Source organism: Streptomyces sp. NPDC094448, from assembly GCF_044763775.1.
GTDB lineage: Bacteria > Actinomycetota > Actinomycetes > Streptomycetales > Streptomycetaceae > Streptomyces.
This window is the reverse complement of the sequence record NZ_JBIWGU010000015.1, coordinates 111,474-168,533: the sequence shown is the minus strand read 5'-3', so window position 1 is coordinate 168,533 and position 57,060 is coordinate 111,474. Positions and strand designations below refer to the sequence as shown.

At 72.4% G+C, this 57,060-nt stretch carries 45 protein-coding genes, 1 pseudogene and 1 riboswitch (1 of these 47 cut by a window edge); of the genes and pseudogenes, 24 read left to right on the top strand and 22 right to left on the bottom strand.

Features of this window, described 5'->3' with window-relative positions; genetic code table 11:
* The first annotated feature begins 164 nt into the window (after positions 1-164).
* The 3 genes from ACIQ9E_RS26680 to ACIQ9E_RS26670 all read left to right on the top strand — a co-directional run bounded on the left by ACIQ9E_RS26680 (position 165) and on the right by ACIQ9E_RS26670 (position 4,386).
* Positions 165-1,043 carry an alpha/beta fold hydrolase gene (locus ACIQ9E_RS26680; protein ID WP_403711191.1) on the top strand — a complete coding sequence of 293 codons (879 nt, stop codon included), beginning with the start codon at positions 165-167 and terminating at the stop codon, positions 1,041-1,043.
* A 31-nt stretch (positions 1,044-1,074) separates the two neighbouring features.
* On the top strand, positions 1,075-2,691 hold the full coding sequence (locus ACIQ9E_RS26675; RefSeq protein WP_403711189.1) for a sigma-54-dependent Fis family transcriptional regulator: 1,617 nt from the start codon (positions 1,075-1,077) through the stop codon (positions 2,689-2,691).
* A 249-nt stretch (positions 2,692-2,940) separates the two neighbouring features.
* Positions 2,941-4,386 (top strand): aldehyde dehydrogenase, encoded by a 1,446-nt coding sequence (locus ACIQ9E_RS26670; protein WP_403711187.1) that lies wholly within the window; start codon positions 2,941-2,943, stop codon positions 4,384-4,386.
* Here ACIQ9E_RS26670 and ACIQ9E_RS26665 read toward each other — a convergent pair.
* Positions 4,383-5,522 (bottom strand): type III polyketide synthase, encoded by a 1,140-nt coding sequence (locus tag ACIQ9E_RS26665; protein WP_403711185.1) that lies wholly within the window; start codon positions 5,520-5,522, stop codon positions 4,383-4,385. The two genes, ACIQ9E_RS26670 and ACIQ9E_RS26665, sit on opposite strands and share 4 nt — an antisense overlap.
* Positions 5,523-5,861: 339 nt before the next feature.
* Between ACIQ9E_RS26665 and ACIQ9E_RS26660 the strand changes: the two genes are divergently transcribed.
* Positions 5,862-7,097 (top strand): cysteine desulfurase family protein, encoded by a 1,236-nt coding sequence (locus ACIQ9E_RS26660; protein ID WP_403711183.1) that lies wholly within the window; start codon positions 5,862-5,864, stop codon positions 7,095-7,097.
* Positions 7,098-7,139: 42 nt separating this feature from the next.
* On the opposite strand, the gene ACIQ9E_RS26655 is transcribed toward ACIQ9E_RS26660, so the two are convergent.
* The 6 genes from ACIQ9E_RS26655 to ACIQ9E_RS26630 all read right to left on the bottom strand — a co-directional run bounded on the left by ACIQ9E_RS26655 (position 7,140) and on the right by ACIQ9E_RS26630 (position 14,383).
* Positions 7,140-7,766 carry a hypothetical protein gene (locus ACIQ9E_RS26655; RefSeq protein ID WP_403711181.1) on the bottom strand — a complete coding sequence of 209 codons (627 nt, stop codon included), beginning with the start codon at positions 7,764-7,766 and terminating at the stop codon, positions 7,140-7,142.
* A gap of 5 nt (positions 7,767-7,771) precedes the next feature.
* Complete coding sequence (locus ACIQ9E_RS26650) at positions 7,772-10,057, bottom strand: hypothetical protein (RefSeq protein WP_403711179.1); 2,286 nt, start codon at positions 10,055-10,057, stop codon at positions 7,772-7,774.
* A complete protein-coding gene (locus ACIQ9E_RS26645) occupies positions 10,058-10,576 on the bottom strand; it encodes a hypothetical protein (RefSeq protein ID WP_403711177.1) in 519 nt (172 codons plus the stop codon).
* Positions 10,577-10,856: 280 nt separating this feature from the next.
* A complete protein-coding gene (locus ACIQ9E_RS26640; protein ID WP_403711175.1) occupies positions 10,857-11,648 on the bottom strand; it encodes a SigB/SigF/SigG family RNA polymerase sigma factor in 792 nt (263 codons plus the stop codon).
* Between the two features lie 299 nt (positions 11,649-11,947).
* The gene (locus tag ACIQ9E_RS26635) at positions 11,948-13,792 is read right to left on the bottom strand and encodes a transketolase (RefSeq protein ID WP_403711173.1); all 1,845 of its coding nucleotides are present in this window, start codon (positions 13,790-13,792) and stop codon (positions 11,948-11,950) included.
* A 183-nt stretch (positions 13,793-13,975) separates the two neighbouring features.
* Positions 13,976-14,383, bottom strand: coding sequence for a (2Fe-2S) ferredoxin domain-containing protein (locus ACIQ9E_RS26630; protein ID WP_403711171.1), 408 nt, complete (start codon positions 14,381-14,383; stop codon positions 13,976-13,978).
* A 241-nt stretch (positions 14,384-14,624) separates the two neighbouring features.
* On the opposite strand from ACIQ9E_RS26630, the gene ACIQ9E_RS26625 reads away from it, so the two are divergent.
* Complete coding sequence (locus tag ACIQ9E_RS26625; RefSeq protein WP_006350593.1) at positions 14,625-14,828, top strand: cold-shock protein; 204 nt, start codon at positions 14,625-14,627, stop codon at positions 14,826-14,828.
* 116 nt (positions 14,829-14,944) lie between these two features.
* Here ACIQ9E_RS26625 and ACIQ9E_RS26620 read toward each other — a convergent pair whose 3' ends face one another.
* From ACIQ9E_RS26620 to ACIQ9E_RS26610, 3 genes are all read right to left on the bottom strand, one after another.
* The gene (locus ACIQ9E_RS26620) at positions 14,945-18,277 is read right to left on the bottom strand and encodes a S8 family serine peptidase (protein ID WP_403711168.1); all 3,333 of its coding nucleotides are present in this window, start codon (positions 18,275-18,277) and stop codon (positions 14,945-14,947) included.
* A gap of 311 nt (positions 18,278-18,588) precedes the next feature.
* A complete protein-coding gene (locus tag ACIQ9E_RS26615) occupies positions 18,589-18,897 on the bottom strand; it encodes a hypothetical protein (RefSeq protein ID WP_403711166.1) in 309 nt (102 codons plus the stop codon).
* A 132-nt stretch (positions 18,898-19,029) separates the two neighbouring features.
* Complete coding sequence (locus ACIQ9E_RS26610; RefSeq protein ID WP_403711164.1) at positions 19,030-19,686, bottom strand: TetR/AcrR family transcriptional regulator; 657 nt, start codon at positions 19,684-19,686, stop codon at positions 19,030-19,032.
* A 131-nt stretch (positions 19,687-19,817) separates the two neighbouring features.
* On the opposite strand from ACIQ9E_RS26610, the gene ACIQ9E_RS26605 reads away from it, so the two are divergent.
* A complete protein-coding gene (locus ACIQ9E_RS26605) occupies positions 19,818-20,222 on the top strand; it encodes a DoxX family protein (protein ID WP_403711162.1) in 405 nt (134 codons plus the stop codon).
* A 213-nt stretch (positions 20,223-20,435) separates the two neighbouring features.
* Here the strand turns inward: ACIQ9E_RS26605 and ACIQ9E_RS26600 are convergent, their stop codons facing one another.
* The 3 genes from ACIQ9E_RS26600 to ACIQ9E_RS26590 all read right to left on the bottom strand — a co-directional run bounded on the left by ACIQ9E_RS26600 (position 20,436) and on the right by ACIQ9E_RS26590 (position 25,773).
* Positions 20,436-22,628, bottom strand: a complete 2,193-nt coding sequence (locus tag ACIQ9E_RS26600) for a bifunctional serine/threonine-protein kinase/ABC transporter substrate-binding protein (protein ID WP_403711160.1) — start codon at positions 22,626-22,628, stop codon at positions 20,436-20,438.
* A gap of 143 nt (positions 22,629-22,771) precedes the next feature.
* A complete protein-coding gene (locus tag ACIQ9E_RS26595; RefSeq protein WP_403711158.1) occupies positions 22,772-24,898 on the bottom strand; it encodes a bifunctional serine/threonine-protein kinase/ABC transporter substrate-binding protein in 2,127 nt (708 codons plus the stop codon).
* Positions 24,898-25,773, bottom strand: a complete 876-nt coding sequence (locus ACIQ9E_RS26590) for a hypothetical protein (RefSeq protein WP_403711156.1) — start codon at positions 25,771-25,773, stop codon at positions 24,898-24,900. The genes ACIQ9E_RS26595 and ACIQ9E_RS26590 overlap by 1 nt, the downstream gene beginning before the upstream one ends.
* Positions 25,774-26,151: 378 nt before the next feature.
* Between ACIQ9E_RS26590 and gdhA the strand changes: the two genes are divergently transcribed.
* On the top strand, positions 26,152-27,510 hold the full coding sequence (gdhA, locus tag ACIQ9E_RS26585) for an NADP-specific glutamate dehydrogenase (protein ID WP_403711154.1): 1,359 nt from the start codon (positions 26,152-26,154) through the stop codon (positions 27,508-27,510).
* Between the two features lie 78 nt (positions 27,511-27,588).
* Positions 27,589-28,680 carry an FAD-dependent oxidoreductase gene (locus tag ACIQ9E_RS26580; protein WP_403711152.1) on the top strand — a complete coding sequence of 364 codons (1,092 nt, stop codon included), beginning with the start codon at positions 27,589-27,591 and terminating at the stop codon, positions 28,678-28,680.
* A gap of 90 nt (positions 28,681-28,770) precedes the next feature.
* On the opposite strand, the gene ACIQ9E_RS26575 is transcribed toward ACIQ9E_RS26580, so the two are convergent.
* A complete protein-coding gene (locus ACIQ9E_RS26575) occupies positions 28,771-30,579 on the bottom strand; it encodes an ABC transporter ATP-binding protein (protein ID WP_403711150.1) in 1,809 nt (602 codons plus the stop codon).
* A gap of 120 nt (positions 30,580-30,699) precedes the next feature.
* Here ACIQ9E_RS26575 and ACIQ9E_RS26570 point away from each other — a divergent pair, with 120 nt between their 5' ends.
* From ACIQ9E_RS26570 to ACIQ9E_RS26555, 4 genes are all read left to right on the top strand, one after another.
* On the top strand, positions 30,700-31,146 hold the full coding sequence (locus tag ACIQ9E_RS26570; RefSeq protein ID WP_403711148.1) for a MarR family winged helix-turn-helix transcriptional regulator: 447 nt from the start codon (positions 30,700-30,702) through the stop codon (positions 31,144-31,146).
* A 675-nt stretch (positions 31,147-31,821) separates the two neighbouring features.
* Positions 31,822-33,303 carry a Gfo/Idh/MocA family protein gene (locus tag ACIQ9E_RS26565; RefSeq protein ID WP_403711146.1) on the top strand — a complete coding sequence of 494 codons (1,482 nt, stop codon included), beginning with the start codon at positions 31,822-31,824 and terminating at the stop codon, positions 33,301-33,303.
* 182 nt (positions 33,304-33,485) lie between these two features.
* Positions 33,486-35,315, top strand: a complete 1,830-nt coding sequence (locus ACIQ9E_RS26560; protein WP_403711265.1) for an ABC transporter transmembrane domain-containing protein — start codon at positions 33,486-33,488, stop codon at positions 35,313-35,315.
* Positions 35,316-35,368: 53 nt separating this feature from the next.
* A complete protein-coding gene (locus ACIQ9E_RS26555) occupies positions 35,369-37,150 on the top strand; it encodes an ABC transporter ATP-binding protein (protein WP_403711263.1) in 1,782 nt (593 codons plus the stop codon).
* Positions 37,151-37,404: 254 nt separating this feature from the next.
* Here ACIQ9E_RS26555 and ACIQ9E_RS26550 read toward each other — a convergent pair whose 3' ends face one another.
* Together ACIQ9E_RS26550 and ACIQ9E_RS26545 are read right to left on the bottom strand one after the other, a co-directional pair.
* Entirely contained in the window at positions 37,405-37,659 is a 255-nt protein-coding gene (locus tag ACIQ9E_RS26550; protein WP_403711144.1) for a hypothetical protein, read from the bottom strand.
* Between the two features lie 395 nt (positions 37,660-38,054).
* Positions 38,055-38,846 carry a metal-dependent hydrolase gene (locus tag ACIQ9E_RS26545; RefSeq protein WP_403711142.1) on the bottom strand — a complete coding sequence of 264 codons (792 nt, stop codon included), beginning with the start codon at positions 38,844-38,846 and terminating at the stop codon, positions 38,055-38,057.
* 267 nt (positions 38,847-39,113) lie between these two features.
* On the opposite strand from ACIQ9E_RS26545, the gene ACIQ9E_RS26540 reads away from it, so the two are divergent.
* The 3 genes from ACIQ9E_RS26540 (at position 39,114) to ACIQ9E_RS26530 (ending at position 43,120) form a co-directional block, all read left to right on the top strand.
* Positions 39,114-41,627, top strand: coding sequence for a DEAD/DEAH box helicase (locus ACIQ9E_RS26540; protein ID WP_403711140.1), 2,514 nt, complete (start codon positions 39,114-39,116; stop codon positions 41,625-41,627).
* A 52-nt stretch (positions 41,628-41,679) separates the two neighbouring features.
* Entirely contained in the window at positions 41,680-42,561 is an 882-nt protein-coding gene (locus tag ACIQ9E_RS26535) for an acyl-CoA thioesterase (protein WP_403711138.1), read from the top strand.
* Positions 42,562-42,628: 67 nt separating this feature from the next.
* Positions 42,629-43,120: a glutathione peroxidase gene (locus ACIQ9E_RS26530; RefSeq protein ID WP_403711136.1), complete on the top strand. Its 492-nt coding sequence runs from the start codon at positions 42,629-42,631 to the stop codon at positions 43,118-43,120.
* Positions 43,121-43,162: 42 nt separating this feature from the next.
* Here the strand turns inward: ACIQ9E_RS26530 and ACIQ9E_RS26525 are convergent, their stop codons facing one another.
* Complete coding sequence (locus ACIQ9E_RS26525) at positions 43,163-44,395, bottom strand: acyl-CoA dehydrogenase family protein (RefSeq protein ID WP_403711134.1); 1,233 nt, start codon at positions 44,393-44,395, stop codon at positions 43,163-43,165.
* A gap of 167 nt (positions 44,396-44,562) precedes the next feature.
* On the opposite strand from ACIQ9E_RS26525, the gene ACIQ9E_RS26520 reads away from it, so the two are divergent.
* The gene (locus ACIQ9E_RS26520; protein ID WP_403711132.1) at positions 44,563-45,243 is read left to right on the top strand and encodes a TetR family transcriptional regulator; all 681 of its coding nucleotides are present in this window, start codon (positions 44,563-44,565) and stop codon (positions 45,241-45,243) included.
* A gap of 8 nt (positions 45,244-45,251) precedes the next feature.
* Here the strand turns inward: ACIQ9E_RS26520 and def are convergent, their stop codons facing one another.
* Positions 45,252-45,815 carry a peptide deformylase gene (def, locus tag ACIQ9E_RS26515; protein WP_403711130.1) on the bottom strand — a complete coding sequence of 188 codons (564 nt, stop codon included), beginning with the start codon at positions 45,813-45,815 and terminating at the stop codon, positions 45,252-45,254.
* 114 nt (positions 45,816-45,929) lie between these two features.
* Between def and ACIQ9E_RS26510 the strand changes: the two genes are divergently transcribed.
* The 4 genes from ACIQ9E_RS26510 (at position 45,930) to ACIQ9E_RS26495 (ending at position 50,365) form a co-directional block, all read left to right on the top strand.
* Positions 45,930-47,168 (top strand): MurT ligase domain-containing protein, encoded by a 1,239-nt coding sequence (locus ACIQ9E_RS26510; protein WP_006350551.1) that lies wholly within the window; start codon positions 45,930-45,932, stop codon positions 47,166-47,168.
* 40 nt (positions 47,169-47,208) lie between these two features.
* Positions 47,209-47,937 carry a type 1 glutamine amidotransferase gene (locus tag ACIQ9E_RS26505; RefSeq protein WP_006350550.1) on the top strand — a complete coding sequence of 243 codons (729 nt, stop codon included), beginning with the start codon at positions 47,209-47,211 and terminating at the stop codon, positions 47,935-47,937.
* A gap of 219 nt (positions 47,938-48,156) precedes the next feature.
* Positions 48,157-49,182 carry a 6-phosphofructokinase gene (locus ACIQ9E_RS26500; protein WP_403711127.1) on the top strand — a complete coding sequence of 342 codons (1,026 nt, stop codon included), beginning with the start codon at positions 48,157-48,159 and terminating at the stop codon, positions 49,180-49,182.
* 100 nt (positions 49,183-49,282) lie between these two features.
* Entirely contained in the window at positions 49,283-50,365 is a 1,083-nt protein-coding gene (locus ACIQ9E_RS26495) for a cytochrome c oxidase assembly protein (protein ID WP_403711125.1), read from the top strand.
* A gap of 473 nt (positions 50,366-50,838) precedes the next feature.
* Here ACIQ9E_RS26495 and ACIQ9E_RS26490 read toward each other — a convergent pair.
* Positions 50,839-51,024, bottom strand: a pseudogene (locus ACIQ9E_RS26490) (ATP-binding protein); the annotation flags it as partial.
* A 338-nt stretch (positions 51,025-51,362) separates the two neighbouring features.
* Between ACIQ9E_RS26490 and ACIQ9E_RS26485 the strand changes: the two are divergent.
* Positions 51,363-52,067, top strand: coding sequence for a lysophospholipid acyltransferase family protein (locus ACIQ9E_RS26485; protein ID WP_403711123.1), 705 nt, complete (start codon positions 51,363-51,365; stop codon positions 52,065-52,067).
* 215 nt (positions 52,068-52,282) lie between these two features.
* Here ACIQ9E_RS26485 and ACIQ9E_RS26480 read toward each other — a convergent pair whose 3' ends face one another.
* Positions 52,283-53,860, bottom strand: coding sequence for an alpha/beta hydrolase (locus ACIQ9E_RS26480; RefSeq protein WP_403711121.1), 1,578 nt, complete (start codon positions 53,858-53,860; stop codon positions 52,283-52,285).
* Positions 53,861-54,040: 180 nt separating this feature from the next.
* Positions 54,041-54,316, bottom strand: coding sequence for a type II toxin-antitoxin system Phd/YefM family antitoxin (locus tag ACIQ9E_RS26475; RefSeq protein WP_403711119.1), 276 nt, complete (start codon positions 54,314-54,316; stop codon positions 54,041-54,043).
* 222 nt (positions 54,317-54,538) lie between these two features.
* Between ACIQ9E_RS26475 and ACIQ9E_RS26470 the strand changes: the two genes are divergently transcribed.
* The 3 genes from ACIQ9E_RS26470 to ACIQ9E_RS26460 all read left to right on the top strand — a co-directional run bounded on the left by ACIQ9E_RS26470 (position 54,539) and on the right by ACIQ9E_RS26460 (position 56,531).
* Positions 54,539-55,219, top strand: coding sequence for an ATP-dependent Clp protease proteolytic subunit (locus ACIQ9E_RS26470; RefSeq protein WP_403711117.1), 681 nt, complete (start codon positions 54,539-54,541; stop codon positions 55,217-55,219).
* Positions 55,216-55,536 carry a hypothetical protein gene (locus ACIQ9E_RS26465; RefSeq protein WP_403711115.1) on the top strand — a complete coding sequence of 107 codons (321 nt, stop codon included), beginning with the start codon at positions 55,216-55,218 and terminating at the stop codon, positions 55,534-55,536. Before ACIQ9E_RS26470 ends, ACIQ9E_RS26465 begins: the two co-directional genes overlap by 4 nt.
* Before the next feature lie 340 nt (positions 55,537-55,876).
* A riboswitch (cyclic di-AMP (ydaO/yuaA leader) is annotated at positions 55,877-56,049 on the top strand.
* 2 nt (positions 56,050-56,051) lie between these two features.
* Positions 56,052-56,531: a C40 family peptidase gene (locus ACIQ9E_RS26460; RefSeq protein ID WP_403711113.1), complete on the top strand. Its 480-nt coding sequence runs from the start codon at positions 56,052-56,054 to the stop codon at positions 56,529-56,531.
* 148 nt (positions 56,532-56,679) lie between these two features.
* Here ACIQ9E_RS26460 and ACIQ9E_RS26455 read toward each other — a convergent pair whose 3' ends face one another.
* On the bottom strand, positions 56,680-57,060 hold the 3' portion of the coding sequence (locus tag ACIQ9E_RS26455) for an ATP-binding protein (RefSeq protein ID WP_403711111.1). Its footprint extends 66 nt past the window's final position; 381 of the gene's 447 nt are visible here — the last part of the coding sequence; its start codon lies off the right edge, out of view; it ends in the stop codon at positions 56,680-56,682.

The window sequence follows — 57,060 nt, the reverse complement described above, 5'->3', positions numbered from 1 at the left end:
GGGGCAGTCCGGGGCCGTGGACCCCGTGCGTCCGGGAGAACCTCCCCCCACAGCCCCGCGGCCGGGGCGGAGGCGGCCGCGGGGCCCTCCCCCGTACCGCCGCATCCCCGTCCCGGCCGTCCCGCCCGGCCGTGCCCCCGTACCGACCACCCCGCAGGAGCCCCGTGCTGCACCACCACCTCACCGGTCCCGCCGGTGCGCCGCCGCTGGTCCTCGGCCCGTCCCTCGGCACCTCCACCGCGGTCTGGGCAGCCCTGACGCCCGCCCTGAGCCGCCGGTTCCGGGTGCTCCGGTACGACCTGCCGGGCCACGGCGGCTCCCCGACCGGGCTGCTGCCCTCCCCCGGCCCCGGCCGGACCACCGTCGACGACCTCGCCGACCTGGTGCTCGGCCTCGCCGACCACCACGGCTGGGACCGGTTCCACTATGCGGGGATCTCCCTCGGCGGAGCCGTCGGCGCCCGGCTCGCAGCCCGCCGGCCCGCGCGGATCGCCTCCCTGGCCCTGGTCTGCTCGTCCGCGCGCTTCGGGCCCCCGGAGCCGTGGCGCGAACGGGCCGCACTGGTCCGTACCGAAGGCATCGCCCCTCTGCTGACGACCGCCCCCGGCCGCTGGTTCGCCTCCCCCGACACCGCCGGCACCCCCTTCGCCCAGCAGCTGCTGGCCGATCTCGCCACGGCCGATCCCGCCGGATACGCGGCCTGCTGCGACGCCCTCGCCGGCTACGACCTCCGGTCCGAGCTGTACCGGATCGCCGCCCCCGCGCTCGTCGTCGGCGGCTCCCGGGACACCGCGACCCCGCCCGTACACGCCCGGGAACTCGCCGCGGGCATCACGGGCAGCCGGCTCCTGCTCCTCGACTGCGGCCATCTCGCGGCCGAACGCCCCCGGGAGCTGGCAGCCGCCCTGGCACCCCATCTCCACCAGGCGCACTCCGGTGCCGCGCCGCCACCGGAGCGGCCCGCTCCGGCACAGCCCCCGGCCCGGGACCGGAAACGGAACCCGGGTTCCGCCGGTGGGGCGAGCCGTTCTACCCTGCGCTGACGGACGACCGCACACCCGTTCGGAGGCTGCTGTGCCCGCAGGTGACACCACGCTCCGCCCGGAGATCGCCCACTCCTGGTGGCGTTCCGAGCGGAGCGGACTGACGCCCGCAGGGCCGCAGCCCCGGGTGGAACCCGACGCCGTGGACCGGCGGGGCAGACTGCGCACGGCTGCCGGACCGGTGCTCGCCGAACTGGCCCGGCAGCTCGGCGGGGCCGACTTCTGCGTCGTGCTCGCCGACCGGGCGGCGCGCATCACGGAACTCTCCGGCGGCGGCCGCGCGCTCCGCGACCGTCTGGAGTCGCTGGGCGTGGTGTCCGGCGGCGTGTTCCTGGAGGAGACGACCGGCACCAACTCGCTGGCGACCGCGTACGAGCTGCGCCGGGGCGTCGCCGTCCACGGCGAGGAACACTATCTGGAGCCGTTCAAACGGTTCAGCTGCTACGGCCATCCGATCACCCACCCGGTGACCCACCGGCTCGTCGGCGTCCTCGACATCACCTGCCCCAGCGCGGCCGGCTCACCCCTGCTGGCCCCGCTCGTCGCCCGCGCCGCCCGGGACGTCGAAGACGGGCTGCTGCGCACCGCGCGCGCCGCCGAACGCCGCATGCTGGCCGCCTTCCGGGCGGCGACGACCGGACGGCAGCGGCCGGTCCTGGTGCTGGGCGAGGGCGTGGTGCTGGCCGGCCCGGCGGCCGTGGCGCTGCTCGACCCCGTCGACCATCTGACACTGCGCGAACTGGCCGCCGGTTCCGGCGGCGAGGGCACGCTGTCCGCCGTCACGCTCGCCTCGGGCCGTACGGTCTCCGTCCGGTGGCGTCCCGTCGAAGGCTCCGACGGTGTCCTCTTCGACCTCGCCGAACTGCCGGAGACCGGTGCCCCGGCCCACCGGTCCGACGCCCCGGTGCCGGGCAGCGCCGTGTACATCGGCGGCGCTCCGGGAACCGGACGGACCACGGCGGCCCGGTCCCTGGCGGACGCGGCAGGCGTTGCCGTACGGACCCTGGACGCATCGGAAGCGGTGGTACGGGGCGACGCCGACTGGCTGGCCCGGCTGGAGCGGGCGGCCGCCGACCACCGCGGGCTGCTGCTCGTCGAGGACGTCCATCTGCTCTCCGAGACCTGCGCGGTACGGCTGCACCGGATCATGACGCGGCGCCCGGGACCCTGGACGGTCCTCACCGGCGCTCCCCCGGCCGGACTCACCGGCTCGCACGCGGTCCTGGCCGCCGACTGCCCCGTCCAGGTGGAGCTGCCCACGCTGCGGGAGCGTACCGCGGAGCTGCCGGGGCTGGTACGGGCCATGATCGACGGTCTGGGCCTGGGCGGCCGGCTGCACTTCACCCCCGCCGCGCTGGCGGCCCTGAGCGCCCAGCCGTTCCCCGGTGAGCTGCGGGAACTGCACGCGGTCGTCCGGGACGTCGCGGCCCGGCGGTCGGCGGGCGGGGTCACGGTCCAGGATCTGCCCGAGCGGTACCGGTTCGGTCCCGGCACTCCCGCGATGACCCCGCTGGAGCGGGCCGAGTACGACACGATCACCGCCGCCCTGCTGGACTGCGGCGGAAACAAGCTGCGGACGGCGCGGCGGCTGGGCATCAGCCGGACCACCCTCTACAGCCGGATGCGTGCGCTCCGGATCACCGGCTGAACGTTCCGGACGGCCGGACCCTCGGTGTCCGAACCCACGGGCCCGAGGAAGCCGAGGCCCGACGGGGCCGGGAGCCGGGAGCCGGGAGCCGGGAGCCGGGGGCCGGAAGTGTCCAGAAACCGAACAGTCCGCACCCCCGCGACGGCTCTACGGTGCCGTAACACCCCCTGGCAAAGGAGCCGGGCCGGCGACGCGCACCGCGGCGCCCTCGTCCGGCTCCGCCGGGTCCCACGACCGAGGAGTCCCGCGATGGACCTGCGTTACGGCACCTTCTACATCGGCGGCGGATGGGTCGCCCCCGCCACGGACCGGACGATCACCCCCGTCGACGCCAGTACGGAGCAGCCGCTCGGCGAGGTGCCGGAGGGCACCGAAGCCGATATCGACCGCGCGGTCGCCGCGGCACGTACCGCCTTCGACGCCCCGGCGGGCTGGGCGTCCTGGGAACCCGCCCGGCGGGCCGGGGCGATGGACCGGCTCGCGGACGCGATCGACCGGCGGGCCGACGAGTTCGTGGCCCGGGTCAGCGCCCAGAACGGGATGCCGGTGGCCGTCGCCCGCCAGTTGGAGACCGGCTATCCGAGCGCGATCCTGCGCTACTACGCCGGACTGGCCCGCGGACTGTCGACGGCGGAGATCAGGCCCGGCCTGTTCGGCGGCGATATCGAGGTCCGGCGGGAGCCGGTGGGGGTCGTCGCGGCGATCGTGCCGTGGAACTTCCCCCAGGCCCTGGCCATGTTCAAGATCGCCCCCGCGCTGGCGACCGGCTGCACCCTGGTCGTCAAGCCGTCCCCGGAGACCGTACTCGACGCCTATCTGCTGGCGGAGGCCGTCGAGGAGGCCGGCCTGCCCGCCGGGGTGGTCAACATCGTGCCGGGCGGCCGGGACGCCGGGGTGCATCTGGTGGCCCATCCCTCGGTCGACAAGGTGGCCTTCACCGGCTCCACCGCCGCGGGCCGGGCCATCGCGGAGACCTGCGGCAGGCTGCTGCGCCCGGTCACCCTGGAACTCGGGGGCAAATCGGCGGCGATCGTCCTCGACGACGCCGAACTGGACCTGGCGGAGATCGGCGAGGGGCTGTTCGGCGCCACCCTCCTCAACAACGGGCAGACGTGTTTCCTCGGCACCCGGATCCTGGCCCCGCGCAGCCGCTACGCCGAGGTGGTCGACGCCTTCACCGCGTTCGCCGGGTCGCTCACCGTGGGCGCGGCGAGCGACCCGGCGACGCAGATCGGCCCGATGGCCACCGCCCGGCAGCGCGAGCGGGTGGAGTCGTACATAGCGAAGGGGATCGGCGAGGGCGCCCGGCTGACGACGGGCGGCGGCCGGCCGGAGGGTCTGGAGCGGGGCTGGTTCGTCCGGCCCACGGTCTTCGCCGATGTCGACAACTCCTCCGTGATCGCCCGGGAGGAGATCTTCGGACCGGTGCTCTCGATCATCGCGTACGAGGACGAGGACGACGCCGTCCGGATCGCCGACGACTCCGACTTCGGGCTCGGCGGCACCGTGTGGACCGCCGATCCGGAGCGCGGCGCGGCCGTCGCCCGCCGGGTCCGTACCGGAACCATCGGCGTCAACCGCTATATCCCGGACCCCGCGGCCCCGTTCGGCGGGGTCAAGGCCAGCGGGCTCGGACGCGAACTGGGCCCCGAGGGCCTGACGGCGTACCAGCGGTTCCAGACGATCTACCGCTAGGCGCTTTCCGGCGGGGTCGGGTGGGCGGCGGCGCCGTCGTCGTCGCCGTCGTCGTCGTGCCAGGAGCCGGCGAGGACCTCGGTGGTGAAACCGGGGCCGAAGGCGAGGATCAGGCCCCGGGAGCCGTGTTCCGGGGAGCCGTTGTCGTGGTGGCGCCGGAGGACGTCGAAGACGGAGACGCTGGAGGTGTTCCCCACCCGGGCCATGCTCTCCCGGCTGTGCCGCAGGGTGCCCGGGGGCAGTTCCAGCCCCGCTTCGACACCGTCCATGATGACCGGCCCGCCCGTATGGGAGACGCAGAAGCCCAGGTCGGCCGGGGTCCAGCCGAGTTCGGCGAGAAAGGCCGCGATCTCGGGCACCACCCGGGGGACCGTGGAGCGGACCCGGGGGTCGGTCCGGAAGTGGAAGCCGTGTTCGGAGGTGCTGCCCGCGATCACCGACTGGGTGGCGGGGAGCAGATGCTGCCGGACGGCGCGGATCCGGAAGCCCGTGGTCGCCGGGGACGCGCGGCGCAGTACGGCGGCGGCCGCGCCGTCGCCGAAGACGCCGTTGGAGATGAAGTCGCTGAGGGAGTGCTGTTCGGGCTGGAAGGAGAGGGAGCTGAGTTCCGCGGCGACGACGAGGACGGTCGCCTCGGGGTACGCCTGGAGGAAGTGGAAGGCCTCCGCGAGCGCGGAGGCCCCGGCGGCGCAGCCCAGTTGCTGGATGGGGGTGCGCCGTACGGTCGGCCGGCAGCCGATCTCCTGGGCTATCCAGGCGTCGGGGCCCGGGAGGGCGTAGCCGGTGCAGGAGACGAAGACGAAAGCGTCGACTTCGGCGGCGTCGGCCCCGGCGTGCTCCAGGGCCTGCCGCGCGGCCGCGGCACCGAGCCGGACGGCCTCGGTGCGGTAGTGGGCGTTGCGGCGGCCGAAGGAGCGCGGTGCCAGCATGGCGGGGAGGCCGGCGACCAGGCTCCGGGTCCGCACGGTGGTGCTGCGCATCAGGTCGAGTCCGCGCTCGACGTGGGGTATCCGGGCGAAGTGGTCGCCGAGGGCGGTGATGATCTCCTCCTGGGTCACCACGTGCTCGGGGAGGACGACCGCGGGGCGGTGGACGGCGACGTGGGTCCGGGGTTGGCGGGCAGGTGTGATCGTCACGGCTGCTTCCTTCGGTGGGGGGAGTGCGCGGGACACATGAGGTGTGTGGGGGTCCGTGCGTGAGGAAGCATGCGGCGCCGGATATCGCACGGCAAGATCGTCTTTCGGACAGCGGGGCCGGTCCGCCGGGCGGGTGCGGGCGCTCCGTGGTGGCGCCCGGCCGGGGGGCCGCTCCGTCGAAGCGGGTTCCGGTGGGAGCGGCGCAACGCACCTGCCGCGCACCGGACTTCATCTCCGTGCCGTCGCCTGGGAGGATCTTCATCACCGGGGTGGAACGCGGTCGGCACCGGCGACGGGCCGCCCCGGGCCCGGTGCGGCCCACGGAATTCCGGAGGACACGTGCAGGACATCGCCCCGGGCGGCTCGGACGCCGCCCCCGCAGCCGCAGGGCCGCTGCCGCCTCCTCCGGGGCTCGCGGACGGGCCGGTGTACCTCGACCACAACGCCACCACCCCGGTGGACCCCCGGGTCGTGGAGGCGATGCTGCCCTATCTCACCGGCCACTTCGGGAATCCGTCCAGCGGGCATCCGTATGCGGTGGCACCCCGGCGGGCCCTGGCCGGGGCTCGTGCGCTGGTCGCCGGGCTGATCGGCGCCCGTACCGGCGAGGTGGTGTTCACCGGGTCCGGTTCGGAGGCCGATCTGCTGGCGCTGCGCGGTGCGGTGCTGGCCTCCGGCCGGTCGCGTCCGCATATCGTCACGCAGGCCACGGAGCATCCCGCGGTGCTGGAGACCTGCCGGGCGCTGGAGCGTCTGCACGGCGCGCGGGTGACGGTGCTGCCGGTCGACGGCCGGGGCCTCGTGGATCCGGCCGTGCTGGCCGGTGCGCTCACCGACGATACGGTCCTGGTGTCGGTCATGGCGGCCAACAACGAGACCGGTGCGCTCCAGCCGGTCGCCGAACTCGCCGCGGCGGCGCATGCGCGCGGGGCGCTGTTCCACTGCGACGCGGCCCAGGCGGTGGGGAAGGTCCCGGTCGACGTCGGTGCGCTGGGGGTGGATCTGCTGACCGTGGTGGGGCACAAGATGTACGCGCCGAAGGGGGCGGCCGCGCTGTACGTCCGCGACGGGGTGGCGCTGGAGCCCGCTGTGTACGGGGGTTCCCAGGAAGGCGGACTGCGCGCCGGTACGGAGAACGTGGCCCTGGCCGTCGCCCTCGGCGCCGCCGCGGAGATCGCGGCCGGGGAGCTGGCCGGGGGCGGCCCGGACCGGACCGCGGCCCTGCGCGACCGGCTGCACCGGCGGCTGGCGGCGGGGCTGCCGGGCCGGGTCCGGCTCAACGGGCCGGAGCGGGAGCGGCTGCCGAACACCCTGAACATCAGTGTGGAGGGGGCGCTCGGCCATGAACTCCTCGCCGCGGCGGGCGGGATCGCCGCTTCGACCGGCTCGGCCTGCCACAGCGGCACCCGGGCCCCCTCCCCCACCCTGACCGCCATGGGGTTCGCGCCCGCCCGGGCCCTGGGGGCGCTGCGGCTGTCGCTGGGCCGCTGGACCACCGGGGAGGACGTCGAGACGGCCGCGGCGGCCCTGACGGACGCCGCCCGGCAGACCGGGCCGGCCGGGCTGCGGGGCTGAAGGCGGCTGCCGGGCCCGGCAGCCGGGCAGCCGCCGGTGGTGCTACAACCCCGCGGGGGTGTCGCAGCCCGCGTCGCGGTGGCTCCGGCGTGCCACCGCGAGCGCCAGGTCCCGTACGGTGTCCCGGGCCGCCGCCGTATCGTCGGTCCGTACGCCCTCCGGCAGCCGTACGGTCACGCTCAGACTGCGGGCGCCCTCGGGGGACTGCCCCGCGGGGGCGCACGGCACCAGGACCGCCGCGGCGCGCGCGGACGCCCGGCCGCTGTCGCCCGGTCCGAAGGGGCGGGTCTCGCCGTCCGGGTAATCCCGTCCCCGTACGGAGTCGAACCAGCCGGCCACGGGTTCGGTGGGCAGCATCTCGGTGTCCGCGGCGAAGAGGAGCTTCTTGTCGTCGCCGCGGATCCGGCAGGCGGTGGCGTACCCGTCCGCCTTCTGCACCCGGCGTTCGGCGGTCTCGCCGTCGACCGTGTACGAACCGGCGGTGGGCAGCACCGTGTTCAGCGCCTTCGCGGCCGCCTCGGCGGGCCCGAGCTGCGAGCAGAGCCGGCCCGCGGTGATCTCGGCGCCGTCGTCGCCGAGCCCGGGTGCGACGAGGGCGAAGTACACGATGCCCGCCGCGACCAGGGAGGCCGCGGTCACTCCGGTGATGAAAAGGTTCTTCCTGCGCATGCCGGTCACTTCTCCGAGTCCAGGGTCCGGGGGATGGCCTCACCGTCGATGTGGTTCTTCACATTCGTCGTCGCGTGGTCGAAACCCCGCTCGGCGGCGGAGGCGATGGTCCGCTCCAGGGCGGGGTTCGGCGCCTTCGCCGCCTCGCCCGCGGCGGCGGCCTCGCGCTCCAGCAGCCGGTAGGTGTCGTCGTGGGTGGAGTCCCACTTCGTCCCGTTCCGGTAGAGCACGTCGTCCGTGCTGTCCTTCTTCATACCGTCGGTGATGGAGCCGATCGCCGCCTCCGCGAAGGTGCCCGCGAGTTCGCCCGCGACGATGGCACCCGGCCCGGCGGTCGGCGCCACCAGCAGACCGATACCGGTACCGGCGAGCGCGCCGCCCCACGTCCCGGCGGCGTCCAGGGCGCCGTTGTACTTGGCGTCGTGCGCGGCGCCCTGCACCTCGGCCTCGTAGGCGCGGCCGCCGCCCAGGATGCCCTGCACCTCGCCCATGGCCTCCGCGGCCCGCATCGACGCCGTGACCCCCTTGTCGTCCTTGATGAAGGCGTCCGGGTTGGCGGCATGGTATTCGAGGAGGTTCGAGGTGTAGTTGTGCTGGCCCAGGGTGACCGCGGCATAGCCCTCGGGGTTGCGGCCCAGGGTGTAGAGGAAGCGGGTCGCATCGCCCTGGTCGATGTCGGCGGTCGCGCCGGGCGCGATGAAGACATCCGCCTCGCCCTTCTCACCGGCGCTGAAGGCCCGGTTGATATCGGGCATGTACTCGGCGGTCATCTGGCCGAAGCTGTCCGACATATAGCCGTTCTTGAGGAGCCGGTCGGGGTTGTCCGAAACGGATTCCACGATGTTCTTGTAGAGCGAAGCCTGTTCGGGCGAGTGGGCCACGGTCTCCGAGGTCGGCAGCTCGCCCGCCGGGTGCCCGGTCGTCGCCGCCTCCAACGCCGCGGCCAGGTAGTTCCTGCCGGAGATACTCTGCTCGCCCTCGGAGTCCTCCTCCTGCATCCAGGCCCGCTCCTCGAAGAGGTACTGGAAGTTGCTGAGGTCGACATGGCCCTTCTTGCCGTCGTCGTCCGTATCGCGCTTGAACGGGTTGCCCTCGGCGTCCTTGTCGATGAACTCGGCGTTGAAGAACGCCGTCGCCGCGTCGGGGCTGTTGGAGAGGGCCTTCATATAGCCGGTCATCGGGTCGAAGCCGAAGTCCGTCCCCGTGGCGTTCAGATGCGGCCGGAGACCGCCGCCGTGGTAGCCCCAGATCTGCTCGGGACGCTGACCGTTGCGGATGCCCTCCTGCTCCCGGGCCAGCATCCCGGTGCCGTAGCTGTTCAGGAAGTCGTCGTCGTAGTCGCCCCAGCGCATGAGGTTGCTCATGACGACATAGCCGGAGAGCCCGCCCGGGGCAGCCACCGGCTTGTCGACCGCCTGGAGCATGTCCGACTTCCAGACCGACATCTCCGGGGAACCGCTCCGGGTGGCGTTGGCCAGGGTCAGGCTCAGGTTCTTCTGCAGCTCCGCGTACTGGTCGAGCCGTTTTCCGTCGGCCGCGTGGTCACGGGCGTTCGGGTCGTTGAGCTTCGCCCAGAAGTCGAGGGTGCCCTGCGCGCCGAGCTGCTGCGCGAAGGTGCTCGCGAACAGGTCGTCCTTGCTGTATTCGGCGAGCCCGGCATTGAGCCGGTCGAACTCCTCGGCCGTGAGCTTGCCCGGATCCTTCTTGGCGAGGGCCGCCAGCTCCTCGCCCTTCCTGACGGCGTTCGCCGCCTGGTCGCGGTCCTGGTAGGAGGCGTCTCCGAAACCCTTCTCGGCCTGGGCGACCAAGGCGCGCAGCACCCGGGACGCGGTGCTGTCGCTCTCGGTGGCCTTGGTGAGGATGCCCTGGATCCGGTCGCGTACCCCGTCGACGTCGCCCTGTTTCACCTCTTTCCCGGCGTCGCCGTCGGCGGCCCGGACGACGAAGCCCGAACCGTCCGGACGTACCGAGATACTGCGGGCCTGCGCGGCGGATATCGCCTCGTCCAGCTCGCCCTTGAACCCCCGCAGCTCGCCCGCGGTGTCCTTGAGGATGTTCCGGATGGACTCGGCCTGGGTGTGGGCGTCCGCGAACTCACCGACCGTTTTGCCGATGAACTTCCGGGAGACGTCCGAGTTCACCCCCCGCCAGTCGGCGCCGTACGCGGTGGCCTTGAGGCCCTCGTTGGCGGCCGTGTCCAGGCTCTTCAGATTTTTGACCAGGGTGTTCCAGTCGGTCACCGCGGCGTCGAGCTTGCCGAAATTGGCGTGGAGAAGAGTGTCGAAGTCCACTTACTTGTCGTCCTTCTTCTTCTCGTCGCCGTCGCCGTACGCTTCGTTGCGCTTCCCGGGCGGGCCGACCCGCTCGTCGAATCCGGATTCGAGGGCGGCGATGCTGCTCAGCTCGCGCTCGATGAACACCTCGTCACCGGCGTGGGCGTTCTTGGTGAAGTCCATATGGTTCGAGATATGGGCGCAGGCGTCCATCAGATCCGAGAGGGAGGACATCCATGCGACGCTCACCCGGGTGAGGGCGCCGCCCAGGTCGAAGCCCTGGGTCGCGAGATCGGTGCCCGCGGAGTCGGTGGTCTTCTCGGCCACCCGTCCCTCGTTCCACAGCCGGTTGTACAGCTCGAACGCCTGGTCGCCGACTTTGGCCAGATGCTGCTGGTCGACCTTGAGGTCGCCCTGGCTGTTCGTGGACAGCATCTTGCCGTCGCCGGGCTCGTCGGGCACCCGGTTCAACTGCATCTGTGTCGACTGCCGCTCGACGGCCGCCGTTTTCAACTGCTCCCATTCGTCCCACGCCATGGCGGGATCCCCTCCCCGTTGGTTGCGCACGGTGCGGTGGACGGGTCCGTGCCATGAACCCCGTCCGTCCGTCCGCGCCCCGAGGGCGGCGGGATCCGGCCGGATCGGGGGCTCCCGGCCACCGAGCCCGTCGACGCGCCCATTCTGCTATGCGCCGCAGGAGTCGCTTCTCAGCCGTGTGCAGGAAGTGGGGAGGTTGGATGACGACCCCGCCGGATGGCCGGAATGAATCGTACGCGAGCCCCGAATACGGACGTCCCGGACCGGCCCGCGGGGACGGTCAGGCCGCGCCGGACAGGGTCCGGTGCCGCAGTTCCGAGCAGGTGTCGTGCAGCAGACGGGAGACGTGCATCTGCGAGATCCCGCACTCCTCGGCGATCCGGTTCTGCGTCATGCCCCGGAAGAAACGGAGGTACAGGATGCGCTGCTCCCGCTCCGGCAGTTCCGCGATCAGCGGGGTGACCGCCACCCGGTCGACCACGGTGTCCAGTTCGGGGTCGGGCGCGCCGAGCGTGTCCGCGAGGGTCGGCCCCTCACCGGGCGCGCCCGGCGCGAGTTCGGCGTCGAGGGAGAGCGCCGCGTAGGCGTGGAGAGCGGAGAGGCCCTCCAGGACGTCGTCCGGGTCCAGACCGGCGCGGGCGGCGATATCGGCGGGGGTGGGCTCCCGGCCGGATCCGGCGAGGTCCCGGTGGGCCGTACGGACCCGGCCGCGCAGTTCCTGGGTACGCCGCGGGACCCGCAGCAGCCAGGTGTGGTCCCGGAAGTGCCTGCGGACCTCGCCGGTGATCGTCGGGACCGCATAGCTCTCGAAGGCCGGCCCGCGGGCGGGATCGTAGCCGTCGACGGCCTTGACCAGCCCGAGCGCGGCGACCTGGCACAGATCGTCGAGAGGTTCGCCGCGGTTGCGGTAGCGGGCGGCGATCCGGTGGGCCATCGGCAGCCAGTCGCGGACCAGTCCGTCCCGCAGGGCGTCGTGCTCCACCCCCGACGGCAGGGCGGCGAGTCGCCGGAAGTCGGCCGCGGAGTCGGGGGCGTCGTCGTGAGAGTGCCGTCGGCGGGCCACGCTGATCACCTGTTCCGGGGAAGGGGAGCGTCACATACCACCGGCCGGGGCGGCGCCCGCGCGCCGTACGGTCGTCGGCGGGGCGTGGGGCCCTCGGTCCCGGGCAGAGGCACACCTGCCCCGCTTCCACCCTGCCAAACCGGGCGCCGTCCCGCACCCCGTACCCCGTTCGGCCCGCCATCGGCGGGTACCGCCGGCCGTGACGGGTGCCGCGCAGGACGGTCGCGGAATGGCGAGACTGCGGGGCCCGGGACACCCGGACCCGGGTCACGGTCCTGTGGCCGCGCCCGGTTCGGCGCACCACGGGTTCAGCGCACCACGGCCTCACCGACCAGCAGCCGGACGGCGGCGGCGATCGACTCGGCGTCGATACCCGCGTGGGCGAGCTGCTCGCCGGGGGTTGCCGAGCCCGGCATCGTACGGACGGCGAGCCGGACCAGCCGCGGCAGCGGCCTGCCGTCGGCGAAGGCGGAGGCGACCGCGTCGCCGATACCGCCCTCGGGCCGGTGGTCCTCCACCGTCATCAGGCAGCCCGTCGCGCCGGCGGCCGCCTCCAGGGCGTCCGTGTCCACCGGCTTGACCGAGTAGAGGTCGAGCACCCGGACCCCGATCCCGGCCCCCGCCAGCAGATCGGCGGCCTTCAGCGCCTCGTGGACCGTGACCCCCGCGGCGACGACGGTCACCCGGTCCCCGTCCCCGGACCGCAGCAGCCGGGAACCGCCGACGGGGAAAGCCTCGTCCGGTCCGTAGAGCACCGGCCCGGCGCCCCGGCTGGTGCGCAGATAGCCGATCCCGGGCAGCTGTGCCATACGCCGGACCAGATCGGCGGTCTGGTTGGCGTCGCAGGGGTAGAGCACGGTGGAGCCGTGGACGGCCCGCATCATGGCGAGGTCTTCCAGGCCCATCTGGGAAGGCCCGTCGGCTCCGATGGCGACTCCGGCGTGGGAGCCGCAGAGCTGGATTCCGGCCTCGCTGACCGCGGCCATCCGGATCATGTCGTGGGCCCGGGTGAGGAAGGCGGCGAAGGTGGTCGCGAAGGGCAGGTATCCGCGGGCCCGCATGCCCACCGCGGCGGCGACGAGCTGCTGTTCCGCGATATAGAACTCGAAGGCGCGGTCCGGGTGGGCGCGGGCGAACGCCTCGGTACGGGTGGAGTCCCCGACCTCGCCGTCGAGGGCGACGACGTCGCCGCGCAGCGAGCCGAGGGCCGCCAGCGCCTCGCCGAACGCGTCCCGGGTCGCCACCTCGTCCCCGATCCGGTAGCTCGGCGGTTCGGCCGGCCGGAGCGGTGGCACGGGACGGGCCGTCACCGGTGCCGGGAGGGCGACGTCCACCCGGATATCGCGGACCCCGCCCAGCTCCTCGACGGCCTGTTCGGGGTGGGGCAGGGGCTTTCCGTGGAAGCCCTCCCGGTCCTCGACCTCGGCGACGCCCCGCCCCTTGCGGGTACGGGCCAGGACCGCCGTGGGGCGCCCGGCGGTGGCGGCTGCCTCCGCGAAGGCCGCGTCGACCGCGTCGACGTCGTGCCCGTCCACCTCGACCGTATGCCATCCGAAGGCGTCCAGCCGCCGCGCGTAGGCGTCGAGGTCCCAGCCTTCCCGGGTGGGACCGCGCTGGCCGAGCCGGTTGACGTCCACGATCAGGGTCAGCTGGTCGAGCTTCTCGTAGGCGGCCGCCTCGACGGCCTCCCAGACGGAGCCCTCGGCCATCTCGCTGTCCCCGCAGAGCACCCAGATCCGGTACGGAACCCGGTCCAGGCGCTGTCCCGCCAGCGCCATGCCGACGCCGATCGGCAGCCCCTGCCCCAGCGACCCCGTGGCCACGTCCACCCAGGGCAGCCTGGGCGTGGGGTGGCCCTCCAGCGGACTGCCGTCGTGACGGAAGGTGAGCAGTTCGGCACCGTCGATGACACCCGCCGCCCGGTAGAGCGCGTACAGCAGGGGCGAGGCATGCCCCTTGGACAGGATCAGCCGGTCGTTCCCGGGGCGGTCGGGCCGGTCGAAGTCGTACCGCAGATGGTGGGCCAGGAGTACGGCGGCGAGATCGGCGGCGGACATCGCGGACGTCGGATGCCCCGATCCGGCGGCCGCGGCGGCCCGGACCGCGTCCACCCTGAGCTGCTGTCCCAGCTCCGCCAGTTCCTCGGTGCGCATGGTCGGCTCCCTCTCGTCGGCAGTCGCCGTACCGCGCCCGCCGCCCCCACGAGCGCCCCCGGCACGGCCCAGCAGGAAAACCGCCTCGGGGCGCCTTCCTGGTACGCCCCGGGTGCCCGTGCGCCCGGCGCCGAAACCCGCCGGGCAACGCCCACCGCGGGCAGCCGCCGGCTTCCGCGGCCGTCAGCCGTCGCCCAGCTCGGCCCGGATACGGCGGGAGGGGGTGAAGGTGTACAGGTCGAGCACCTCGGGCGGATCGGCCATCCCGGGCCCGCCGTCGTCGACCCAGCCGGCTATGTCGGCGGTGGCGTCCGGATCGTTGACCAGGCCGAGCCACACCGGGCGGCCGCCTGCCCTGCGCCCCTCGGCGGAGGGCTGCACCACGACGACGTTGGCGTGCTCGCAGACGTCCAGACAGTCGGTGACCCGGACAGTTGCCTTCTCCGCCAGGGCCGTCCGCAGCTCACGGAGCTGGGCGGCATGATCGACCCCGGGGATCTTGGCAGTGCCGCAGCAGCAGCCCCGGCACACGGTGACGGTGGGCCGCACGGCCCCCGGCGCCGACGCGGTCCGGCTGGAACGTCTGCTCATTCGATCTCCTCGCCAGGGCCGGTCACGGGCCGTCGATTCCGACGATGATCGTAAAGCCTGGCCGGTACCGCTCCCCGAAGATCGACCACCAGGGGCGGCGTCCCGCCGGCGTGCTAGACTGTGCACGTTGCAGTTTTGGTACCCATGAACTATGTGCGCCTGACGGGAATGTTTCTCCTTCGGGCGCGTTTTTGTTTCCGGCATCTCCGGATGGGGCCTCTGCCTACAGAAGGAGAACACCATGGCACAGGGAACCGTGAAGTGGTTCAACGCCGAAAAGGGCTTCGGCTTCATCGAGCAGGACGGCGGCGGCCCGGACGTCTTCGCCCACTACTCGAACATCGCGACGCAGGGCTTCCGCGAGCTCCGTGAGGGCCAGCGGGTCAGCTTCGACGTCACGCAGGGCCAGAAGGGCCCGCAGGCCGAGAACATCGTCCCCGCCTGATCGCCGGACGCTGATCGACCCACCGGGGTCCGCACCGTCACGGTGCGGACCCCGGTGGGGTATCCGGGCCGGGCGCCGTCACGGCGCCCGGCCCGGTTCTGTTTCCGTGGTGCTATTCAGCGCCCGAAGAAGGCGTTGTGGACCGTGACCGCCGACTGGTTGTCCTGCCGGTCGGTGACGACGGCCTTCAGCGATATCGCCTTGCCCTTCTCCGGCGCGCGGACCGTCACCTTGCCCCCGGCGACCGGAGCGGGCAGCCACTTCTTGCCGTCGTACGACACCGCTACCCGCAGCGACTTCAGTCCGGCCCCGGCCGCCGCGCCCTGGACGACGACGGGGACGATCTGCTTTCCGCCCGCCGGGACGGTGGAGTCGAGTGCCGTGTCCGGCCGGAACCGGACCGTGGAGACCGGGAGCGCCGTCGCCGCGTCGGTCCGGGCCGAGGTGAAGGTCCACGAGGCGTCGATCCGGGTTCCGGCGCGGTTGAACGCCGGGTCCCGGTGGACCGTGGTCGCCACCGTGTAGCGGGCGGGCTCGGGCGGCAGCGCGAAGTCCCGCGCGCCGAGCGCCGTGTCGTCCTGTGCGTACAGCACACCGTCGCGGTGGATCGTGGTGCTCGCGGACGCGTACCGCGCATAGCCGTCGTGGCCCGCGTCGTCACTGGTCAGCGGCAGGGAGCCGGAGAGGTCGTTGCCGGTGCGGACGATGCCCGCCCGGGCGTCGACCCGTGGTCCCGGCACTCCGGTGTTGAAGTTCTCCGTGTACGTACCGCCTGCCGAGTACTGCCGCGGTTCGTTGGCGTACAGCACGTCGAAGCGGGGGTATCCCTCCGGGGACGGCACGCCCGGGATACCCGCCACCAGCTGCCAGACGGCTCCGTCGCCCGTGGAGAGATGGACGTTGCGGGTCTGCGATGCCGGCTTGATGAAGAAGGGGGTCTCCACTCCGGCGCCGCTGGGCAGGCCGCCGGTCAGCGCCAGGGCACCTCTGGCGCCCGGGGCGGACGCCCCGATGGCCGTCTTCACCAGGGCGAGGTCCCCGGCCGCGTAGGACTTGGTGTAGCCGGTGGCCAGTTGGGCGACCGGGCCGCCGGACAGGGTGTGGTACTCGTCGGTGCCGCGCTCCCAGTCCGTGGACCAGGTCTGTTCCAGGGCGCCGTCGACCTGCTGGGGGCCCTGGTAGGCGGTACGGACGTTGTCGAAGCCGGTGAACTCGCCGCCCTGGATGAAGAACGACCCGCCCGCCAGATACGTGTACATCATTCCCGCGCGTACCGAGCGGGCGGCCGGGTCGGGCATCGTGAACGAAACCGGCCGGGTGGTCCGGGCGTCGAGGGTGACGGTGGTGGGGCCGTCCACGGTGAACTGCGGATTGTCGATCAGATCGGCGCCCTTCCGCGGGGCCGCGGGGTCGACGAGCATATCGGCCGAGAGGATATAGGTGCCGCGCGGCATCCGGACCGTGTCGGAGCCCGCCGTCAGATCCGGCAGGACCCTCCGGCCGGTGGCAGCGCCGCCGTAACCCCGCAGTTCGGCCAGCCAGTCGGTGCCCGGCGCGCCGTCCCGTCCGAAGCTGTTGAAGGTGACCTCGTACGATTCGATCTCACGGTCCACCGTTGCCGCGGTCCGCACCGTCCGGCCGTCCCCCGACGCGACGACGGTGACCGAGTACAGGCCTTCGACGGTCCCGCCGAGCCGGGTGTCGGCCGTCACGTCCACGGCGGCGGTACCGCCCGCGGGAACCGTGACGCGCTGCGCCCCGAGCGTGAAGAATCCGGCCGGCGCGGGCAGGCCGTCGGCGCCGGTGGCCGCAGTCGCCGCCAGGTCGAGGGTTACGTCCGCCGTGCCGTAGTTGCGGTACGTCAGCTTCTTGGTGACGGGTGTGTCGTCGTGGTGCGGCCACAACTGGGTGCCCAGGTCGAGCGATACGGGTTCGGCGACGACCGTCTGGTCGATCGCCCGGTCGACCTGGATCCGCCCGGCGCCCTGCCGGAAGACCGCATGGGCGCCGTCCTTCGCCGAGGCGACCAGCACCGATTTGAGCTGGGCACCCGTCCAGGTGGGGTTCTTCTGCTTGAGGATCGCCGCGGCGCCCGCGACATGCGGGGACGCCATGGACGTACCGTTCTGGGCGGTGTACCCGGGCGGGTTCTGGCCCCCGGTGCCCGCGGCCGCGGCCGCCGTGATCGCCACACCGGGTGCGGTGACGTCCGGTTTGACGGCGCCGTCCCCGGTACGGGGCCCGGCCGAGGAGAAATCGGCCATCAGGTCGTTGTCGTCGACCGCGCCGACGGTGAGGGCCGCGTCGGCGGTGCCCGGTGTGCCGAGGGTGCCCGCGTCCGGCCCCTCGTTGCCCGCGGCGACGGCGAACAGGACGCCCTTCTCCGCGGACAGCTTGTTGATCTGCGCTTCCAGCGGGTCGATCCCGGGGGTGTCGGGCGAGCCGAGGCTCATATTGACCACATCGGCGCCCTGGGCGACGGCCCAGTCGACCCCGGCGAGGATGCCGGAGTCCAGCCCTTCGCCCCGGTCGTCCAGCACCTTGGCGTTGATCAGCTGCGCCCCGGGCGCCACGCCCTTGAACCGGCTGTCCTTGGCCCCGCTGCCGGCCGCGATGGAAGCGACGTGCGTCCCGTGCCCCGACCGGTCCGTGGCGTCCGGTGAACCGCTGAAGTTCTTCTCCGCCACCACGCGGCCGGCCAGATCCGGGTGGGTGGAGTCGATGCCGGTGTCCACCACGGCGATCCTGACGCCGGTGCCGTCGTAGGACCGGGACCAGGCGGCCGGGCTGCCGATCTGTGCGGTGCTGCGGTCGAGCTTCGCCTTCCGTACCCCGTCCAGCCAGACCCGCGCGACACCGGAGGCCAGCGCCGCCGACCCGTCGCCCCGCGGCCGGCTCAGGGCCTCCCACAAGGCGCCCGTACTGCCTTCGGCGCTGGTCACGGCGTCGGCGTCGAGCATCGACAGGGTCCGGTGGACGGTCGTGCCATCGGCGGCACGTACCTCGTCCCTGGCGGCCTTCGCGGCGGTGCCCCGGTAGCCGACGATGACCTTGAGCCCGGCGCCGTGCGCCTTCCGGATCTCCGGCTTCGCGAGTGCGGTGACGTCGAACAGCTGCCGGTCCAGCGTGCCGTCGGCGATCAGCCGCCGGGCGTCGCGCGGCACCGCATAGGTACGGCCCTGGTGGCTCTGGGTGAAGAAGGGGATGTCCTCCCGCCCCTTCGCCCGCTCGATACCGCCGACGCGGCCCCGGGCGTCCACCGTGACCCGGTCGCCGGTGATCAGGGTGACGGTCTGCCCGGTCCCGGCACCGCCCTTGGACTTCGTGACGGCCGACGGGGGCACCGCGCCCCGGTCACCGCCGGCCGCCGACGCCGGGCCGGTCGTGCCCGCCGCCAGGGCCACGGCGCACGCGGCTGCCGCATACGCCCTCTTTGCTGGTTTGCGCAAGATTCCCCCTTGCTCAGGAGTACGGACCGGGCGGGGGCCCGGTCCCTTCCGGGGGCCTGTTCGGAAAAGGCGAACGGCCCCGGGATCCCGAAGTATGCCGAGGCCGTTCCGGACCACTCAATGATCGTTCTGTAACAGGCTTACGCTGGTGAGAGGTTGTCGGAGGCACTGCTTCACGGGCGGTAAGCTCGCTGTCGATCGCCGGTTGACCGCCGAGGAACACCGGAGAACACCGGGAGACAGCGACGGACCCGGGCCGGGCAGCAGCAGCCGGCCGGGGCCCGAGGGCTGCCCGGATTTCTTTTGCGGCGTCACTTCTGCAAACACCAGGAGGTGCAGCCCGAACAGCAGCCCCAGCAGCGGCAGCGCGACGGCCGCTTCGAGTTCCTGGTGGGGGGGGCGGTGTCGCCGCCCGCTTCGGCGGCGGCGCTCAGGATCGCCAGTTGCCCGTCGTCCAGGTCCCGGTGCCGGTGCCGGTGGTGGACATCGGCGGCCACCGCTGCCCGCCGCGCTCCGAGGTGCCCGGCGACCGGGCCCGGACCGCCCTTCATCTCCGCACCGTTCCTCGGCCCCGCACCGCCGGTGACCTTCGACAGCCAGTCGCCCGGCATCGACCGCATCCGCTCTGTGCCGGGCGGCCCGCCGTCGGGGAGGAGACTCGGGAGGAAGTCGTTGATCCCCTCGGCCGAGGGGGCAGCGTGGCAGACCGGTGTCCGCTCTGCGCGCCGACCGCGCGAGCAGCGGACGGCGGGTCAGCGGAGCGGACGGGCCCCGACCATCGCGTCGTGGAGTTCCTCGGGGGTGAGCGCCGGGGGCAGCGGCGCCCCGGTCCGCTCCCCGTCCGCGCGGCAGGCGTCGATGAGCAGGGCCACCAGCCGCTTCCAGCCGCCGGGCGCCGCGTCCCGGGTGGCTCTCAGCACCCCCGCGTTGGCCATCAGGAAGAGCAGGATGTCCCCGCTGGTCACCCCGGGGCGCAGCCGCCCCTGCTCGCAGGCCCGGTCGATCAGGGTGTCCAGGGCCGCGAGGGCACGGGTCCTCGGCTCCTCCATGCCCCGGGAGCCCGGGAAGCAGGCGGTGAACGCCTCGGTCACCCCCCGGTCCGCCGCCTGCATCGCGCAGGCCTGCTCCACGAACCAGCGGAAGCCGTCCCAGGGATCGGTGCGCCGCAGCGCCTGCCCGGCGAGGCCGGCGAGGTCGTCGAGGCGGTCCGCCAGAACCGCCTCGACGAGGGAGTCCCGGTCGGGAAAGCGGCGGTAGAGGGTGGCGATGTTCACTCCGGCGCGGCGCGCGATGTCGTCCAGCGGCGCGCCCAGCCCGCGTTCGGCGAAGACTTCGCGCGCCGCCGCCACCAGCCGCTCCCGGTTGGCCTCCGCGTCCCGCCGCAGTCCTCTGCCCCGACCCGATGTCATGCCCCGAGTCTACGGAGTGGATCCGGTACCCGACCGGGACCCCGCCCGGGAAAGCGCAGGGGGTACTGCGCTTCTGCTACGGTGACGCCCCATAAAACGCAGTCACCCCTTCACTTAATGGGGTCCATGTCGTGAACACCGTTCTCCGAGGCGCCCGGGTGGTGCAGGTGCTGCTCTTCACTGCGGCGGGCACCATGAAACTGACCCTCTCCCAGGAGGCCCTGCTTCCCCTGATGCCGTGGGTGGACGCCGTCCCCATGGAGGCGGTGCGCGGTATCGGCGCCCTCGAAGTCCTGGGCGCTGCGGGCCTGGTGCTGCCCTCCCTGGTTCCGGCCGCCGCTTTGTTGCTGCCGCTCGCCGCGGGTGGGCTCGCCCTGCTGATGGCGGGCGGCGGAGCCCTCCACATCGCCCGGGGCGAGTACCCCCAGAGCGCCGGGAACGCGGTGGTGCTGGCGCTCGCGGTCCTGGTCGCCGGGTGCGGCCCGGTGCCCCTGCCGGGCCGCCCGGGGCGGCTGTGCGGCGAGCGCACCGGGTGACGAGCGGCGCCCCGGCCCTGGACTTCCGGAGAGCGGCGGCCGGTGGGGGCGGGGGGTGCCGTACGGCTCGGGTACCCGGCACGGTGCTTCTGCCCGTACGACGATCCGGAGGGGGCGCGGATGCGCGGAAGGGCACTGCTCCCGGGCGTGCCGGCGGCCGGGGCCGCCGCGGCTTGCGGCCGGATGCCGTGCCCCGTCCGGTCCCGTCCCACCTCAGGTCAGCTGGTCGAAGCGGCCCAGATACCGGAACGCCCCCTTCTGGGCCCGGTAGAGGAACGAGGACGACATCATCTGCACCATTTGGGTGCCGTCCTGGACGAAGTGGAGCGGCTTGGCCACCCCCGCGTAGGAGGAGCGGAAGATCCGCTCGGCGACCTCACCCGGTACGACGGAGGTCCTCGATCCGAACGCGACAAGGGCGGTGGCGATCAGTCCCACCGCGTCATGGGCTTCGGCGGACCAGCGGGCCGGGGCCGTACCGTAGCTCTCCCGGTAGGCGGTCGTGAACGCTCGGGCGGCCTTCGTGCCGGCCGACTGCGGCTCGGCGTAGGGCGCTTCGAACACCCAGCCCTCGGCAGCACTCCCGGCCGCCTTCAGGAACTCCGGCCGCATCACGGGCTCGAAGCCCGCGCTCGTTCCCCTGAATCCGGCCGCGGCGAGCGCGCGGGCACAGGCCGCGGCGCGGACCGCGGACGTACCGGCGAAGACCACCGCCTGCGGCCGGGTGTCCAGCGCCTCGCGGACCACCGCCGCGAAAGCGTCCCGGTCCGCGGGCTGCGCATGGACGGACACCCTGCCGTCGTGGTCCGAGTTCGGCGGCGCCTCCTGCAGGTCCCGGCTCACGGACCGGATCGCCGCGGCCGCCGCGGTGTCCTCGACGACGGCCGTACGGCGGCTGTCGGCCACCCGGGTCAGATAGGAGAGCACCGGTTGGACCCGGTACGAGGAGGGCGCCCGGACGATGCCCAGGGTGCGGGCGGAGACCGTGCTCAGCCCGGTCTCGTCCAGATCCGGCGAGACGAGGAGGAACGGCATCGACGCCTCCGTGTACCACCCTGCGGCGGCGCGGGCGGCGGCCGCGCTGCTGGGGCCGATCACCGCGCAGACGGCGGGGTCCGCGACCAGGCTCCGGGCGACCTCACCGGCCCGTTCGGCTTCCCCCCAGTCGTCCCGGACGGTGAGGTCGAGCCGGAAGGGCACGTCCTCACGGGCGTTGTGGCGGGCGATCGCGATCCGCGCCCCGCGCTCCTGCGCCCTGCCGACGTCCCCGGTCCGGCCGGACAGATCCGCCTGGAGTGCGATCGTACGCGTGGGCACCGGGCGGTCGGCCCGCTGCCCGCCCCGGTCGCGGAGCACCGGCCACAGGGCCGCGGTGGCACCGGCGGCGGCGACGGCCAGGACCGAGCCGCCGATCGTCAGGGCCCTGCGCCGGGTGGGCCGCGGCGGCGCGCCCACCGTCGGCGGCTCGGTGGTGGACACTTCGGCGGCCGCCGGGACCGGGCGGGGCGGCGGGTCCAGCGCCCGCGCCGAGCGGTCGGCCACCAGCCGCAGCACCTCCGGCGGCAGCCAGTCCTCGCCGCCGGAACCCCCGGCGGCCTCGCAGATCTCCCGGAGTCCGGCGGCGGAGGGCCGCCGTGCGGGCTCCTTGGCCAGGCATCCGGCGATCGCCCCGGCCAGCTCCGGCGGCACCCGCGCGGCCAGCCCTTCGAGATCGGGCTCCTCGTGGACCGTACGGTAGAGGACCGCGCCCGGGTCCCCGGTCCCGAACGGCCGCCGCCCGGTCGCCGCATAGGCCAGCACACAGCCGAGTGCGAAGAGGTCGCCGGGTGGCGCCGGTTCGGCCCCGGGGGTCCGGGTCTGCTCGGGGGCGAGATACCCGGGTGTGCCGACCACCGCGTCCGGGGCGGTGAGCACCGCCGCGCCCACGCCCCGGGCGATCCCGAAGTCGATCAGCCGGGGGCCGTCGAGGGCGAGCAGGATATTGCCGGGTTTGACGTCCCGGTGCACCAGGCCCGCCGCGTGCACCTCGGCGAGTGCGTGCGCCAGCCGGGCCCCGAGCACGGCGACCGTCCGGACCGGCAGGGCCCCGAGCAGGGCCACCGCCTCGGCGACGGACGGGCCCGGTACGAAGGCACCGGCCAGCCAGGGCGCGGCGGCCTCGGTGTCGGCGGCTGTCACCGGGACCGTCCACGGGCCCTTCAGCCCGGCCGCCAGCTGCACCTCGCGGCGGAAACGGGCCCGGAACGCCGGATCGGCGGCGTGTTCGGGCCGGATCACCTTCAGGGCGACGGGCGTCCCGTCCCCGGCCCGGGCCAGATAGACGGTGCCCATTCCACCCGAGCCGAGGCGGGCGAGCAGCCGGTGCCCGCCGAGCGACTCGGGGTCCTCGGGACGCAGTGCGTGCATAGGTCGTTTCCTCGTTGTCCTGGTACGTGGCCGGGCCCGCCGCCGGGGTGGGCAGCTCTCCGTCCCGGCCGCGCCGCCGGGTGTGTGCGGCCTTCCGTCCCGGCCGTCCGCCGGGCGGCCCGCTCTCCGTCTCCGCCGTACCGTCAGGTGGGCAGCTTCACCGGGCCGACGTAGTCGAACACTCCCTTCCGGACTGCGTAGTGGTGGACGTTCTCGGTCTCCAGATGGCGGCTGTCGTTGTATGCGAAGGTCTGGGTCAGCCCCTCGAACCGGACCTTGAGCAGGGCGTCGCCCAGCTCCCGGCGGCCGGTGCCGGGCCGGAGCGCGGTGATCCGGCCGGCCAGCATCCGGATCGCGTCGTACGTCTCCGCCGCCCCGGCCGTCGGAGCGGTGCCGTAGCGCTCGCGGTAGGCGCGGGCGAAGTCCCGTACCGGCTCGGCCTCCGGACCGTTGAACGGGGTGACGGCCTGCAAGCCCTCGCCCTGCGCGCCCGCCGCCGCGGTGAAGTCCGGCGTGGCCGAGGACGCGTCGAGGAACCGGGGGCGGGTGAAGCCGCGGCCGGCCAGAGCGCGGGCCACCACGGCGGCCCGTTCGGGAGTGCCCGTGTAGTAGAGGGCGTCGATGCCCTTCCCCAGCATGTCGCCGAGGACGGCGTCGGGTTGCGCACGTTCCGGAACCACTCGTATGTACAGGTTCAGGGCGAGACCGCGGGCCGACATCCTGGCCAGGTAGGTCAGTTCCCAGCGGGTGATGCCGCCCACCCGGTCGATCAGCATTCCCGGCCGCCGGGCGCCCTGTGCGGAGAGCGCCGTCATCGTGGCGTAGGCGGTGTAGGGGCGGATCGGGGCGGCCCGGTAATACCACTTCGGGGACCCGAGGAGTGAGGTGTTGCCGGCGGCCAGCGACAGTTCGGAGACCGAGACGAGCGGCAGCCTGGCCCGCTCGTACACCTCCACGGCGGCCACGGCCGAGGCGTATCCGGTCGGGCCGACGACGGCGAGGACACCGGGATTCCCGGTGAACCGGCGGGCCGCCGCCACGGCACGGGCGGACTCGCCCTTGTCGTCCACCACGTCGAGGGCGAGCGCGAACGGCCGTCCGGGCACGGCGTTGAACTCGTCGACGGCCAGGGCCGCGGCCCGCTGCTGCGCGGTGCCCTCGGCCTTCTGCGGGCCGCTGAGGTCCGCGTGCAGGCCGACGACCCGCTGCGGAAGGCCCGGGGGCGCCTGGTCGTCGCCGCGCAGTCCGGCCCACAGGGCCGCCCCGCCGCCCGCCGCCAGCAGTGCCGCACCACCCGCGGCCGCCGTGAGGAACCGGCGCCGCCCCGGCGGGCGCTGCTGCTGTACGACGGTGTCGGGTACGACCGTCGGTTCGATGCCCGTCAGCGCCAGCATCGCCTCGGAGCGCCGGGCGATCACCAGCACCACCGGATCCGGCAGCCAGTCGATGGTGCCCTCCGGTGCGTCCCCGGCCAGGGCCCCGTCCACCGCGGCGGCCGAGGGCCGCTCGGCCGGGTCCTTGGCGAGGCAGCGGCCGAGCAGCTCCCGCAGTTCTCCGTCCTGGATGCCCGCCAGATCCGGGGTGCCGTGCACGGTGCGGTAGAGCAGCGCGTCCACCGCTCCGGAGCCGAACGGCGGGCGGCCGGTGGCGGCGTAGGCCAGTACGCAGGCCAGGGAGAAGACATCACTCGCGGACCCGACCGCGCCCGCCCTCGCCTGCTCCGGGGAGAGGAAGCCCGGCGAACCCACCACCATCCCCGCCGAGGTCAGTTCGGTCGCCTCGGCGGCCGTGGAGCGGGCGATACCGAAGTCGATCAGCCGGGGGCCGTCCATCGCCAGCAGCACGTTGCCGGGTTTGACGTCCCGGTGCACCAGACCCGCCGCGTGCACCGCGGCCAGCGCCCGGGCCAGCACCTTGCCCAGGACCCGCACCGCCCGCGGGGGCAGTGCCCCGCACTCCGCGACCGCGTCGGCCAGTGACGGGCCCGGGACGAACGCCGTGGCGAGCCACGGCGATCCGGCCTCCGTATCCGCGCCGAGTACCGGTACCACCCAGGGGCTCCGCACCCGGCGGGCCGTGGCCACCTCGCGCCGGAACCGGTCCCGGAACGCGTCCTCCGCCGCGAATTCGGGCTGGATGACCTTCACCGCGGCCGGATCGCCGTTCTCGGCACGGGCCAGATAGACCACACCCATGCCGCCCGCGCCCAGCCGGCCCAGCAGCCGGTAGGCGCCGAGGCGCGAGGGGTCGGACGGGAGGAGCCGTTCCATCACTCGCCCTCCTTCGCGTCGGACGGCGACGCCGTGCCGCCGGGCGAGGGACTGCCGGCCTTGGCCACGGGTTCGCGCCCGAACTCCTCGCGGGCCCTGATCTGCATCGTGGGAACGGCGTTGACCACGATCTTCATCAACTGCTGGAGGTCGTAGCCGCGGCCTCCGCAGACCGAGGCGGAGGCCACCATCGAGCCGTACGTCACCTGCTGCCAGGTGTACGGGTACGGACCGCCGTGCTCGTCGCTGACGCACTCCCCCGATTCCATCAGGGAGTCCTCGCTGTACAGGTTGGCGGCCTCACCGAGCCGGGCGGGCTGGGGCATCAGCTTGGTCAGCCGCTCGCCCTGCCGGAGTACCTGCTCGTCGCAGTGGAGTGCCTCCTCCACCATCCTGGCCTGCTCCCAGGCCGCTTCCGCGCCCGTACGGTGGACGGTCACGGTCGCCGAGAGCCGTACCCGGCCCTTGCCCGCGGCCGGGGGCAACTCGAAGTGCCGGGTGAGCGTCGCCAGTACGTCGCGGGGCAGCCGTTCGCGGTTCCAGACGCAGTTGCGGCGCAGCACCGACCAGGTGCCGGGATCGTTTTCGTACGGTGTGGCCTTCCGGACCCCGGCGGTGAAGTCCCCGGGCCCGGCGATCAGTTTCGCGATCAGCGCCCGGGCCTGTGCCGGGGTCCGGGGCTGCTGTCCCGGATCCGCCTCCTTGACGGCAGGCACCGGCGAGACGGCCGGGTCGGGTGCCGCGACCACCGCGCCACCCGCGGACGGTTGCCCGCCTCTTTTCGCGTCACCGCCGCCGTCGCCGGTGCAGCCGGTCAGCAGCACCCCGCACACGGCGAGGGTTGCCCACCCCGGCCGGCCCTTCGCATACGTCACGATCCCCGCCCTTTGCATCGTGCCCGTCCGGTCCCCCCGGATGCGCGGCGCCCCGCATCCTGGTGCGCGGGGTCGCGCCCTTAGCGATGCTCGCCGGGTGCCGTGTGGTTCCCGGAGTTCACGGGTTCCCGGAGTCGCTTCCGGATAAGCGCCGCCGACCGGCTCCGGCTCCGGCCTCGCGCCGTCCGGGGCATACCGTGCCGGACCCGGATCTCATAGGGTGAATGCCCGGTCCGGGGAACCGGCCGGAATGTTTGGATGGGCACTGCATGCACTTCGCCCTGCGTGCGGCAACGACGCCGGGCGCTCCATGGCGGACCGGGCCCGACGGGCCGAACCCGGGCGGATCCGGTGACAGCCGCGCCAGAAAGGCATTCCGTGACGAAGCGATCCGACGTACAGGACGTACTGGCCGGCCTCCGGGCCGGGATCGAACAGCGCAACCCCGGCCAGCCCGAGTTCCACCAGGCCGTCCACGAGGTTCTGGAGACCCTGGCGCCGGTGCTCGCGGCCCGCCCCGAGTACACCGAGGCCGGGCTCGTGGAGCGGCTGTGCGAGCCGGAACGGCAGATCGTCTTCCGGGTGCCGTGGCAGGACGACCGGGGGCGGGTGCACGTCAACCGCGGTTTCCGTGTCGAGTTCAACAGCGCACTGGGCCCGTACAAGGGCGGTCTGCGCTTCCACTCCTCGGTCGACCTGGGAGTCGTCAAGTTCCTGGGCTTCGAGCAGATCTTCAAGAACGCGCTGACCGGTCTCGGCATCGGGGGCGGCAAGGGCGGCAGCGACTTCGATCCGCACGGGCGCAGCGACGCCGAGGTGATGAGGTTCTGCCAGTCGTTCATGACGGAGCTGCACCGGCACATCGGCGAGCACACGGATGTGCCCGCGGGGGATATCGGCGTCGGCGGCCGGGAGATCGGCTTCCTCTTCGGCCAGTACCGGCGTATCACCAACCGCTGGGAGGCGGGCGTGCTCACCGGCAAGGGCCGGGGCTGGGGCGGCTCGCTGATCCGCCCGGAGGCGACCGGATACGGGAACGTGCTGTTCACGGCGGCGATGCTGCGTGAGCGCGGCGAGGATCTGGAGGGGCAGACGGCGGTGGTCTCCGGGTCCGGCAATGTCGCAATCCATACGGTCGAGAAGCTCATCGCGCTGGGTGCCAACCCGGTGACCTGCTCGGACTCCTCCGGGTACGTCGTGGACGAGAAGGGCATCGACGTGGCGCTGCTCAAGCAGGTCAAGGAGGTGGAGCGGGGCCGTATCGGTACGTATGCCGAGCGCCGGGGCCCCTCTGCCCGCTTTGTGCCCGGCGGTCTCGTCTGGGAGGTCCCCGGGGACCTCGCGCTGCCGTCGGCGACGCAGAACGAGCTGGACGAGAGCGCCGCGGCCGCGCTGATCCGCAACGGGGTGAAGGCGGTGTCGGAGGGCGCGAACATGCCGACGACGCCCGCGGCCGTCCAGCTCTTTCAGCAGGCGGGCGTCGCCTTCGGCCCCGGGAAGGCGGCCAACGCGGGCGGGGTCGCGGTCAGTGCCCTGGAGATGGCGCAGAACCATGCCCGTACGTCGTGGCCGGCCGAGCGCGTCGAGGACGAGCTGACGCACATCATGAACGACATCCACGCCACCTGCCACGGAACCGCCGAACGGTACGGCGCCCCCGGCGACTATGTGACGGGCGCCAATATCGCGGGCTTCGAACGGGTCGCCGACGCCATGCTGGCGCAGGGCGTCATCTGACCCTCCCCTGACGGTCCCCGGCGGATGCGCCGGGGACCGCGAGGGAAGAGGGACCGGCCCCCCGGGGTTGGTAGAAACATGAACGACTCTGGGGCGCGGAATGTGGATGTGGCCGTCGTCGGTGCCGGACAGGCCGGGCTGTCGGCGGCCTACCATCTGCGGCGGATCGGGCTGGTGCCGGACCGGGATGTCGTGGTGCTCGACCACTCCCCCGGGCCCGGCGGCGCCTGGCAGTTCCGCTGGCCCTCCCTCACGTACGGGAGGGTCCACGGTATGCACGCGCTGCCGGGCATGGAGCTGACCGGGGCGGATCCGGACCGGCCGTCGTCCCAGGTGATCAGCGAGTACTTCCGGGAGTACGAGGAGCGGTTCGGGCTGCGGGTGCGGCGGCCGGTGGAGGTGACGGCGGTCCGGGAGGGCGAGGGCGGGCGGCTGCTCGTGGAGTCGCCGGCGGGGAACTGGTCGGCGCGGGCGCTGATCAACGCCACCGGGACCTGGGACAGGCCCTTCTGGCCGCGCTATCCGGGGCAGGAGACCTTCCGGGGGCGTCAGGTGCACACGGCGGGGTATCCGGGGCCCGTGGAGTTCGCGGGGCAGCGGGTCGTGGTCGTCGGCGGCGGGGCGTCGGGGACGCAGCATCTGATGGAGCTGGCGGAACACGCCGCCGCGACCACCTGGGTGACCCGGCGGCCGCCGGTCTTCCGGGAGGGGCCCTTCGACGAGAACGCGGGCCGCTCGGTGGTGGCCCTGGTCGAGGAGCGGGTACGGAACGGGCTGCCGCCGCGGAGCGTGGTGTCCGTGACCGGGCTGCCGCTGACGGACGCGATCCGCGAGGCACGGGCGAACGGGGTGCTCGACCGGCTGCCGATGTTCGACCGGATCACACCCACCGGGGTGGCCTGGGACGACGGCCGGATCGTCGACGCGGACGCCATCGTCTGGGCGACCGGCTTCCGGGCGGCCCTGGAGCATCTGGCGCCGCTGCGGCTGCGGGAGCCGGGCGGCGGGATCCGGATGGACGGCACACGCGCGGTCCGTGACGAGCGGATCCATCTGGTCGGATACGGGCCGTCCGCCTCGACGATCGGCGCCAACCGGGCCGGGCGGGCCGCGGTCACGGAGATCCGGAAGCTCCTGGAGCGCGAGCCCTCGCTCGTACCGTCGGGCTGAACGGCCCGGGGCGGGTCCCGGGCGGGCCCGTTCGCCCGCTCCGCGCGTCGCGAACCCGGCCGCGCGCCCCGGCGGGGGCGGCGGGAAGGGTCACGGCACCGCCGGTACGGCCTCCCGGGCAGCGCCGCGGACCAGCTCGGCGTAGCGGCCCTCCAGCGCCAGCAGTTCGTCGTGCGTGCCCCGTTCGGCGATCCGGCCGGCGTCGAGGACCACGATCTCGTCCGCGTCCCGGACGGTCGACAGCCGATGGGCGATGGTGATCGTGGTGCGCCCCGCCGAGAGCGCGTCGATGGCCTGCTGCACGGCGTGTTCGGTACGGGTGTCGAGGGCGCTGGTCGCTTCGTCGAGGACGAGTACGGGCGGGTCCCGCAGAATCGTCCGGGCCAGGGCCAGCCGCTGTTTCTCACCGCCCGAGAAGCGGTAGCCGCGCTCGCCCACCAAGGTGTCGTAGCCGTCGGGGAGACCGGCGATGTGGTCGTGTATCTGGGCGGCGCGGGCCGCCGTCTCCAGCTCGGCGTCGGTGGCGTCGGGTTTGGCGAAGCGCAGGTTCTCGGCGACGGAGGCATGGAAGAGGTACGTCTCCTGGGAGACGACGCCGACGGACCGGGCGATGCTGTCGAAGTCGAGGTCGCGGACGTCGACGCCGTCGAGGGTGACCCGGCCGCCGGTCACGTCGTACAGCCGGGGTACGAGATAGCTCAGGGTCGATTTGCCGGAACCCGTGGGGCCCACCACCGCGAGGCTGCGGCCCGCCGGAACGGTGATGTCGATACCGTCGAGCGTCGGGGGCTGCCCGGCCTCGTACCCGAAGCGGACCCCTTCGAAGCGGACCTCGCCACGGGTCTTCTCCAGTCTGACGGGCCGCTCGGGCTCGGTGATGTCCACCGGCAGGTCGAGATATTCGAAGATCCGCTGGAACAGGGCGAGCGACGTCTGCATGTCCACCCCGGTGGAGAGCAGGCTGACCGCGGGCCGGAACAGCCCCTGCTGGAGGGAGACGAAGGCGACCAGGGTCCCGATGGAGATCGCCGCCCCGCCGTGGGTCAGGGCCAGACCTGCGGCCCAGTAGATGACGGCGGGCATCGCCGCCATGACGATGCCGATCACGGCCATCCGCCAGCGCCCGGCCATGCTGGACCGGACCTCCAGATCGACGAGCTGCTCGGACTCCCGCTCGAAGGAGCGGGTCAGCGAGTCGGCCCGCCCCATGGTGCGCCCCAGAAGGATGCCGCTGACCGAGAGGGACTCCGTCACCGTGGCGGCCATCGACGCCATCTGCTTCTGCCGGTGCGTGGTGATCTTCTTGCGCTCGCGGCCGACCCGTCGGCTGATCCAGACGAACACCGGCAGCAGGAGCAGCGAGACCACCGTGAGCCGCCAGTCGAGCGCGAGCATGGCGACGACGGTCGCGACCACGGCCGTGAGGTTGGAGACCAGGGAGGTGGCGGTGGAGGTGACGGTCGCCTGCATCCCGCCGATGTCATTGGCGATCCGGGACTGGACCTCGCCGGTGCGCGTCCGGGTGAAGAAGGCCAGGGGCATCTGCTGGAGCCGGGCATAGACGGCGGTCCGCAGATCGTGCATCACGCGCTGGCCGACCGTGGTCGAGATCAGCGTCTGGAGCACCCCGAAGACGCTGTTGAGCACGGCGGCGAGGATCATGCCGAGGGCCAGCAGGCCGAGGAGTCCGGTGCGGCCCTGCGGGATCGCGGTGTCGAGAACGGCCTTCAGCAGAAACGGGGTGACGACGGAGACCAGCGCCGACGCGCCGACGAGCAGCCCGACGAGGGCGAGCCGGCCCCGGTAGGGACGGAAGAGCCGGAGGATCCGCCGCACCTGCGCGGGCGGCTGATCCGGCGTACGAGCCGGGGGTGTCCAGCTGGACGTTTCGTGGCGCATGGTCTCCCTCCGCGGCCCGGCACCGGGCCCGCCCGGGTCGCCGTCCGACACGACGGCAAAGCGAGCATAGTTCATAGTTACCTATGTGCACAATGAATAACATCCTGATATTGTTCCCGTATGACCACACCCGAGCCCGACGGCCTGCTGGCCGAGCAGCTGCTGCGGCTGAGCCGGCGGATCCACCGCAGTCAGCAGCGCAGGCTGGAGTCGGCCGGAGTGGTGATCACACCCGCGCAGTCACGGCTGCTCCGCGCCCTCGCCCAGGAGGAGCGGCCGCCGCGGATGGCCGACCTCGCGGCCCGTCTGGAGGTGGTGCCGCGCGCGGTGACCACCCTGGTGGACGGCCTGGAGGCGGCGGGCCGGGTCCGCCGGGCCCCCGACGCGGAGAACCGCCGGGTGATACGGGTGGAGCTGACCGACACCGGCCGCGCCACCCTCCGCGCCCTGCGGGAGGCCCGCCGCGCGGCGGCGGAGGACATCCTGTCCCCGCTCACCCCCCGCCAGCGCGCGGACTTCGGCGCCCTGCTGTCGACCCTGGTGGACGCGGGCCCGCACACCTGCTGACACGGAGCCCCGCGGAGCGGGGACCACGAGCCCGGCACGACACCGGGCCGGGCCCGGCGGGGAGCATCCCCGCGGGCGCGGGGAGCACCACGCCCAGTACGTCCAGACGGCCGCCGAGACCGGACCATCCCCGCCCCTGCGGGGAGCACCGGCCGCCCTGGTCAACCACGTAGTCCTGCGCCGGACCATCCCCGCACCCGCGGGGAACACGCCCCGCGCACCGCGGGCCTGCCCAGACGGCTCGGACCACCCCCGCACCCGCGGGGAACACACCGTGCGCGCCGTCGGCGCCGACATGCCGCGCGGACCACCCCCGCACCCGCGGGGAACACGCCGCTTCGAACGCCGCGACGGCTTGGTCGATGGGACCACCCCCGCACCCGCGGGGAACACCCTCTGTGACCTGCGACCCTACTCCGCACCCCTTCCCGTTCCCGTCGGCCTCGCCCACTCCGGCACTCCGCCCCGCACATCGCCTTCAGGAACACTCCCCCACGGCCACCGACCGCGAAGCGCACGGCCACCCGGCCCGCAAGGGCGCCCAACCGGCCACCGGTCGCGGTTCCAACTCACCTGCCCCAGCGGCCCTCTTGCGCATCAGCGATCTCAGCCTCCATCGTGCTGACCGAGGTTCAGTAACAGCAGCGCACCATCAGCTCCCCCACTGGAGGGTCGATGAACGACGCAGCCACACCTGACCACGGTTCCGGCAACGACAACGATGTCCCGGACTCTCACCTGCCCTCCGGCGGACCCACCCGGCGGTCCGTGCTGCGGACCTCCGCCGGGGTCGCCGGAGCGGGGGTCGCCGCCGGGGCCGCCGGAGCCTTCGCCGCCCCACCGGCCGCCGCGGCAGAAGCCGCCGACGAGGTATCCGCGGCCGGCGGATACGCCGCCGCTCCCCCGCGCCGCGGCCGGACCATGGCCGGTGTCCCCTTCGAGCGCCGCAGCACCGTACGGGTCGGCATCATCGGCCTCGGCAACCGCGGCGGCAGCATGATCGACCTGTTCCTCGCCCTGCCCGGGGTGAGAGTCGTCGCCCTCTGCGACCCGGTGAAGGCCGCATGCGAACGCGCCGCCGCCAAGGTCGTGGCGGCCGGACAGCCCTCCCCCGCCGTCTACGCCAAGGGCGAGGACGACTACCTCGGCCTCTGCGAGCGCGGGGACCTCGACCTGGTCTATGTCGCCACCCCCTGGGAGACCCACTTCCCCATGGCCGAGGCCGCGCTCCTCGGCGGCAAGCACGTCGGTGTGGAGTGTCCCGTCGCCATGCGGCTCGACGAGCTGTGGGCCCTGGTCGACCTCTCCGAGCGCACCCGCCGCCACTGCATGCAGCTGGAGAACTGCTGCTACGGCAGGAACGAGATGCGAGTCCTGCGGATGGCACACGCGGGCCTGTTCGGGGAGCTGCTGCACGGAGCGGGCGCGTACAACCACGATCTGCGCGAGCTGATGTTCGACCCGGACTACTACGAGGGGCCGTGGCGGCGGCTCTGGCACACCAGGCTGCGCGGCGATCTCTATCCGAACCACGGATTCGGCCCGGTGGCGAACTATATGGACGTCAACCGCGGGGACCGGGTCGTCAGCATCTCCAGCTTCGGCACCCCGGCGCTCGGCCTCGCCGAGTACCGCGAGGCGCATATGGCACCCGGCGACCCGAGCTTCAAGGAGTCGTACGTCTCCGCGGATCGCACGGTCAGCATGGTGCGGACGGCCAAGGGCCGGATCATCAGGCTGGAGCACGATGTGTCGACCCCGCACCCGTACAGCAGGATCAACAGCCTCGGCGGCACCAAGGGCGTCTTCGAGGACTATCCGGCGCGGATCTACGTCGAGCCCGACCACACGGACCACCGCTGGGGCGATTTCGCACGGTACGCCGACTGGGACCACTGGCTGTGGAAGGAGCACGCCAATCCGCCCGGCGGCCACGGCGGCATGGACTACCTCATGCTCTTCCGTCTCGTGCAGACCATGCGTCTCGGGCTGGTACCCGACTTCGATGTGTACGACGCGGCGGTCTGGACGGCGCCGGTGCCGCTGAGCCATCTGTCGATCAAGGCCCAGGGCGCTCCGCTGCCGATCCCCGACTTCACCCGGGGCGAGTGGCGGCGGACCCGGTCGGGTGTGGATTCGGCCAAACCTTCGGACTGATCCGAAGAGTCCCTCTTGAACCCGAGTGCGGTGGAGGGCCCGAGGGAGCGGGAGCCCGGCGCGGCTGCCGCTCCCGACCTCCTGTGGAGGTGCTCACAACGCCCGAAAACCGATTGCGCAATCGGGCCCGGTGGAGCGAACCTTGCACGGTTTGCACCACCCTCGACCTGTGCTGGGACATGATGCAGATCCACAATCTTCCCTACAGAGATCCCGGTAAACCTGATGTGCGTTCGGGCGCGCGATTTCTGGTCTGGCTCTTCCGGCATCAGCTCGGCGGTCAGGCGAGAGCCCTCGGCTGGGGTCTGCTGAACCAGCTCGCCATCGCCGGTCTGGCGGTGGGTACCGGAATCGCCGTCCAGGCAGTGGTCGACCGGGACGGCGGAGGGCTGGCCCTCGCGGGGCTGCTGATCGCCGGGCTGGGCATCGCCATCGCGCTGGGGGACGCGATGCTGCACCGGGCGGCCGTCACCAACTGGATCACCGCCGCGGCCCGCACCCAGCAGCTGCTGGCCCGGAAGACCGCCGGCCTCGGCTCCGTCCTGACCCGCAGGGTCGCGGCGGGCGAGGTCGTCGCCGTTTCGACCGGCGATGTGGAGAAGATCGGCTGGATGGTCGAGGCGGTGTCACGCTTCGTAGCCGCCGCGACGACGGTGGTCATCGTCTGTGCCGCGCTGGTCGTCTACCAGCCGGCGCTCGGCGTCGTGGTCGCCATCGGCTTCCCCGTCGTCGCCCTGGCGGTGCTGCCGCTGCTGCCGCACGCCTCCGCCCGCGCCGATATCCAGCGCGAGAAGGCCGGATACGCCACCGAGCTGGCCGCCGACACGGTGGCGGGACTGCGGGTACTGCGCGGTATCGGCGGCGAGGAACTCTTCCTGAACCGCTACCGGGAGGCTTCGCAGGAGGTGCGCGGCGCCGCCGTCCGCGCCGCCCGCACCTGGTCGCTGATCTCCGCCGTACAGGTGCTGCTGCCCGGCGCGCTGATGCTGACAGTGGTGGCGTACGGGGCCAAGCTGGCCCTCGACGGCCGGATCACCGTCGGCGAGCTGGTCACGGTGTACAGCGCGGTACTGCTGGCCCAGCACCCGATGCGGAACGTTGAGGAGATCGCCCTGGCCTACTCGTACTCGAAACCGTCCGCCAAGCGGGCGGCCCGGGTCCTGGCGCTGGAGCGGACGGTCACCACGACCGGCCACGACCAGGGGAGCCCGACCGGTGATCTGTACGACCCGGTGACGGGCCTGCTGGCGCCCGAGGGGCTGCTGACCGCCGTCGTCTGCGGCGACCCGGACGCGGCCGGAACCCTGGCCGAGCGGCTGGGCGGACACCCGGCCGGCGATATCGTCCCGGCGCAGGGCGGCGACGGGCCGGAGCCCGATGCGGCGCCGACTGCTCCGGCGGCCCCCTCCGTGACCCTCGGGAAGGTTCCGCTGGACGAACTGCCGCTGGAGGAGGCGCGGACCGCCGTCCTGGTCCAGGACAAGGAGCCGGTGCTGCTCTCCGGCACGCTGCGGGAGCTGCTGGACGTGCCGTCGTCGGGGCGGGTCTCCGCCGCCGACGCCCTGGGCGCGGCCCAGTGCGGCGACGTCCTCGACGCACTGGCCCGGGCGGCGACGGGCACCCACGGCGCGGGCGACCCCATGGAGACCCCGATCACGGAACGCGGCAGGTCGCTCTCCGGCGGCCAGCGCCAGCGGCTGGCACTGGCCCGCTCCCTGGTGACCGACCCGGAAGTGCTGGTGCTCGACGAGCCGACCTCGGCCGTGGACTCCCACACCGAGGCCCGGATCGCCGCGGGCATCCGCCGGCTCCGGGACACCCGCACAACCGTGGTCCTCGCCTCCTCGCCCCTGCTGCTCGACCTGGCGGACCGGGTGGTCCTGGTGGACGGCGACACCGTCGCCGCCGTCGGCACACACCGCGAGCTGCTGCGGTCCGAGCCCCGCTACCGGGCCGTCGTCGCCCGTGAGCCGGAGCCCGGCACCGGACGGACCGCCGGTGTCCCCGCCTGACCAGCGGGCCCGGCAGTTGCCATGCACACCTTCAGCCTTCAGGAGGAATGACCATGTTCCGGGTGATGCCGCCGGAGTACGATCCGGCGGCCCCCGAGTCGGCGACGACCTTGCCCGTCGCCGGCGCGGCCACCGTACGGTCCTACGCGGGGGAACTGATACGCCGGCACCGCCGCGCCTTCACCGCTCTGATCGCGGTCCAGGCGCTCGCGGTGCTCGCCTCGATGGTGGGGCCCTATCTGCTGGGCTCCGTGGTGGAACAGCTCGAAGAGGGCGCACGCGAGCTGCCGCTGGGGCGCACGATCGCGCTCTTCGCCGTCGCGCTGGTGCTCCAGACGCTGTTCGTCAGGATGGTGGCGCTGCGCGGGGTGACGCTCGGCGAGGAGATGCTCGCCGATCTGCGCGAGGACTTCCTCGTCCGGTCGGTGCGGCTGCCTCCGGGGGTGCTGGAGCGCGCGGGGACCGGTGATCTGCTCTCCCGGATCACCACCGACGTCGACCGGCTCGCCAACGCCATGCGGGAAGCCGTGCCGCAGCTCGCCATCGGGGTGGTGTGGGCGGGGCTGCTGATCGCCGGACTCGCGGTCACGGCACCGCCGCTGGCCCTGTCCGTCCTGGTCGCCGCGCCCCTGCTGATCGTCACCTGCCGGTGGTACTTCCGCCGGGCGCCTTCCGCCTATCGCTCGGGGGCCGCCGGATATGCGGGGGTGGCCGCCGCTCTCGCCGAGACCGTCGACGCGGGCCGCACGGTCGAATCCCACCGGCTGGGGCGCCGCCGGGTCGAGCTCTCGGACCGGCGGGTCGAGGAGTGGGCCGCCTGGGAGCGGTACACGCTCTATCTGCGCTCCGTGCTCTTCCCCGTGGTCAACACGGCCCACACCGTGGTCCTCGTCTCGGTGCTGATGATGGGCGGGGTGTTCGTGCTCAAGGGCTGGCTGGACATCGGCCAGCTGACCACGGGCGCACTGCTGGCACAGATGCTGGTGGAGCCGGTCGGCATCATCCTGCGCTGGTACGACGAGTTGCAGGTGGCGCAGGTTTCGCTGGCCCGGCTGGTGGGCGTGCGGGAGATTGAGCCCGACGCGGGCGACGCCGAACTGCGGCCCGAGGGGCGCGATATGCGCGCCGACGAGGTCCGCTTCGGCTACCGCGAGGGCGTCGACGTCCTGCACGATGTATCGCTGTCGGTACCGCCGGGGAGCCGGGTCGCGCTGGTCGGCCCTTCGGGGGCCGGGAAGTCGACGCTGGGCCGCCTGCTCGCCGGGATCTACGGCCCGCGGTCGGGGCGGGTCGCCCTCGGTGACGCGGAGCTGTCCCGGATGTCCGCCGAGCGGGTGCGGGAGCATGTGGCGCTGGTCAATCAGGAGCACCATGTGTTCGTCGGGTCGCTCCGGGACAATCTGCGGCTGGCGCGGAACGGGGCACCGGACGGTGAGCTGTGGGATGCGCTCGCCGTCGTCGACGCGGACGGCTGGGCGCGGGCGCTGACGGACGGTCTGGACACGGAGGTCGGTTCCGGCGGTCTGGCGCTGACACCCGCCCAGGCGCAGCAGATCGCGCTGGCCCGGCTGGTGCTGGCGGATCCGCACACCCTGGTGCTCGACGAGGCGACGTCCCTGCTGGATCCACGGGCCGCGCGGGAGCTGGAGCGTTCGCTGTCGCGGGTGCTGGAGGGCCGTACCGTGGTGGCGATCGCGCATCGGTTGCACACCGCGCACGACGCGGATGTGATCGCGGTGGTCGAGGCGGGCCGGATCACCGAACTGGGCCACCACGACGAACTGGTCGCAGCGGGCGGGCCCTACTCGGCGCTCTGGCGGTCCTGGCACGGCTGACGGAACCGCTCCCGGGCCGGATGGGGCGGAGGACGGGCGACCTCCGTCCGCCCACCGGCCCGGCGGCCGGTTCCCCCCGGGGCGCGGACCGGACCCTCCAGCACACCGGAAGGCACTCCGGAAGGCACACCGGATGAGCGCACCCGCCGGCCCGTGGCCCGGTCCGGCCGCCCGATACCCGACGCGGCGCCGCCCGCGGCGCCCGGACCCGGCCGGACGGCCTCCGGGGCACCGCCGGAGGACCGGATCCGGCGTCAGGCTCCGACCAGCTCCGCCTTGTTCATCGCCGATATGACCCGGTCCGGCGCGTCCGCGTCGCCGCCGCCGCTCGCGAGCTGGGCGGCCGCGCCGATGAGGAAACCGCCGATGAGTACCGGGGCCACCTCGGCGGACGCGGCACGCGGCGAGTCGGGAATGATCATCTTGGCGAGCTGTCCCGCGCCGCCGATCAGCAGTGCCGTGGAGGCGGTGAGGGCGAGCAGGACCGTGGTCGGACGGCGACGGCGCATAAGCGCTCCCGGGTGCGCGGGCCGCGGCGGCACAGGAGCCGGAGCGGCCGGGACGACTGGGCCGCCACATCGGCGGCTGATCGGACCGTAGGCCCGGACGGTCCCGCTCCGCCACCCCCTGTGGACAACCCGTACCGAACGGGTGACGGAATTTTCCCCTGCCGGATTTCTCCCCGAAGAAGCGGCCCCGGCGGCCCCGCCGAGTCGGGCCGGATCCCCCCGGTCCGTCGCCGGAGCGCACAGGCACCGGACCGGACACGGCACCGGACCGGGACACAGCGGACCGGGACAACGGCGCCGGAAGGGCCGCCGCGCCGTACGCCCCGACCCGTGTGCTCCCGGTACCGGGGCCCGGGAGCACCGGGGCAACGCACCCACCCCCGTCAGAAACCCCGTCAGAACACGTTCAGCGCCGACGCTCCGCCCACTCCCCCGAGCAGCATGAACACCGGCATCAGCACCTTCAGTTCCACCCAGCTCCCGGCCCGGAAGCGCAGCGCCTTCGGCGGGCCGATGGGGTACCAGCGCTTGTTGCCGATGGGGATCGGCCAGAGGATCGGACAGCCCGACACGGTCAGGGAGTCGCCGATGTCGTGGACGAGGGCGCCCAGCACAATCGGCAGCCCCAGCCAGAGGTACTCCTGGCCGGGCGCGGTGAACAACCAGTCGGAGCCGTTGCCCGGCTGGTCCAGGACCCCGGCCAGAATCCAGGCGCCGGCGGCGCCCAGCAGCCAGACGAGGACATCGCTGGAGACCCGCGCGGCCCGCCACAGCAGCCCTTCGACCGCCAGCACCAGATGGACGAAGAGGATCGCGAGGACCGCCCAGCGTCCGCCGGTCACGGCCAGCGCGGACGCGCCGCCGCCGATCAGCACGGCCCACACCCAGGTGTGGGTCAGGGTGCGGTGCCCCCCGGTGCGGCGCTTGTCGCCGGGTTTCCTGGTCGCCTTGTAGACGGCGAAGGAGAGTTTGTCGACGATTTCGCAGAGCGCCTTGGAGACGGGGCCGAAGGCGCGGGAGATCGTCGCCGCCTTGTGGTCGAGGTCGGGGGCGAGCGCGGCGCCCGCGCAGATCAGCGCCCCGACGACGAGCACCGGCCAGGGCATGGCGTGTCCGGCCGCCGCGGTCGCGGCCCCCACCCCCAGCCACGCCGCCGCTCCGGACAGTGAGTGTGCCGGTCCCATCATGGTGTCCCCGCCCCCGGCCGTCCCCGGTCCCGGCCGTCGCCGACCGTCCCGCGGATCGCCGTCGTTGTGTCGTCGTCTGCGCGCCGGCCCGGCGGAACCGGTCCCTCCCCGTTCGGTCCGGCCGCGCCGGCCCCGTACCACCGGGCCGCTCCGCGTCCGGGCACCCCCCGGCCGACAGGGCAGCGTACCGTCCGTGATCTTGCCTGCGCCGCCCGGATCCCCGGTCCGGGGTGAACCGATCGGGGTGCGCCAGGCAAGATGGGGGGCGTGACCCTCATTGATCAGCTGCCGCCGGATGCCGACCCCGATGCCCTCTTCGAGGCTTTTTCCTCCTGGGCGGAGGGCCGGGGCCTCTCGCTGTACCCGGCGCAGGAGGAGGCGCTGATCGAAGTGGTGTCGGGGGCGAACGTGATCCTCTCCACGCCCACCGGCTCGGGGAAGTCGATGGTGGCTGCGGGGGCGCACTTCGCGGCGCTGGCCCGGGACGAGGTCACCTTCTACACGGCGCCCATCAAGGCGCTGGTGTCGGAGAAGTTCTTCGATCTCTGCAAGCTCTTCGGCACCGAGAACGTCGGCATGCTGACCGGTGACGCGTCCGTCAACGCCGACGCGCCGGTGATCTGCTGCACCGCCGAGGTGCTGGCGTCCATCGCACTGCGCGACGGCAGGAACGCCGATATCGGCCAGGTCGTGATGGACGAGTTCCACTTCTACGCGGAGCCGGACCGCGGCTGGGCCTGGCAGATCCCGCTGCTGGAGCTGCCGCAGGCGCAGTTCGTGCTGATGTCGGCGACGCTCGGGGACGTCTCGCGCTTCGAGCAGGACCTGACGCGCCGTACCGGCCGCCCGACCGCGGTGGTCCGCTCGGCGACCCGCCCGGTCCCGCTCTCCTACGAGTACCGGCGCACCCCGATCACGGAGACGCTGACCGAACTGCTCCAGACCCGGCAGGCGCCGGTGTACATCGTGCACTTCACCCAGGCGGCGGCGGTGGAGCGGGCGCAGTCCCTGATGAGCATCAACATGTGCTCGCGCGAGGAGAAGGAACAGATCGCCGAGCTGATCGGGAACTTCCGCTTCACCACGAAGTTCGGCCGCAACCTCTCGCGGTACGTCCGGCACGGTATCGGGGTCCACCACGCGGGCATGCTGCCGAAGTACCGCAGGCTGGTGGAGAAGCTGGCGCAGGCGGGCCTGCTGAAGGTGATCTGCGGTACGGACACGCTCGGCGTCGGGGTGAATGTCCCGATCCGTACGGTGCTGTTCACGGCCCTGACCAAGTACGACGGCAGCCGCGTCCGCACCCTGCGGGCCCGCGAGTTCCACCAGATCGCGGGCCGCGCGGGGCGGGCCGGTTTCGATACGGCGGGTCTGGTCGTCGCCCAGGCCCCCGAGCACGTCATCGAGAACGAGAAGGCGCTGGCCAAGGCGGGCGACGATCCGAAGAAGCGCCGCAAGGTCGTCCGCAAGAAGGCTCCGGAGGGTTTTGTCGCCTGGTCGGACTCGACCTTCGAGAAGCTGATCGAATCCGATCCGGAGCCGCTGACCTCGCGGTTCAATGTGACGCACACGATGCTGCTGTCGGTGATCGCCCGTCCGGGCAACGCCTTCGACGCGATGCGGCACCTCCTGGAGGACAACCACGAGCCGCGCCGCAACCAGCTGCGGCATATCCGGCGGGCCATCGCGATCTACCGTTCGCTGCTGGACGGCGGGGTCGTCGAGCGGCTGCCCGAGCCCGACGCCCAGGGCCGGATCGTCCGGCTGACCGTCGACCTCCAGCACGACTTCGCGCTGAACCAGCCGCTGTCGACCTTCGCGCTCGCCTCCTTCGAGCTGCTGGACCCGGAGTCGCCGTCGTACGCGCTGGACATGGTCTCCGTGGTGGAGTCGACGCTGGACGACCCCCGGCAGATCCTGGCCGCCCAGCAGAACAAGGCGCGCGGCGAGGCGGTGGCCGCGATGAAGGCGGACGGCGTCGAGTACGAGGAGCGGATGGAGCGGCTCCAGGAGGTGACGTACCCGAAACCGCTGGAGGAGCTGCTGTGGCACGCGTACGACGTCTACCGCAAGAGCCACCCCTGGGTCGGCGACCATCCGGTCTCGCCGAAGTCCGTGATCCGGGACATGTACGAACGGGCGCTGTCGTTCACCGAGTTCACCTCGTTCTACGAGCTGGCGCGGACCGAGGGCATCGTGCTGCGCTATCTGGCGGGCGCGTACAAGGCGCTGGAGCACACGATCCCGGACGATCTGAAGTCGGAGGACCTCCAGGATCTGATCGCCTGGCTGGGCGAGATGGTGCGCCAGGTGGACTCGTCGCTGCTGGACGAGTGGGAGCAGCTGGCCAATCCCGAGGTGGAGTCCGCCGAGGAGGCCCAGGAGAGGGCGGACCAGGTCAGGCCGGTCACGGCCAATGCCCGTGCCTTCCGGGTCCTGGTCCGGAACGCGATGTTCCGGCGGGTGGAGCTGGCGGCCCTGGACAAGGTGGGCGTCCTGGGCGAGCTGGACGAGGAGTCGGGCTGGACCGCGGACGCCTGGGGCGAGGCCATGGACGCGTACTGGGACGAGTACGACGATCTGGGCACCGGTCCGGACGCGCGCGGCCCCAAGCTGCTGCTCATCGAGGAGGACGAGCCGCACGGTCTGTGGCGGGTCCGGCAGATCTTCGCCGATCCGAACGGCGACCACGACTGGGGGATCAGCGCCGAGGTCGACCTCGCGGCCTCCGACGAAGAGGGCCGGGCGGTCGTCCGGGTCACGGCCGTGGGGCAGCTGTGACCCCGGCGCCCGGCGGGGTCCACGCACCGGCGAAACGAATGAGGGAAGTGCGATGACGAATCCGGTGGAGCGTCTGGTCGATCTGCTCGACCTGGAACGCATCGAGGTGAACATCTTCCGCGGACTCAGCCCCGACGAGTCCCTTCAGCGGGTCTTCGGCGGCCAGGTCGCGGGGCAGGCCCTGGTGGCGGCGGGCCGCACCACGGACGGCGAGCGTCCGGTGCACTCGCTGCACGCCTACTTCCTCCGTCCGGGCCGGCCCGGGGTGCCGATCGTCTACCAGGTCGAGCGGGTCAGGGACGGCCGCTCCTTCACCACGCGCCGGGTCACGGCGGTGCAGGAGGGCCGGACGATCTTCAATCTGACGGCCTCCTTCCACCTGCCCGAGTCCGGGAGCATCGAGCACCAGCTGCCGCCGCGGGCCGATTTCCCGGACCCCGAGACGCTGCCGAAGGTGGCGGACGAGATCCGGGAGCATCTGGGCGCGCTGCCGGAGCCGCTGGAGCGGATGGCCCGCCGCCAGCCCTTCGACATCCGGTACACGGAGAAGCTGCGGTGGACGCCGGAAGAGGTGAAGGAGAAGGAGTCCGACCCGCGCAGCGCCGTGTGGATGCGGGCGATGGGCCCGCTCGGCGACGATCCGCTGGTGCATACCTGCGCGCTGACGTACGCGAGTGATATGACACTGCTGGACGCGGTGCGGATCCCCGTTGAACCGCTCTGGGGGCGGCGGGGGTACGACATGGCGTCCCTGGACCACGCGATGTGGTTCCACCGGCCGTTCCGGGCGGACGAGTGGTTCCTGTACGACCAGGAGTCGCCGATCTCCACCGGCGGCCGGGGCCTGGCCCGGGGCCGGATCTACAACCGTGCGGGCGAACTGCTGGTCTCCGTGGTGCAGGAGGGGCTGTTCCGCCCGCTGCACACCGCCTGAGGGACCCGCTGCCGGTTCCCCGGCCCCCCTTGCGCCCCTGATGTCTGCCGAGACGAGGAGTTCTGAGATGACGACGGTGTACGACATTCCCCTGCGGACCCTGGACGGCGAGCCGACGTCCCTGGCGGCCCACCGGGGTTCGGTGGTGCTGGTGGTGAACGTGGCGTCCAAGTGCGGTCTTACGCCCCAGTACGCCGGTCTGGAGCGGCTCCAGAAGGAGTACGCCGAGCGCGGTTTCACCGTCGTGGGTGTGCCATGCAACCAGTTCGGCGGGCAGGAGCCGGGCAGCGCCGAGGAGATCGGGGTGTTCTGCTCGGCGACGTACGGAGTGACCTTCCCGATGCTGGAGAAGACCGACGTCAACGGAGCCGGGCGGCATCCGCTGTACACGGAGCTGACCCGGACGGCCGATGCGGAGGGCGCGGCCGGTGATGTGCAGTGGAACTTCGAGAAGTTCCTGATCGGCCCGGACGGTACGGTCGCCGGCCGGTTCCGGCCCCGGACGGAGCCGGACGCGCCGGAGCTGGTCGCGGCGATCGGGCGGCTGCTGCCCGTCTGACGCGCTGCCGCGCCCCGGAGCCCCGGGCTCCGGGGCGCCCGGTCAGCGGATGGGGACACCGGAGAGGGTCCGGGCGATCACCAGCCGCTGGATTTCGCTGGTCCCCTCGAAGATCGTGTAGATGGCGGCGTCCCGGTGCATACGCTCCACCGGGTAGTCGCGGGTGAAGCCGTTGCCGCCGAGTATCTGTACGGCCCGCGCGGTGACGTCCTTGGCGACCTCGCCCGCGTAGAGCTTGGACATCGATCCTTCGGCGGCGTCGAAGGGCTTGCCCGCGGCCGCCATCCAGGAGGCCCGCCACACCAGCAGCCGGGCCGCGTCGATACGGGTGCGCATATCGGCGAGCTGGAAGGCGATGCCCTGGTTGTCGATGACGGGCCGGCCGAACTGGGTGCGGGTACGGGCGTAGTCGAGGGCGATCTCGTACGCGGCACGGGCGGTGCCGACCGCCATCGCCCCCACCGCGGGGCGGGAGGCCTCGAAGGTCGCCATGGCGGCGTTTCCGACCCGTGCGCCCCCGGGTCCGCCGCGGGCCCGCTCCCGGGCGCGGGCGAGCCGCTCGTCGAGCTTCTCCTTGCCGCCGAGGAGGCAGTCGCCGGGAACGCGGACGCCGTCCAGGACCACTTCGGCGGTGTGCGAGGCACGGATACCGTGCTTCCTGAACTTCTGGCCCTGGCTCAGTCCGGGAGTCCCCGGCGGGACGACGAACGAGGCGTGGCCCCGGCTGCCCAGCTCCGGGGCGACGACGGCCACCACGACATGGACATGGGCGATACCGCCGTTGGTGGCCCAGGTCTTGGTGCCGTCGAGCACCCATTCGTCCTTGGCCTCGTCGTACACCGCGCGGGTGCGCAGGGCACCGACATCGGATCCGGCGTCGGGTTCGGAGGAGCAGAAGGCCGCGACCCTGACCTGGTCCTCGTCCCCGTACATCTGGGGGATCCAGGTCCCGATCTGTTCCTCGGTGCCGTTGGTGAGGACACCGACCGCGGCGAGTCCGGTGCCGACGATGGAGAGCGCGATCCCGGCGTCGCCCCAGAACAGCTCCTCCATGGCGAGCGGGATACCGAGGCCGGTGGGGTCGAAGTACTGCCGGGCGTAGAAGTCGAGGGAGTAGATGCCGATCCTGGCGGCTTCCTGGATCACCGGCCAGGGGGTCTCCTCGCGCTCGTCCCACTCGGCGGCGGCCGGGCGCATCACGTCCGAGGCGAAGCCGTGCAGCCAGTCCCGCACCTGCTTCTGTTCTTCGTTCAGCTCCAACGTGAAGTTCGCCATATCCCCTCCGGCGCCGTGATCACCCATCGCGAGTTACTCGCAGTAACGGCAGTCTGTTACCGGGTGGTAGAGCCTGTCAACAGATCCGGTGCCCGGCTGTCCCGGCCGTGGGGGGTGTTAGTTTTCGCAGGCGTCAGGCAGATCGGACGGGGCGGGGAGAACGACCTATGGAAACCACACGGCAGGTGACCGACCAGGACCGGACGGCCCGGCAGCGCCGCCGCGAGCTGCTGGAAGCGGCGGACCGGGTGGTGCTGCGGGACGGCCCCGGCGCGTCCATGAACGCCATTGCCGCCGAGGCCGGTATCACCAAGCCGATCCTCTACCGGCACTTCGGTGACAAGGGCGGCCTCTACCGGGCCCTGGCCAGAAGACATACCGACGCTCTGCTGGACTCGCTGCGCGCGGCCCTCGACGCCCCCGCCGACCGCCGGCAGCGGGTCGCCGCCACCCTCGACACCTATCTCGCCGCCATCGAGGCACGCCCGCAGGTGTACCGCTTCCTGATGCACCCCGCCGAGAGCGCCGCGACGGCCGCGACCGCCCCGGCGGACCAGTCCCCGCAGCCGGAGGCCGGATTCGACATCGGACGGCACTCCGCTCCCCTGCTGCGGCGGCTGGGCGAGGAGCTGGCCCAGGTCATCGGGGACCGGGTCGACCTCGGCCCGGACGGCGCCCGGCGGGCCCGGGTCTGGGGACACGGCATCGTGGGCATGATGCACGCCGCGGGCGACTGGTGGCTCCGGGAGCGCCCGTGCTCCCGCGCCGAACTCGTCGACGATCTCACCGATCTGCTGTGGGGGCGTCTCTCCTCCGTCGCCGACCGCGACGGCAGCCCCGGTTTCTGAACCGCGCCCTACCCGGCCGGGCGGCGTACGGAGGCCTCGGCCCAGGGTGCCCGTGCGACCGCGCGCAGCAGCCTGCTACGGCGCAGACCGGTGAGCCGGTCGGCGTACACGACCCCGTCGAGATGGTCGGTCTCGTGCTGGAGGCAGCGTGCGAAGAACCCGGTGCCCTCCACCCGTACCGGCACACCGGCGACGGTGAAGCCCTCGACCACGGCCCGGTCGTACCGCGGGGTGCCCGCTTCCAGGCCGGGCAGCGAGAGACAGCCCTCGGGCCCGCGCAGTTCGAGGCCGTCGGCCTCGACCAGCCGGGGGTTGACGAGATGCCCGAGGTGCCGGACGTCCTCGTCGTCGGGGCAGTCGTAGACGAACACCCTCAGCCCCACCCCCACCTGATTGGCCGCCAGACCCACCCCCCGGGCCGCGTACATCGTCGCGAACAGGTCCTCGACGAGCCGGTGCAGCCCGGGTCCGAAGTCGGTGACGGTCTCACAAGGGGTGTGCAGCACCGGATCGCGGAACAGGCTCACGGGCCGTACGCGTCCGGAACTGCCGGGGATCGGCCGGTTTCGCATGGGCGCAAGAGTACGTTCCGGCCGCCCGGGTCCGCGTGGCGCGGTGCCGCGGTAAGGCGGCCGGGCCGGACCTGGATAGGCTGGGGTCGACCGATGCAAGGAGGATCAAGGACCATGGCAGGCACCTCGGAGCCACTGACGCCACGCGCCAAGCTCGCCGTGACGGCCGGCAAGGCAGCGGCGGCGGTGTCACGCGCGGCCGGACGCGGCAGCGGTTCGGTGATCGGCGGAAAGGTCGCGCTCAAACTCGACCCCGATCTGCTGGGGCGGCTGGCGCAGCACCTGGACGTGGTCCTTGTGTCGGCCACGAACGGCAAAACCACGACCACGCGGCTGATCGCGGAGGCCCTGCGGGCCGCCGGACCGGTGGTCTCCAACGCCCTGGGCGCCAATATGCCCGCCGGGATCACCTCCGCGCTGGCGGGCGGCTCGGACGCCAAGTTCGGCGTCATCGAGGTCGACGAGAAGTATCTGGCGGGTGTGGCGCGCGATGTGACGCCGAAGGCGATCGCGCTGCTGAACCTCTCCCGGGACCAGCTCGACCGGGCCGCCGAGACCCGGATGCTGGCGGAGAAGTGGCGTGAGGGCCTCGCGGGCTCCAAGGCCGTCGTGATCGCCAACGCGGACGATCCGCTGGTGGTGTGGGCCGCGTCCTCCTCCCCCCATGTGGTGTGGGTGGCCGCGGGGCAGGAGTGGAAGGACGACGCCTGGTCGTGCCCCGCCTGCGGCGGTGTGATGCAGCGGCCGGGCGACGACTGGTTCTGCGGCGAGTGCGGTTTCCGCCGTCCGGCGCCGAGCTGGGTGCTCAGCGGCAACCACGTACTCGACCCGCACGGCTCGGCCTGGCCGATCCACCTGCAGCTCCCGGGCCGCGCCAACAAGGCGAACGCGGCCACCTCGGCGGCCGTCGCCGCCTGCTTCGGGGTGCCGCCGCAGGTGGCGCTGGAGCGGATGTACCAGGTCCAGGCCGTCGCGGGCCGCTATGACGTGGTCAGCTTCCAGAACCGTGAGCTGCGGCTGCTGCTGGCGAAGAACCCGGCCGGCTGGCTGGAGACCTTCTCACTGATCGACCCGCCGCCGACCCCGGTGATCCTCTCGGTGAACGCGCGCGGCGCCGACGGCACGGACACATCCTGGCTGTGGGACGTCGACTACACCCGGCTCGCCGGGCACCCGATCATGGTGATCGGTGACCGCAGGCTGGACCTGGCCGTCCGGCTGGAGGTCGCGGGCCTGGACTTCCGGGTCTGCGACACCGTCGACGACGCGATCGCCATGGCGCCGCCCGGCCGGATCGAGCTGATCGCGAACTACACCGCGTTCCAGGACGTCCGCCGCCGCGTGGGCAACTGACCGCAGGACCTCCGGAGAACCGAGAAAGGCTATATCCAGCATGGCCGACAACAGCCTGCGTCTGGTCTGGGTCTACCCCGACCTGCTGTCCACCTACGGCGACCAGGGCAATGCGCTGGTCGTGGAGCGGCGGGCCCGGCAGCGCGGCCTCGACGTCCAGCGGGTCGACGTCCGCAGCGACCAGCCGATCCCCACGTCCGGCGATATCTATCTGATCGGCGGCGGTGAGGACCGCCCGCAGCGGCTGGCCTCCGAGCGGCTGCGCCGCGACGGCGGGCTGAACCGGGCCGCCGAGAACGGCGCGATCATCTTCTCGGTCTGCGCCGGCTACCAGATCCTCGGGCACGAGTTCATCAACGACCTCGGCCAGCGGGAGCCGGGCCTGGGGCTGATCGACGTGATCTCGACCCGCGGCGAGGGCGAGCGTTGTGTGGGCGACGTTCTCGCGGACATCGACCCCCGGCTCGGGCTGCCGCAGCTCACCGGGTTCGAGAACCACCAGGGCATCACCCATCTCGGCCCCACCGCCCGCCCGTTCGCGCGGACCGTCCTGGGCCGGGGCAACGGCACCGGCGACGGTACGGAGGGCGCGTACAACGAGACCGTGTTCGGGACGTATATGCACGGACCGGTCATGGCCCGTAATCCGCAGATCGCCGATCTGCTGCTGAAGCTGGCGCTGGACGTGAACGCGCTGCCGCCGGTGGACGACCGCTGGTACGAGGCGCTGCGCAACGAGCGGATCACCGCGGCCACCCAGCCCGCCTGACGACGGCGTCCGGGGCCCGGACCGGCCGTTCGAACCCCCGCTCGGGGGCTGCGGGCGGCCGGGCGGGCCGCCCGGCTCCGGCACCGCTCACGGGCTCCGGCGTCCCAGCAGGCGGACGGCCTATTCGGCCCGCGCGCCCGTACGCCGGTAGGGTGAGGGGTGATCCAGCCGGACGACGTGGTCCGGGAGTCGGCCCACGTTGCAAAGGTAATTCGGGCAATGCGCATTGGTGTGCTCACTTCCGGAGGCGACTGCCCCGGTCTGAACGCCGTCATCCGGTCCGTCGTGCACCGCGCGGTCGTCGACCACGGCGACGAGGTCATCGGCTTCCACGACGGCTGGAAAGGCCTGCTGGAGTGCGATTACCGCAAGCTCGACCTGGACGCGGTGGGCGGTATCCTCGCCCGCGGCGGCACCATCCTGGGCTCGTCCCGGGTGCGGCCCGAGCAGCTGCGGGACGGTGTCGAACTGGCCAAGGGGCACTGCGCCGACCTGGGGCTCGACGCGGTCATCCCGATCGGCGGCGAGGGCACCCTGAAGGCCGCCCATCTGCTGTCCCGGGGCGGGCTGCCGATCGTCGGCGTCCCGAAGACCATCGACAACGACATCGCATCGACCGATGTCACCTTCGGTTTCGACACCGCCGTCGGGGTGGCGACCGAGGCACTGGACCGGCTGAAGACCACCGCCGAATCCCATCAGCGGGTGCTGATCGTCGAGGTCATGGGCCGCCACACGGGGTGGATCGCCCTGCACTCCGGAATGGCGGCGGGCGCCCACGCGATCGTCGTCCCCGAGCGGCCCTTCGACATCGAGGAGCTGACCAAGCGGGTCGGCGCCCGGTTCGAGGCGGGCAAGCGGTTCGCGATCGTCGTGGTCGCGGAGGGCGCGAAGCCCCGCGAGGGCACCATGAACTGGGACGAGGGCGGCAAGGACATCTACGGCCACGAGCGGTTCGCCGGGGTCGCCCGCCAGCTCTCCAACGAGCTGGAGGCGCGGCTCGGCAAGGAGGCCCGGCCGGTGATCCTCGGCCATGTGCAGCGGGGCGGCACGCCGACCGCGTACGACCGGGTCCTGGCCACCCGGTTCGGCTGGCACGCGGTGGAGGCGGCCCACCGCGGTGAATTCGGCATGATGACGGCGCTGCGCGGGACGGACATCACGCTGGTGCCGCTGGGCACGGCCGTGGAGACGCTCAAGACCGTTCCGGACGCGCGGTACGACGAGGCGGAGTGCGTGCTGTAGCCCGTACGCGCACCGTGAACCGCCCCCGGCCGCAGCTGCGGCCGGGGGCGGTTCTACTCTGGTTCGGCACAGCAAGACCAGCAGAATCAGGAGCCGCCGGATGGATCACAGCGAACACGGCACGTCGATGGACCTGCCGCCGTTCACGCTGGGACGCGGGCTGGAACTCTCCCCCGACCCGTTCTTCCTGATCGGCTCGCTGGTCGCGCTCGCCCTCTATGCCTGGGGTGTGACCCGTCTGGTCCGGCGCGGCGACGCCTGGCCCGTGGGCCGTACCGTCTTCTTCGTCGCCGGAGTGCTGACCGTACTGCTGGCGATGTGCACCAAGCTCAACGACTACGGCATGGTCATGTTCAGCGTGCATATGGTGCAGCACATGATCATCAGCATGGTCTCGCCGATCCTGCTGCTGCTCGGCGCGCCGGTGACGCTGGCGCTGCGGGCGCTGCCGGTGGCGGGCCGGGGCCGGAAGGGCCCCCGCGAACTGCTGCTCGCGCTGCTGCACAGCCGGTACATGCGGATCATCACACACCCGGCGTTCACGATCCCGCTGTTCATCGCGAGTCTGTACGGGCTCTACTTCACCCCGCTCTTCGACTTCCTGATGAGTTCCCAGGCGGGCCATATCGCGATGATGATCCACTTCCTCGCGGTCGGTCTGGTGTTCTTCTGGCCGATCATGGGCGTGGACCCGGGTCCGCACCGGCCGGGCTATGTGATGCGGATGCTGGAGCTGTTCGCGGGGATGCCGTTCCACGCCTTCTTCGGTATCGCGCTGATGATGGCGAGCACGCCGATGGTGGGGACGTACGACAGCCCTCCGGCGTCGCTGGGCATCGACGCCCTCTCCGACCAGCACGCGGCCGGGGGTATCGCCTGGGCGTTCAGCGAGATTCCCTCGGTGCTGGTGCTGATCGCGCTCGTGTTCCAGTGGTACCGCTCGGACCAGCGGCAGGCCCGCCGCAAGGACCGGGCGGCGGACCGGGACGGGGACAAGGAGCTGGCGGCGTACAACGCCTATCTGGCGCAGCTCCATGCCCGCAGCGGCGGTCCCGCGGGCGCGGCTCGTGGTGGCCAAAAGGAGTCGTCCGCGGCAGCCGCGGACGAGAATCCGCAGGCCACGGCGGCCGTGGGCGGGAGTCCGGCGGTACGGGAGAACGGGTCAGGCGGCGCCGGGCGGTAGCGCGGGACCCGGGTTCCGGGTGACGATGGCGGTGGCCGCGATCGTCGTCCGAGGAGGGCACGCATGCCCGGATCCACGAGAACGATGGGTGTCATCACCGTCGCAGCCCTGGTGGCGGTGACCGGCTACACGGTGGCGCTCGGCAGCAACGGGTGGCTCTGGTTCGGCTGGGTGGTGCTGGGGCTGCTGACCGTGGGCATGATCGCCGCCCGGAACTGAGCGGCAGCGCTTCCCGGCAGTCGGCGGGCGGCGCCGACGGGCGGCAGGGTCGCCCGGGGACCGCTGTCCCCGCCGACCCGTCCGCGCCGGTCGACGGTGCGGGTGAACCAGATGACCTTGCCCTCGTCCGTACCGCAGGTGCCCCAGCTGTCACTGAGCCGGCCGACGGTGGCGAGCCCGCCCCGGACCGGGCTGGAGCTGGTCAACCGCGGCATCCTGGGGTCGCGGTCGGCGACGGACGCGCTGAGTCTGCGGCCGGACCAGCGCAGTTCCACGACGCACGTCGGGTCACCGGGTACGTGCTGGACGACATTGGCTATCAACTCGTCCACGGCACGGCAGACCGGGGCGATATGGTCTTCGAGGTCCCAGTGCCGCAGATGGGCCGCGAGGATCCGCCGGATCCGGGGGATCCGCTCCCGGGTCGCCCGTACCTCCATGCGGTAACGGCATTCGGCCTGACCGTGACCGTGCATGACCATGCTCCTCACCGCGACAGTCCGGACCCTCCCGACTACGGGACCCGAGGGTGACGGAGAGCACTCGACTGGCGCTTCCGGGTTACAGCCCAGGGTGAACCCGGTCGGCGGGGCCCGCAACAGCGGGCGGCTCCGCCGTACGGAAACGGGGCCGGGGCGGCGGCCGCCGCCAGGTCCGCGACAGTGACCGACCCACTTCCGGGCACATAAAATGACCGGGTTCGAGAATTCCGTGTGACCAGGGGCGCTCAGCCCGGATCCCGCACTGACCGGCCCTCTGCTGAAGGAGCACCCCCGACGTGTTCTACAACGTGCTCAAATACGTGCTTCTGGGGCCGCTGCTGCGGTTGCTGTTCCGGCCCCGGATCGAGGGCCTGGAGCACATTCCGGAGGAGGGCGCGGCGATCGTCGCGGGGAACCATCTGTCGTTCTCGGACCATTTCCTGATGCCCGCCATCCTCAAACGGCGGATCACTTTCCTCGCGAAGGCCGAGTACTTCACCGGGCCCGGTCTCAAGGGCCGGCTGACGGCCGCCTTCTTCCGCAGCGCGGGCCAGATCCCGGTGGACCGCTCCGGCCAGGACGCGGGCCGGGCCGCGATCCGCGAGGGGCTCGGCGTACTGGGCAAGGGCGAACTGCTCGGTATCTATCCGGAAGGCACCCGTTCGCACGACGGCCGGCTCTACAAGGGCAAGGTCGGGGTAGCGGTGATGGCGCTGCGGGCCGGAGTGCCGGTGATCCCCTGCGCCATGGTCGGCACCTTCGAAATCCAGCCGCCCGGCCAGACCCTGCCGAAAATCAAGCGGGTCACGGTCCGCTTCGGCACCCCCCTGGACTTCTCGCGGTATGCCGGGCTGGAGGACGAGAAGGCGATTCTGCGCGCGGTCACGGACGAGATCATGTACGCCGTGCTCGAACTCTCCGGACAGGAGTACGTCGACCGGTACGCGGCCGAGGTCAAGGCCGAACTGGAAGCGGAGAAGAAGGCGGGACGCCGCTCCTGACCGGACCGGCGGCTCGGGCTTCCCGCGCGCGACGGGCGCCGGGGAACCCGAGCCGCCGGTACCCGGCGTTCACGTTCACCGATGAGCAGGGGCAGTACCGGAGAGCCGGGCCGCGGGCCCGGAGGGCGCGCGCAGAAGGGGCGGCCGGATTCCGGCCGCCCCTTCGTACACTTCCCCGGCCCCCGGCCCCCGGACGTACGGTCCGGGCGACCGGGCTACGGCTTGGGCACCGCGTGCGGATCGCAGGTCACATTGCGGCTGTCCAGCGTCCCGTTGAGCAGATAGGCATCCACCCGCTCGTTGACGCAGGCGTTGGCGATCCCGGTGACGCCGTGCGAGCCGGCGTTCTTCTCCAGGATCAGCCGCGAGCCCTTGAGACGCTTCTGCAACTCGTAGGCGCCACTGACCGGGGTGGCCGCGTCACGCTCGGCCTGGACGATCAGCACGCCCGGGAGGTCCTTGCCGGGGTTGACCTCGACGGCCGGGCCCTGACGGGTCGACCAAGTCGCGCAGGGCAGGTTCAACCAGGCATTGGACCAGGTCAGGAACGGGTAGTCGCGGTGGAGCCGGGTGTTGTCCCGATCCCAGGTACGCCAGTCGGTGGGCCATGCGGCGTCCGCGCACTCGACAGCCGTGTAGACCGCGTTGCCGTTCTCGGCGCGGGCGTTGCCGACGGTGTCCGTCAGATCCGGGGCGGCGGCGTCGACCAGCGCCTGGGTGTCACCGGCGACGTACTTGCTCCACACCCGGGCAGTGGGCGCCCAGGAAGAGTCGTAATAAGGGGCACTCTGGAAGAAGGAGAGCAGCTCGGCCGGTCCGACGACCCCGCCGAGCGGGGCCTTCTTCACGGCGGCGCGCAGCTTCTGCCACTGCGCCTCGACCTTCGCCGGGGTGTCGCCGATGCCGTAGGTGGCGTGGTTCGCCGCGACCCAGGCCTTCCAGTCGTTCCACCGCATCTCGAAGGCGACGTCCTGGTCCAGGTTGGCCTGGTACCAGATCTTCTTCCTGGACGGGTTGACGACGCTGTCGACGACCATACGGCGGACATGACCCGGGAACAGCTCCGCGTAGACGGCACCGAGGTAGGTGCCGTAGGAGACGCCGAGGAAGTTCAGCTTCCGCTCGCCGAGGGCCGCCCGGATGACATGGAGGTCACGTGCGGTGTTGGCGGTGGTCATATGCGGCAGCATCCAGCCGCTGCGCTCGGCGCAGCCCGCGGCGTACTCGGCCGCCAGCTTGCGCTGGGCCCGCTTGTCGGCCTCGCTGTCGGGCACCGGGTCGGCCTTCGGGGCCTTCACGAACTCCTGGGGGTCGACACAGGAGATCGGGGTGGAGCGGCCGACACCGCGCGGGTCGAAGCCCACGAAGTCGTACGCCTTCGAGGTGTTCACCCAGAGCGGGTTCTTGCTGGTGACCCGGACCGGGAAACGCAGGCCGGAGCCGCCGGGCCCGCCGGGGTTGTAGACGAGTGCGCCCTGGCGCTCGGCCGGGGTGCCGGTGTGGCCGATACGGTCGACGGTCACCGTGATCTGCCGCCCGTTCGGGCGCTTGTAGTCGAGCGGGACGGTCACCGTGCCGCACTGGATGGGCTTGGGAAGCCCCCAGTCGGCGGGACAGTCCGCCCAGTCGATGCCCTTGCCTGCGGCCCGGTCGGCGGCGAGCTGTACGCCGCGCGCCTCGGACGTGCCGCCGCGGCCGCTGTCGGCGCTGGCGACCGGGGCGGCGATCGCTCCCGCGACCAGGGTGCCCGCTATCAGAGTGCCTGCCGAACCCAGCGCTGCTGCGCGTCTCACGGAGAACTCCCCCTTTCCATCTGTCGACTTCTCCGCAGGATCCTTTCGTCTCGGGGACAGCACGAACAGATCGCACAGACGTTTCTTTACCGAACCAATAACCGGTGAGTGATGTACCGCTGAGCGGTACGACCGGCGGAGGCGGGCGCCGACGGGCCGTCCGGCCGCCGGGGCCGCGGTTCAGGTGGAGCCGGGGCTGCGGTGTTCGGCCGTCAGTCCGAAACGGCCGGGGGCGGCGTGCGGGGCGGCCCGGCCGAGGGAGGACACGGAGGAGATCGTCTGCTCGCCCTCCTCCGCGCCGAGCCGTTCCAGCCGGTCGAGATCGTCGGCGGAGACCAGTGCCACCAGGGGCTTCCCGTGCCGGGTCACGACCACCCGCTCGCCGCCGTACACAACACGGTTGATCAGATCGGCCAGCTCAGCGCGGGCTTGCGTCACCGGAATCTCGTAGGCCATGCCGCTCAGCTTAATCGGCGGAGACGGCCGCGATCCGGCACCGGACCGGCTCGTCCACCGGGCGCCACTCCGCTCGCTGAGCGCGAAATCCGCGGCCCGACCTGGCAGTTCACCGCCGCGACGACCGTTTTGATCCCAACCATCACTCTGTACGTCCTGTACATTTTTTACGGAAGGCGGGCCGGTGGCAGCCGCCCGCCCAGGACCGAGGAGAGGTACGCCATGAACCGTCCCGCCGCCCGTTACGTCCTCCCGCAGTTCACCGAGCGCACCGCGCAGGGCATCCGTACTCTCGACCCCTACAGCAAGCTGCTGGGGGAGCGGATCATCTTCCTGGGAACCCCGGTGGACGACACCGCCGCCAACGACGTGATCGCCCAGTTCCTCTACCTCGAATACGCCGACCCGGACCGGGACATCTCCCTCTACCTGAACTCCCCCGGCGGCTCCCCGAGTGCGATGCTGGCGATCTACGACACCATGCGGATGGTGGTCTGCGATGTGGAGACCACCTGCATCGGCCAGGTGGCCGCGGCCGCCGCGCTGCTGCTGGCCGCCGGGGCGCCGGGCAAGCGGATGGCACTGCCGGGGGCGCGGATCGCGCTCCGCCAGCCCGCCCTCGACGAACCGGTCCGGGGCACGCCGTCGGATCTGGAGATCGAAGCCCGGGAGCTGCTGCGGCTGCGCGCCCTGACGGTGGATCTGCTGGCCCGGCACACCGACCGGGAGCGGGCCCTGATCGCGGACGATCTGGAGCGGGACCTGTTCCTCGACGCCGCGGGCGCGAAGGAGTACGGAATCGTCGACCATGTGATCGGCAGCCGCAAGACCTCCCGGCCCGGCCCGCCCGGCGGCCCCGGCACCGCGGGGGCGGCCGGCGGCACCGGCGGCGGCCCCCGGTGAACCCCTCGGCTCCGCGGCCCGAACTGCCGCCCCTGCCCGCACTGACCCGCGCCGAGGCCGAGGTCCTCGACGCCTATCTCGCCGTCGCGGATCTCGTCGGCCGGATCAACCCGGCCCGCTCCGAGCACACCTACGGAGCCCTTCGCGCGGCCCAGGCCCTGGTGAGCCGGGCCGCCGAACTCCGGGACGCCCTGACCCTGATGCACCGGCGCGGGGAGAGTGAGCTGCACACCGGGACGTTCACCCACGCTCTCCGCGTCCTCGACGGCGAAAGGCGGACATTCCGGGTGACCATCCCGCCACGATCTCCGTCCTGACGACACCGCCGTCCACTCGTCAACCGCTGTTCGAGTGGGATTTCCCCTCCCTCAATCGGTGGAGTCGAACCGTCGGTAACACCTAGCGTCAAGTTGCGGACGAATGACGATCCCTCTACCGGAAAGTCTTACTCCCGTGCTGGTACGGGGTGTTCCGAGTGCCCTTTCCGGGGCCCGGACAGGGTCATGTTCATACGAACGCCGCATTCGTGTTGAAACTCACATATCGCCGTTTTGACTTCGAAATCCGGCAGTCGGTGGGTCAAGATCCCTGGGACGACAAGCCCCCGTCACCTCGGCGGGGCGGTCCGGGCGGACGCCGAGTCCTGCCGCCGTTCCGGACTACTGGTCGACAGAAGTGCATCGGCAGGAGTGGAGGACCCAGGCAGTACGGAACCGACGGACCGAACGCGATCCGGAGGTTCCTCGGGGTGAAGCCGCGTCAGCGGCCGGGCACCTTCGTCCGCCCGAACCCGACAGGTCATCCTTCACAGGCGGCTGACGAAGGGTTGCGCATGAATGCGCAGAAAAACGTCCCGTCCCTCCTCGGCCGGGCGGGCACGGTGTCCGCTCTGACGATCGCGGCGCTCGGCGGCACGCTGATCGTGCCCGGCGGTACGCCCGAGGCCCAGGCCGCGGCCACGGCGCACGCGGGCAAGGCGCTCAAGGTCGCCGCCTCGAAGAAGGGTGCTCCGTACAGGTACGGCGCGGCGGGACCGTCCCGCTTCGACTGCTCGGGGCTGACGGTCTACTCGTACAAGAAGGCGGGCAAGAAGCTCCCGCGGACCGCTCAGCAGCAGTACAACAAGACCCGCAAGATCTCCGTGAAGTCACGGAAGGCGGGTGACCTGGTCTTCTTCCACGGCCGGGGCGGTGTTTACCACGTGGGTATCTACGCCGGGAAGGGCAAGATCTGGCACTCCCCCAAGAGGGGTTCCTGGGTGAAGCTGGACAAGATCTGGAGCAAGAGCATCTCGTACGGCCGGGTTCGGTGACCGGCCGGAGGAGCTGAGGCGGTGCCGGGGGGCCGGGGGCGGATATGCCGGGCCCCCGGCACGCGTTTCCCGGTCACCCGCGGCCGGCGTTTCCCGGTCACCCGCGGCCGGCGTTTCCGGCCGTCCCCCGTGGAGCGCTGAGGGCCGGTCAGCCCCGGCCCCCGGGCCCGGCGCCGACCGGGTGCCACGGCAGGGCGATCCAGACCGTCTTGCCGCCGTCCGGGGTCGGAGTGACCGTCAGCCGGCCGCCGCTGTGGGCCGTGAGGCTGCGGACGATGACCATGCCCCGCCCATTGTCCTGACGGACGGCCGCGGGCAGCCGCTGCGGCCAGCGCGGGTGGCTGTCCGTCACCCCGATCCGCAGTTCCTCGTCCCGCTCCAGCAGCAGGGTCACCGTGAAGGTGGGCGACTGGCCGAAGGTGTGCTGGACGGCATTGGTGGTCAGCTCCGAGACGATCAGCCGGATCGTGTCCAGGGTGTCCGACGAGGCGGGCAGGCCCCACTCCCCAAGAGCCGCGGTCACATGACG

What these genes read in the sequence shown, in the direction of transcription:
- ACIQ9E_RS26670 (WP_403711187.1), top strand. Translation starts at nt 2,941, where the DNA reads ATGGACCTGCGTTACGGCACCTTCTACATCGGCGGCGGATGGGTCGCC.
- ACIQ9E_RS26655 (WP_403711181.1), bottom strand. Translation starts at nt 7,766, where the DNA reads ATGCGCAGGAAGAACCTTTTCATCACCGGAGTGACCGCGGCCTCCCTG.
- ACIQ9E_RS26645 (WP_403711177.1), bottom strand. Translation starts at nt 10,576, where the DNA reads ATGGCGTGGGACGAATGGGAGCAGTTGAAAACGGCGGCCGTCGAGCGG.
- ACIQ9E_RS26635 (WP_403711173.1), bottom strand. Translation starts at nt 13,792, where the DNA reads ATGCGCACCGAGGAACTGGCGGAGCTGGGACAGCAGCTCAGGGTGGAC.
- ACIQ9E_RS26630 (WP_403711171.1), bottom strand. Translation starts at nt 14,383, where the DNA reads ATGAGCAGACGTTCCAGCCGGACCGCGTCGGCGCCGGGGGCCGTGCGG.
- ACIQ9E_RS26625 (WP_006350593.1), top strand. Translation starts at nt 14,625, where the DNA reads ATGGCACAGGGAACCGTGAAGTGGTTCAACGCCGAAAAGGGCTTCGGC.
- ACIQ9E_RS26615 (WP_403711166.1), bottom strand. Translation starts at nt 18,897, where the DNA reads ATGCGGTCGATGCCGGGCGACTGGCTGTCGAAGGTCACCGGCGGTGCG.
- ACIQ9E_RS26610 (WP_403711164.1), bottom strand. Translation starts at nt 19,686, where the DNA reads ATGACATCGGGTCGGGGCAGAGGACTGCGGCGGGACGCGGAGGCCAAC.
- ACIQ9E_RS26600 (WP_403711160.1), bottom strand. Translation starts at nt 22,628, where the DNA reads ATGCACGCACTGCGTCCCGAGGACCCCGAGTCGCTCGGCGGGCACCGG.
- ACIQ9E_RS26595 (WP_403711158.1), bottom strand. Translation starts at nt 24,898, where the DNA reads ATGGAACGGCTCCTCCCGTCCGACCCCTCGCGCCTCGGCGCCTACCGG.
- ACIQ9E_RS26580 (WP_403711152.1), top strand. Translation starts at nt 27,589, where the DNA reads ATGAACGACTCTGGGGCGCGGAATGTGGATGTGGCCGTCGTCGGTGCC.
- ACIQ9E_RS26575 (WP_403711150.1), bottom strand. Translation starts at nt 30,579, where the DNA reads ATGCGCCACGAAACGTCCAGCTGGACACCCCCGGCTCGTACGCCGGAT.
- ACIQ9E_RS26570 (WP_403711148.1), top strand. Translation starts at nt 30,700, where the DNA reads ATGACCACACCCGAGCCCGACGGCCTGCTGGCCGAGCAGCTGCTGCGG.
- ACIQ9E_RS26565 (WP_403711146.1), top strand. Translation starts at nt 31,822, where the DNA reads ATGAACGACGCAGCCACACCTGACCACGGTTCCGGCAACGACAACGAT.
- ACIQ9E_RS26560 (WP_403711265.1), top strand. Translation starts at nt 33,486, where the DNA reads ATGCAGATCCACAATCTTCCCTACAGAGATCCCGGTAAACCTGATGTG.
- ACIQ9E_RS26555 (WP_403711263.1), top strand. Translation starts at nt 35,369, where the DNA reads ATGTTCCGGGTGATGCCGCCGGAGTACGATCCGGCGGCCCCCGAGTCG.
- ACIQ9E_RS26550 (WP_403711144.1), bottom strand. Translation starts at nt 37,659, where the DNA reads ATGCGCCGTCGCCGTCCGACCACGGTCCTGCTCGCCCTCACCGCCTCC.
- ACIQ9E_RS26545 (WP_403711142.1), bottom strand. Translation starts at nt 38,846, where the DNA reads ATGATGGGACCGGCACACTCACTGTCCGGAGCGGCGGCGTGGCTGGGG.
- ACIQ9E_RS26535 (WP_403711138.1), top strand. Translation starts at nt 41,680, where the DNA reads ATGACGAATCCGGTGGAGCGTCTGGTCGATCTGCTCGACCTGGAACGC.
- ACIQ9E_RS26530 (WP_403711136.1), top strand. Translation starts at nt 42,629, where the DNA reads ATGACGACGGTGTACGACATTCCCCTGCGGACCCTGGACGGCGAGCCG.
- ACIQ9E_RS26525 (WP_403711134.1), bottom strand. Translation starts at nt 44,395, where the DNA reads ATGGCGAACTTCACGTTGGAGCTGAACGAAGAACAGAAGCAGGTGCGG.
- ACIQ9E_RS26520 (WP_403711132.1), top strand. Translation starts at nt 44,563, where the DNA reads ATGGAAACCACACGGCAGGTGACCGACCAGGACCGGACGGCCCGGCAG.
- def (WP_403711130.1), bottom strand. Translation starts at nt 45,815, where the DNA reads ATGCGAAACCGGCCGATCCCCGGCAGTTCCGGACGCGTACGGCCCGTG.
- ACIQ9E_RS26510 (WP_006350551.1), top strand. Translation starts at nt 45,930, where the DNA reads ATGGCAGGCACCTCGGAGCCACTGACGCCACGCGCCAAGCTCGCCGTG.
- ACIQ9E_RS26505 (WP_006350550.1), top strand. Translation starts at nt 47,209, where the DNA reads ATGGCCGACAACAGCCTGCGTCTGGTCTGGGTCTACCCCGACCTGCTG.
- ACIQ9E_RS26500 (WP_403711127.1), top strand. Translation starts at nt 48,157, where the DNA reads ATGCGCATTGGTGTGCTCACTTCCGGAGGCGACTGCCCCGGTCTGAAC.
- ACIQ9E_RS26495 (WP_403711125.1), top strand. Translation starts at nt 49,283, where the DNA reads ATGGATCACAGCGAACACGGCACGTCGATGGACCTGCCGCCGTTCACG.
- ACIQ9E_RS26475 (WP_403711119.1), bottom strand. Translation starts at nt 54,316, where the DNA reads ATGGCCTACGAGATTCCGGTGACGCAAGCCCGCGCTGAGCTGGCCGAT.
- ACIQ9E_RS26470 (WP_403711117.1), top strand. Translation starts at nt 54,539, where the DNA reads ATGAACCGTCCCGCCGCCCGTTACGTCCTCCCGCAGTTCACCGAGCGC.
- ACIQ9E_RS26460 (WP_403711113.1), top strand. Translation starts at nt 56,052, where the DNA reads ATGAATGCGCAGAAAAACGTCCCGTCCCTCCTCGGCCGGGCGGGCACG.